We start from the raw sequence: 57,671 nt of genomic DNA, 5'->3' as shown, positions 1-57,671 counted from the left end.
CTTAGGCTTGTTGCCTATTTTTTTAATTCTTTTTATAAATGTCTTTAATGTGATTTCTTTTCAACTTGCCATTGGTAAATCCTGTAAGTAAAAAATGGATCGGTTTTGAATTCGGCTTTTTTTAAGCATGTCAAACCCGATCCATTTAATTTTTAAAAGAGACAAGATTCTATGAAGTCCTTCCCTTTTAGCTTATTAAGCCAGCTTTCTGGGAAGGAGTCATAGCCGTAAATTATGCCTGCAAGGCCTCCTGCCAAGGCTGCAATGGTGTCTGTGTCTTCTCCCAGATTTACAGCTCTTAAAACAGTTTCTTCGTAGGACTTGGATTTTAAAATTGACCAAAGACAAGCTTCTAAACTGTCCACGACATAGCCTGACGATTTGATCTTTTCTTCTGGCAAAGCTTGCAGACTAGAAAGTCTAAAGAAAACTTCATCCAGCTTTAAATTTTTTAAGATTTGAGCCAAGTCTTCTCCTTTTAAGAGTTTTTTTCCAATCTCTACATAAAGTTGGCATGCCCTCAAGGAAATTTCATGTCCATGAGTCAGTGCTGATGTCTTGTAGATGTCCGATTTTGTAACTGGCAAAAATATGAGAGGTAAAATTCTCATAAGTGACCCATTTCCATTTGAATAAAAAGATTTTTCTGGTAAAATTTCCCCCCTGTCTCCATAATTTCTTAGCACATTTGCTGTTGTAATCCCAACATCAAAACATTCGCCAAAGGGTGTATAGTAGCCTTTATCATACCAAAGCCAAAATTTTTTCATTATATCTTCCAAGTCCAATTTGCCATTTATTTTTATAGAAAGGCACGTCGCAAGCATCATGGAAGAATCATCAGACCAAGTTCCCTCTGGCATCTCATGACTTCCATATCCTACCATGTCCTTGGCTTCGAAAGACCCCCTCTTTCTAAATTCATAGGGGACTCCCAGAGCATCTCCAAGGCAAAATCCGTAGACTGCATCTCTTAGTTTTAAATTTTTCATTTTCACCTCAAAAAAATTCCCCGAAGGGAGCTTTTTACTTTTTATATCTTATTTTGCGTTTTCAGCCGCTTTTTGACCAGCGATTTTACCATAGACAATTATATCTGCTACTGCATTTCCGCCAAGTCTATTAGCTCCGTGAACTCCTCCTGTAACTTCTCCTGCTGCAAATAGGTTTTCTATTACCTTGCCTTCAGTGTTTATTACTTGAGTGTCTTTGTTAATCTTTATACCACCCATAGTGTGATGTACGCCAGGTGAAAGTTTGATTGCATAGAAAGGACCAGTTACAAGTTCTGTTGTGAAAGAAGTTCTGCCAAATTCTTCGTCTTTTCCAGCCTTTACAGCTGCATTCCAAGCATCCATAGTGGCCTTGAAAGTTGCTTCGTCAACTCCAATTTCTTTAGCCAAAGCTTCTACAGTGTCGCCTTGTTTTGTGAAGCCCTTTTTGATGTAACCTTGGATAGGATTAGATGCATCAGCCATTTTTTGGTCGAAAATCAAATAAGCATAGCCACCAGTTTGAGCGATTTCTGCTGCTGATACAACATCTCTTGTAGACACTTCGTCTACAAATCTCTTTCCTTCTTGGTTTACAAGGATTGCTCCATCTCCTCTCACCCCTTCTGTGATAAGTGATGCAGTTTCTTGTTCTACTGTTGGGTGAATTTGAATTTGATCCATATCTACTACATCAGCTCCTATTGCTTGAGCCATCCAAATTCCATCACCAGTGATTGTTGGTGCATTTGTAGTTACAAAGCCCTTTAGTTCTGGTTTGATTTCAGCAACCTTTTCCAAATTGGCTCCAAATCCCCCTGTTGTTATTACAACAGATTTAGCCTTTATATTTATGTCTCCTGCCTTTGCTCCTACAACCTTGCCATCTTCTACAAGGATTTCAGTAGCGGGACTTTCGAATATTATTTCAATATTCTTGTCCTTAACAGCCTTAGTCATATTAGAAACTAGATATGGTCCAACAGCAACAGTCTTGCCATCCTTCATAGGTCTGTGAATTCTCATTACAGAAGCCCCACCAAAGGCGCCCACATTTGTAAGTTCCATTCCGTAAGTCTTTAGCCATTCGATAGCAGCAGATGAATTTTCAGTAAGTTGCTTTACAAGTTCTGGATTGTTTAGATTCTTGCCGCCCACCATAGTGTCTAGCATGAAAAGCTCAACAGAGTCAAAGTATCCCTTTGAATCCTTTTCGTATTCTGCCAATTGAGCAGCCACCTTGTCAGCAAGTTCTGTCAACTCAGGATAATCTTTTTTAGCAATTGCAATTTTCTTTTCAATTGCTTCTTTTTGAGCTGGTTCAAACTTGTTTTCGTCTTGGTAAGGAGTCTTTGCAGCATTCATACCACCAGTTGCCCTAGTAGTGTTTCCGCCTGTCATTTGACCCTTCTCCAAAATCAAAACGTTCTTGCCTGCTTCATTAGCAGCAAGTGCGGCTGCCATTCCAGCTCCACCAGCTCCTATTACGAGCACATCAGTTTCATAGCTGTCCTTCTTAGCTTCAGTCTTATTTGCTTCATTCTTGCCTTCTTCTGCCTTCTTGTTTTCAGTCTTTGCACAAGCAGAAAGACTAAAAGCCATGGCTAACACAAGTAGAAGAGAAATAATTCTTTTCTTCATTTTTACCTCCTAAAAATAATTTCCTAAAAATAGCCGGCAGATCACCACCGGCTAAATTTTAACTATTTTATTTTGCCTTCGCTTCGACCATCTTAGCTGGAAGCTCTTCTAGAGCAACAGCACCGATGCCTTCAGTTTCTTCAGCTTTTAGCACCTTTATGTCTTCAATAGCAGTTTCAGATACCTTAACTTCTATTTCGATAGGCACATCTTGATTATAACCTGTGGCAGAAGCCTTATATGTACCAGCCTTATACATAGCTTCTCCATCATTCTTCTTTCCACATGCCATCAGTGAAAATTCACTCGAGCATATAAGTCCCAAAGCCAAAGCTTTTCTTATTGTATTTTTCATTTTTTCATCCTAATAATTTAATAAATCATTAAAATTCGTAAATAGAATAACAAAATTCTTAATCTGAGTCAATATTTTTGACGAATTTATTCACTAAATTTATAGACTTTAAAATGGAAAAACCTTAATATTCTCTTGACCGCAAAAATATGACAACGTTTTTAATTTTTCTTTCGATTAAACATTAATTTTTTATCACCCCACCCGCTTGTAAAATTATTTTTTTTGGTGTATAAAACTTTCGAGGTGATATTATGATAACTCTATTTGTTTCGAGTCTGTGTCCAGACTGTCCACCAGCCATAAAAGCTTTCGAACAGTCTAAATTAAACTACGAACTTGTAGACATCACAGCGTCTATGAAAAATTTAAAAAGATTTTTGAAGCTAAGAGACACTTGCCCCTACTTTGACCAAATCAAAAAAGAAGGCCGAGTTGGCATTCCCCTTATAATGCTCGCAGAAGCAAAGGACTTTATAAGTTTTCAAGAATCCATGGATCTCACTAAACTTTCAAGGTGAAATCTAGCCCACTTGATTATTTTAAAATACCCATGCTCTTTAGGAGACCTTATTTTTTCCTCTTAGAGAGCTTTTTTATTGTATGCTGCATATCTTTGTGATAGTATGAACATACGGGAGTCTGTGAACAGTCTGAGAGTAAACTTAAAGTTTTGACCGAACCTGATCTAGATAATGCTAGCGGAGGTAAGTATAAAGCAAATTTACCATTTGGATTAAAGCAGAACTTCCCAAATTGATACAACTAAGTATTAGATTTAAGGAGGTTTTTTTATTTTGTTAAATTGTAGTATAGCCCTGCAAATTTTGCCGCTCGGTAAAGAATGTAGAATAGAAGTTATTGACAAAGTAATTTCTTATCTTGCAAGTCGGCATAAGGACATGGTAGTCACCCCTTTTGAAACTGTCATCGAAGGCGAATACGACTATCTTATGGAGTCATTAAAAAACGCCATAGTCCTGGCTGGCAGCGAACATGACAACATCTTTGCAAACGTCAAAATAAATTATGGGAAAATTTTGAGTATCGATGAAAAAATTAAAAAATTTAATTGACACTCATATAAGCTTTATCACCATCTTGCTTATCATAATTATCTGGCAAGTAGCAGGTAATCTGCACCTTTTGCCAAAATATATAATTCCCACGCCACTAGAAATAATACAAGCATTCTACAAAAACTTTGACAATCTTCTATTTCATTCAAAAATCACAATAATAGAAGCAATCATAGGTCTTTTTTACGGAATTATAATAGGCTGTTTTTTGGCAATAATTATGGATAATTTTCAAGTCTTAAATAAGGCCATCTATCCCCTGCTAATAATAACCCAAACCATACCGACAATAGCCATAGCCCCAATCTTAGTCTTGTGGTTAGGCTACGGAATGGCTCCAAAAATAGTCCTCATAATACTGACCACAACCTTTCCAATCGTGATAAGTATATTGGACGGTTTTAAAAATGCAGACCAAGATGCCATCTGCCTTCTAAGACTTATGAACGCAAGCAAGATGCAAATCATGTGGCACATCAAAATACCCAATGCCCTTAGCTACTTTTACGCCGGCTTAAGAGTCAGCGTTTCCTACGCCTTTGTAGCCGCTGTCGTATCAGAATGGCTTGGCAGTTTCGAAGGACTTGGAGTATATATGATTCGTTCCAAAAAATTATTTCAATACGACACAATGTTTGCAATCATCATCTTGATATCCGTGATAAGTTTAGCCAGCATGGAACTGGTAAAAATAAGCGAAAGAAAATTTCTAAAATGGAAATATATAGGAGAAAAGAAATGAAAAGAATAATATCAACCCTAATGGCCCTCATACTAATGGTTTTCGCAGTGGGCTGTTCAAACAAAAAAGAAAACAAGGAAAGCAAAGAAAACAATAAGGCAACACAAACACAAGCTGCTCAAGAAGCAAAAGAATTAAAAAAAGTTGACTTCATCCTAGACTGGACACCAAACACCAACCACACAGGTATCTATGTAGCTAAGGAAAAAGGCTACCTAAAAGATGTCGGCATAGATCTAGACATCAAATTGCCACCAGAAGATAGCTCATCAGACCTTGTAATAAACAACAAGGCTCCCTTCACTATCTACTTCCAAGATAGTATGGCAAACAAACTAGCAAAAGGTGCTGGCATCACAGCAGTAGCAGCTATAGTGGAACACAATACATCAGGTATCATATCTAGCAAGGACAAAGAAATACTAAGCCCCAAGGACCTAGAAGGCAAAAAATACGGCACTTGGAATGACCCCATCGAGCTAGCCATGATTAAAAATATAATGGAAAGAGAAAATGCAGACTTTTCAAAATTGGAACTAGTTCCAAATACAGATGCCAACTCCATAGTGGCCATAGAAAACAAGGTCTTTGACTCAGCTTGGATCTACTACGGTTGGGACGGCATAATGGCAAAATCTATGAACCTAGACACCAACTTCTTCTACCTAAAAGACTTCGCCAAAGAATTAGACTACTATTCACCAGTCATAATAGCAAACAATGACTACCTAAAAGAAAACAAAGAAGAAGCTGAAAACATCCTATCAGCAATCAAAAAAGGTTACATCTACGCAATGGATCATCCAGAAGAAGCAGCCGAAATCTTAATCAAATATGCACCAGAACTTAAAGACAAAAAAGACTTCGTAATAGAATCACAAAAATATCTCTCCAAGCAATACGCAGAAGACAAAAACAATTGGGGAAAGATAGATCCAGCACGTTGGAATGCCTTCTACAACTGGCTAAACGAAAATAAAATCACCGAAAAGCCTCTAGAAGAAAACATGGGATTCTCAAACGACTACTTGAAATAATGAAAGTCTTAGAAATAAAAAATCTTTCTCATAGCTACGGGGATGTTCAAATCCTAAAAGATATAAGTATCCACGTAGACAAGGGCGAGATAGTCTCCATAATAGGTGCAAGCGGCGTCGGCAAGACTACCCTCTTTAACATCATATCTGGCATAGAGAAATTGCAAACTGGCGAAATTCTCGTAAATGGAAACAATAACTTCGTCGGCAAAGTCAGCTATATGTTGCAAAAAGACTTGCTCCTAGACCACAAGACCATTATAAAAAATGTCATGCTCCCTCTCATAATAAAAGGAGTCAATAAAAAAGAAGCCCAGAAGCAGGCAGAAGAAATGCTAAGAGAGTTCTCCCTTCTAGATTACAAGGCTAAGTACCCCAAAGAGCTAAGCGGAGGTATGAGACAGCGTATAGCCCTCATAAGGACTTACATGTTCAAAGAAAAACTCTTTCTACTAGACGAAGCCTTCTCAGCACTTGATGCCTTGACAAAAAGAGATTTGCATAAGTGGTACAAGGGCATCCATGCCAAGCTAGATCTCACAAGCCTGCTTATAACACATGACATCTACGAAGCCATAGACCTAAGCGACAGAATTTACATCCTAAAAAATAGGCCCGGTCAAATCACAAACGAGATTTGTCTAAGCTACAATGACAAGGAAGATTTAGAATACCAAAAAAGCAAATATAGAGAACAAATCATCGAATATTTAGAAATATGAAAAGCTTAAACCTAGCCATATAAATATTTAACCTTTAAGCTAACACATACAAACCACTTATAGGCATCCCTAAAAGTCCAGCTCCCCAGGCTGGACTTTTTATATTTATAAGCAATAAAATTAAATGCGGCACAAATAAAGAAGGCTATTATTCTAGAAGAATAGCGAAAACTTTAAAAAGCTAGATCTGTTGAGATCTTCTCCGTAAAATAAGGTTCCCCCACGAGCATCTGAGTTTTCCCTTGCAAAGTCCATTATTTTATTTGTCATGCCTGGTTTTACAATAAGCAGAATCATGGATAAATTATTCAATAATAACACTTTCCTTTTTGGCTTTTAATTTAAAGATTAAGCCTAAAATTGATATGGAAAGAACTGGCATCATGGCAACCATGGCAATGACTCCAAATCCATCTATCAACAAATCTGCCGTCTGGATTTGGGATGCGGCGCCCTGATTTAGTGCCAATAGAAAGGTTGCCGTCATAGGCCCCGATGCTACTCCTCCCGAGTCGAATGCGATTCCAATGAAACTCCTCTTTTGTAAAGAAAAATAGTATAAATGCCAGAGCATAAAAGAAACTAAAAAATTTATGAATACCTATATCTTTTAAAATTCTTACAAACCCAAAGCCTACCATTACTCCAACACCGACTGCTACTGAAATGACCGTCAAATTAGAATTTAATAGTCCACCAGTTGCGCCTTCTATCTGCTTTGCAAGTATCATGAGATCCGGCTCTGCAACCGTTATTAAAAAGCCCAAAAAGCTTCCGAAGATGAATATGCCAAGGTGAGTCTTGCATCTAGCCACTATCTTGCCCATGAGCTTTCCTATTTCTTCAATGCCAAGCTCCGCTCCCCACAAAAATATGGCTATACCCACCACAACTAGGACTGATCCTATCAAAAATCTATAAAGCAGACTTATATCTATATCTAGTAGAGTAAAAAATAGAAAAAGAACTATTATTACTATTGGCACAACTGTCATTAAAGATTCTTTTAGTTTTTCTTTAAGCATCTTATCGCATTCTAACTTATACTTATAAAACTTATTGAGATTCTGTTAAATGTTCTAATCGCAAGTGATGAATTGCCCAAACCAGAAGATATATAGATATAGGAGCCGTCTTTTTTATAGAGTCCCTTCGAGTACTTAGGAAAAAGTTTAAATCCATGATCTAAGACTTGTCCCAAAATTGGTAATCTAATTTGCCCTCCGTGGGTATGTCCACAAAGCGCCAAGTCATATCCTCTTGTTTTAAAAATTTCTTCTATGCTATGACCTAGACAGATCTTTAGCTCGTTTTTATCTTTACTTGCATAATTTTCCGGTGTATTTTTTGTACTTATACCTGTTCCACTTATACTTATACCTCTTTCTCGGTAAATTCCCCCATCGGAAAGGTTAATTATATTATATTTTGACAATATTTTCAAAAAATCATCTATTTTTGGGTTTTCTTCTTCATGATTTCCCAAGACAAAAAAGGTCTTGTAGTCCGAAAAAGTTGCCAAAAATTTTTCCACTCTTCGAAAATTTTTTGTATTTCTTGAAATTATATCTCCACCCAAAAATATTGCGTCTGGATTTTGCTTTTGTATAGTTTTTGAAAGTCTTGAAAGGTTTATTTTGTTGTTGTGAAAATCAGAAATAAAGATTGCCTTAAGAGGTGCTTTGCCAAGGTTTAGCTCAAGCTTTTCTAGCTTAAAGATTCTGGTCTGAAAATAATTGTATAAACTTAAAAATATTATTAATTGAAAAATCCACTTCATATACAAATTATAAACTATTTGGGTCAAGTATGATAAAATAATTAAAAGCGAAAGGATGTGCTAGGCTTGGAAAAGATAAAAAAATTTAAAAAGATTTTGGTCGCCAATCGAGGCGAAATTGCAATTCGGATTTTCAGAGCTTGTAGGGAGCTCGGCATAAAAAGTGTTGCTATATACTCAACGGAAGATTCTCTTGCCTTATTTAGAACTAAGGCTGACGAATCTTATTTAATAGGTAAAGGAAAATCTCCCCTTGATGCCTATTTGGACATGGATGAAATCATATCTCTCGCCTTGGCTAAGGATGTAGATGCCATCCATCCAGGCTATGGCTTTTTGTCAGAAAATCCAGAGTTTGCCAAAAGATGCGAACAAGCTGGCATTAGTTTTATAGGGCCTGATCCTCACACTATAAAGACACTCGGAGACAAAATAAGCTCTAAAATCATGGCCCACAAGGCAGAGGTTAAGACTATCCCCGGCATTGACAAGCCCATTAGATCTGATAAGGATGCTCTTTATTTTGCAAGAGAATCTGGGTATCCTGTGATGGTCAAGGCAGCAGCTGGCGGCGGCGGCAGAGGAATGAGAATTGTATATAGTGAAAAGGAACTCTTGGATAATTTCCACCTTGCTATGAGTGAGGCCAAAAAGGCCTTTGGTTCTGATGCCATGTTTATCGAAAAATATTTGGAATCGCCCAAGCATATTGAGGTGCAAATTTTGGGCGATGCCTACGGAAATATAGTCCATCTCTATGAAAGGGACTGCTCAATTCAAAGGCGCCACCAAAAAGTTGTAGAATTTACTCCTTCCTTGACCCTACCTCAAGATGTCAAGGATGCCATCTTAACTGATGCTTTAAAAATCGCCAAAAAATTAAAATACAAGTCTGCTGGTACGGTTGAATTTTTAGTCGATAAAAATAATGACCACTATTTCATAGAGGTAAATCCCAGAATACAAGTCGAACATACAGTTACAGAAATGGTTACTGGCATAGATATCGTACAAAGCATGATTCTAATAGCTGAGGGATATTCTTTAGACTCTGATGAGATAAATATAAAGTCGCAAGATTCCATACATGTAAACGGCTACTCCATCCAATGCAGAATTACAACTGAAGACCCTCAAAAAAACTTTTCTCCAGATACTGGCAAGATAAATCTATATAGGTCTTCTTCGGGGTTCGGAGTAAGGCTTGATGGTGGCAATGCCTACACAGGTTCTATCATCACCCCCTATTATGACTCCTTGCTAGTCAAGGTCATAAGCCATGCCCGCACTTGGGAAGACACCATTTCCAAGGCATCTAGAGCCATTAGAGAAACTAAAATCGGCGGAGTCAAAACAAATTCCGGCTTCCTACTTAATGTTTTAAATTCTGATGACTTCAAAAAAGGCACCTGCACAACATCTTTTATAGAAAAGCATCCAGAGCTTTTTGATTTCACAAGCCAAGTCGATGCAGAGCTAAGACTTATGAATTTTATAGGAGATATAGTCGTCAACAAGCCTTCCAAGAAGGATAAACGCTATGATTTGGCACAAGTACCTTCTTTTGAAATACAAAGCTTTGAGGGCAGCAAGCAAATTTTCGACAAGCTGGGAGCTGAAAAGTTTTCAAAGTGGATTTTAGAACAGAAAAAGCTTCTGATAACAGACACTACTATGAGAGATGCTCATCAGTCGTTAATGGCTACAAGGGTAAGGACTCTAGACCTTTTAAAAATAGCAGCTGCCACAGACTCACTTATGGGAGAGTTATTCTCTGTTGAAATGTGGGGTGGGGCAACTTTTGATGTGGCTTACAGATTCTTGCATGAAGATCCCTGGATAAGACTTAGAAAATTAAGAGAGGCTATTCCCCATATTCTCACACAAATGCTTATAAGGGGCAATAATACTGTCGGCTACAAAAATTATCCAGACAACGTAGTAAAGAGATTCATAAAAGCAGCTTCTGATTCAGGTGTTGATATATTTAGAATCTTCGACTCCTTAAACTGGATCGAAAATGTTCGCCTCAGCATAGATGAAGTCAGAAATAATGGAAAAATCGCCGAGGCTGCCATGTGCTATACTGGCGATATTCTAAATGAAAAAAAAGACAAGTACAGTCTAGATTATTATATAAAAGGTGCCAAAGAATTAGAAAAGGCTGGAGCAAATATTTTTGCCATCAAGGATATGTCGGGCCTCTTAAAGCCTTATGCCGCTAGAAAGCTAATAGCCGCCTTGAAAAATGAATTATCCATACCTATCCACCTCCACACCCATGACACCACAGGCAATGGCGTTGCCAGCGTCTTGATGGCTGCTGAAGCAGGTGTTGATATAGTCGATTTGGCTATAAACTCCATGTCTGGTCTTACATCTCAACCTGCTCTTAATTCAGTTGTCGCAGCTCTTGAAAATACTGATAGAGCAAGCGGAATGAATCTTGATAAGATTGAAGAAATTTCTAAATACTGGGAAAGCATCCGACCAATTTACAAGGAGTTTGAATCTGATTTGAAGGCCGGATCTACTGAAATTTATAAGTATGAGATCCCCGGTGGTCAGTACTCCAACTTGAAACCTCAAGTTGAATCTTTTGGTCTCGGGTATAAATTCAAAGAAGTTAAAGAGATGTATAAAAAGGTAAATGATATGTTGGGAGATTTGATAAAGGTTACACCTTCGTCAAAAATGGTCGGCGATTTTGCAATTTTTATGGTACAAAATGATTTAACTCCAGAAAATATTTATGAAAAAGGGAAAAATTTACACTATCCCGACTCAGTTGTATCATTTTTCAAAGGTATGATGGGTCAACCTCTGGGTGGTTTTCCAAAAGATTTACAAAAACTGATTTTAAAGGGCCAAAGCCCAATAAGTGTACGTCCTGGTCTTTTACTTGATGCAGAGGACTTTGAAAAAGACAAGGCCTATCTCAAAGAAAAATTTGGTTTGGAAGCAAGCGAGGACGACTTGTTGGCATACGGACTTTATCCAAAAGTATTTGAAGATTATTTGAAGTTCAAGAAAAAACATGGCGATCTTTCAGGCATGCCTTCTGATGTTTTCTTCCATGGTCTTATGGAGGGGGAAACTGCAGAAATAAGTTTGGATGCAGGCAAAAATCTAATAGTAAGCTTGATTGAAGTTGGCAAGCTGGACGAAAAAGGTTATAGAAATGTAACTTTTGAAATAAATGGCAACAGAAGAAGCGTAAAGATAGAAGACAAGAATGCTCTATCTACTGGAATTAAAAGAGAAAAAATAGTCATGGCAGATCCTGACAATGAAAAGGAAGTCGGGGCATCTATACCAGGAAAAGTAGTGGCCCTTCTAGTAAAAGAAAATCAAGAAATCAAAAAGGGCGACTCCATCATGGTAATAGAGGCTATGAAGATGGAAACAAATGTAATCGCAGCAAGTTCAGGAAAGATAAAATCTCTGCTTGTCGATGTAGGGGACATGGTAGAAAGTGGTCAGCTTATTATTGAACTGCATTGATTATAGCAAGTTGAAATTTTAGTATCTAGTGTGATGTTTTAAAGTAAAACTCAGTCTATGCTACTTATATTTTAAAATTTAAAAGAACTCAGTCTATTTTAGTAAAAAGACAGGGTTCTTTTTATTTTATCTATACTTGTATTTGTAATTAAAAAGCTAAGAGCTTCTACTTATTATTTGTGCCTATTAAATAACTTTCCGATTACATGCATTTTAAGATTACATGCATTTTAATACAAAAAAAGAGCGACTCTCGCCGCTCATTTTGTTTTTTATTTGTCTTAGTCTAGTAGCTTTGTTACTACGCCTGATGCTACTGTCCTTCCACCTTCTCTTATGGCGAATCTCAATCCTTCGTCCATTGCTATTGGTGTGATTAGGGTTACTGTGAAGGTTGCGTTGTCTCCTGGCATTACCATTTCTGTGCCTTCTGCTAGTTGGATATCGCCTGTTACGTCTGTTGTTCTGAAGTAGAATTGTGGTCTATATCCGTTGAAGAATGGTGTGTGTCTTCCGCCTTCTTCTTTGGTTAGTACGTATACTTCTGCTTGGAATTTGTGGTGTGGGTGGATTGTTCCTGGTTTTGCTAGTACTTGTCCTCTTTCGATTTCGTTTCTTTGTACGCCTCTTAGTAGGGCTCCTATGTTGTCTCCTGCTTGAGCTTGGTCTAGCATTTTCTTGAACATTTCTACGCCTGTTACTACTACGTTTCTCTTTTCTTCTGTTAGGCCTACGATTTCTACTGTGTCGCCGACTTTTACTGTTCCTCTTTCTACTCTTCCTGTTGCTACTGTTCCTCTTCCTGTGATTGAGAAGATGTCTTCTACTGGCATTAGGAATGGGTGGTCGATGTCTCTTACTGGTTCATCAATGTAGGAGTCTACTTCTTCCATTAGTTTTACTATTTTGTCTCCCCATTCTCCTTCTGGATCGTCTAGGGCTTTTAGGGCTGAGCCTACTACTATTGGAGTGTTTTCTCCGTCGAAGTCGTATTCTGATAGTAGGTCTCTTACTTCCATTTCTACTAGTTCGATTAGTTCTGGGTCGTCTACTTGGTCTTGTTTGTTTAGGAATACTACTATTTTTGGTACGCCTACTTGTCTTGCTAGTAGGATGTGTTCTCTTGTTTGTGGCATTGGGCCGTCTGCTGCTGATACTACTAGGATGGCTCCGTCCATTTGGGCTGCTCCTGTGATCATGTTCTTTACATAGTCGGCGTGGCCTGGGCAGTCTACGTGAGCGTAGTGTCTGTTTGGTGTTTCGTATTCTACGTGTGATGTTGAGATTGTGATTCCTCTTTCTCTTTCTTCTGGTGCCTTGTCTATGTGGGCGTAGTCTACGAATTCTCCGCTGCCGTATCTCTTGTTCATTACTAGGGTTATGGCTGCTGTTAGGGTTGTTTTACCGTGGTCTACGTGGCCTATTGTGCCTATATTTACGTGGGGTTTTGTTCTTTCAAATTTTCCTTTTGCCATTTTTATTCCTCCTTAAAAATTAAGCTTTTTTCTTTCCTATAACTTCTTCAGCTATGCTGTTTGGAACTTGTTCATAGTGGTCAAATTGCATTGTATAATTTGCTCTACCTTGAGTGTTTGAACGAAGGGATGTTGCATATCCAAACATTTCAGATAGGGGTACGAAGCAGTGAACATTTTGTGCTCCTGCAACTAATTCCATACCTTCCATTCTTCCACGTCTTGAGTTGATATCTCCGATTACATCTCCCATGTATTCTTCTGGAGTTACAATTTCAACCTTCATTACTGGTTCTAGTAAAACTGGATGAGCTGCTTCAACTGCATTTCTAAGTGCCATTGAACCTGCGATTTTAAATGCCATTTCTGATGAGTCGACATCGTGGAAAGATCCGTCATATAGAGTTACTTTTACATCAAGTATTTCATATCCTGCAAGTACACCACTCTTTAGGGCTTCTTCTATACCTTGTTGAGTAGGTCCTATAAATTCTTTTGGAATTGCTCCTCCGACTATAGCATTTACAAATTGGAAACCGCTACCTGGTTCAAGTGGTTCAATCTTAATCTTACAATGTCCGTATTGTCCACGTCCACCTGATTGTCTTACATATTTACCTTCTGCTTCTGCAGGCTTAGTTATAGATTCTCTGTAAGATACTTGTGGGTTACCGATATTGGCTTCAACCTTAAATTCTCTTAAAAGTCTGTCAACGATAATATCAAGGTGAAGTTCTCCCATACCTGCTATTATTGTTTGTCCAGTTTCATCATCAGTATAAGTCCTGAAGGTAGGATCTTCTTCTGACAATTTTTGAAGTGCAAGTGCCATCTTGTCTTGAGATGCCTTGGTCTTTGGTTCTATTGCTACTGATATTACAGGTTCTGGGAACTCCATGTTTTCAAGAATGATAGGATTCTTTTCATCACAAAGTGTGTCACCTGTTGTAGTGTCTTTTAATCCAACTGCAGCTGCAATTTCACCTGCGTGGATTTCGTCGATTTCTTCTCTCTTGTTGGCGTGCATTTGAAGAATACGTCCGATTCTTTCTTTCTTGCCCTTGGTTGCATTATATACATAAGAGCCTGCTTGTAGAGTTCCTGAATAAACTCTGAAGTAGCAAAGTTTTCCTACATATGGGTCTGTTACAATCTTGAAGGCAAGAGCTGAGAAAGGTTCATCATCAGATGCGTGTCTTACAAGATCTTCTTCTCCATCTAGGCTTGTTCCGTGAATTGACGGAATATCAAGTGGTGATGGTAGGTAGTCGATTATAGCATCCAAAAGTAATTGTACACCCTTGTTTTTGTATGAAGATCCACAAGTTACAGGGTTTAGTTTACAGTCAATTGTTCCCTTTCTTATGGCTTTTTTTATCATTTCTTCAGTGACTTCTTCCCCTTCAAGGTAAGCCATCATCAAATCTTCGTCAAATTCTGCAGCTTTTTCAATCATGTTTTCATGCCATGAATCAGCTTCATCCTTGTATTCTTCTGGTACGTCAGTGATTTCTATTTCTTTACCCATTTCATCCTTGTAAATTTCAGCCTTCATTGTTACAAGGTCAATCATTCCGATGAAGTTTTCTTCTGCTCCCATTGGAATTTGAATTGGAACTGGGTTTCCATGAAGCTTATCTTTGATAGTGTCTACACTTCTAAAGAAATTTGCTCCTGTAACGTCCATCTTATTTATATGGGCAATTCTTGGTACATGATAGGTGTCTGATTGTCTCCAAACAGTTTCTGATTGTGGTTCTACACCGCTTTTAGCGTCAAATAGAGCAACTGCACCATCCAATACCCTTAGGGATCTTTCAACTTCTACTGTGAAGTCAACGTGTCCAGGTGTATCAATGATGTTTAACCTGTAACCCTTCCAACGAGCTGTGGTAGCAGCAGAGGTTATTGTGATACCTCTTTCCTTTTCTTGCTCCATCCAGTCCATTTGGGCCCCACCTTCGTGAGTTTCACCTATTTTGTGAATTTTACCTGCATAGAAAAGAATACGTTCGGTAGTAGTTGTCTTGCCCGCATCGATGTGGGCCATGATACCTATGTTTCTCACATGCTTTAGATCTACGTCTCTATGCATTATATCCCCCTCTTACCATCTATAGTGTGCAAATGCCTTGTTAGCTTCCGCTGTTCTATGCATTTCTTCTTTTCTCTTTACACTAGCTCCCAAGGAGTTGGATGCGTCTAGTATTTCTTTTGCAAGTCTTTGATCCATGGTCTTTTCGCCACGTTCTCTTGCAAATTTTACTATCCATCTAAGTCCTAGGGTTTGACGTCTTTCTGGTCTTACTTCCATTGGTACTTGGTAAGTAGCCCCACCAATACGTCTTGCTTTTACTTCTAGCACAGGCATTACATTGTTCAATGCCTTGTAGAAAACCTCGATTGGGTCTTCTCCTGTTTGCTCTTTTATTGTTTCAAGAGCACCATATACTATTCTTTGAGCTGTTCCCTTCTTGCCATCTAGCATCACGTTGTTTATAAGTTTTGTGATTACTACATCATCATAGACAGGATCAGCCAGTACTTTTCTCTTTGGAACATGTCCTTTTCTTGGCATAACTTCCCTCCTTAACCATTTATTAGTCGATTCACTGGTACTCGACTTTAGTCGTTAGCCAAAAAATCTATATCGATTTTTTGTATAATTCTAATTAAGCTTTCTTCGGTTTCTTAGTACCGTATTTTGATCTTGCCTGTCTTCTTGAATCTACTCCAGCTGTATCTAGGGTACCTCTTACGATGTGATATCTCACACCTGGAAGGTCCTTTACTCTTCCACCACGGATAAGCACTACACTGTGTTCTTGTAGATTGTGTCCGATTCCAGGAATGTAAGCCATTACTTCATATCCATTTGTAAGACGAACTCTGGCAACTTTTCTAAGTGCTGAGTTAGGCTTCTTAGGTGTTACAGTTCTAACAGCTACGCATACCCCTCTTTTTTGTGGAGAGTTTACATCAGTTTCAACCTTTCTTAAAGAATCGTAGTTTACATCAAGTGCTGGTGATTTAGACTTGGATTCAACCTTTTTTCTTCCTCTTCTGACAAGTTGATTAATTGTTGGCATTCTTGCACCTCCTATTATAATTTTACGCAAATTTAAGACTAGCAGTCTGCTAGTCCTAAACGTACTTATAAAGTTTAACACTCAAACTTATGCAAGTCAAGCATTTCAGCTAATTTTTCAGCTTTTTACTTTTATTTTTAAAATGCCCTCATTCATCAAGTCTGCTTACATTCACAAATGATTTATTTCGTTAAGGCTAATCAGTGGTGTATTTAAACTTCGTTTGCAAATTGAGCATCAAATAATTTTTTATAGATTCCATTTTTTCTTATAAGTTCTTCATGGTTTCCTTTTTCTACTATGTCTCCATTTTCTAGCACTAGTATGTTATCGGCATCTCTTATGGTGGAGAGTCTATGGGCTATTATAAAGCCCGTTCTATCTTTTGTTAGTTTTCCCATGGCTTTTTGAATCAATTTTTCGGTTCTGGTATCGACTGAAGATGTGGCTTCGTCTAGGATTAAAATTTCTGGATCTTTTAGAAAGGCTCTGGCAATTGTGATAAGTTGTCTTTGTCCCTTTGAAATGTTGCTTCCATTTTCTTTTAGGATGCTATCATATCCTTTTGGCAGAGTTTCTATAAAACTGTGGCAATATGATCTTTTTGCCGCTTCTATTACTTCTTCTCTAGTTGCATTTGTTTTTGAATAGGCTATATTTTCGTATATGCTGCCCTCGAAAATCCATGTGTCCTGGAGTACCATGGCAAAATAAGATCTGAGATTTTCTCTGTCTATGGATTTTATATCTTTGCCATTTATCTTTATGCTGCCCTTTTTGCTGTCATAAAACGCCATCAAAATACTCACAAGGGTTGTCTTTCCTGCTCCTGTAGGTCCTACTATGGCAAGGGTCTGCCCCTTTTTTACATTTAGATTCAAATCTTTTATTACAGGCTTTCCGTCTTCATAGGCAAAGAGCAGATGTTCAAAATCAATCGTTTTTATGGGGGCTTGAATTTTATCTGTTCTTATTTCTTCTTCCTCTTCACCAAGAAACTTGTAGATTCTTTCTGCAGCTGCCAAGCCGCCTTGAATGGAACTTGACATTTCAACTAGGGCATCTAGAGGCCAAGAAAATTTTCTTATATATTGAAGCATGGCTTGGACATCACCCACTCTAAGGTTTCCTTTTAAGACTTGCAGACCTCCTGCCAAACAAATTGCAACATAGCTTAAATTTGATATGAAAACTGATAGGGGCTGCATAATTCCAGCCATAAAAGATGCCTTGTAGGACGACTCGTAGAGCTTTTTATTATGGGCTTTAAATTCTTCTAGAGCTTCTTCTTCATAGCCATAGGCCTTTATTATATCTGCTCCAGAAAAAGACTCCTCTATAAATGAGACCATATCACCAGTTTCTTTGGATTTTCTCTTGAAAAAAGCTTGTGATTTTGATGTGATAAATTTGACTGTGAGATATAAAAATGGAAAACCCAAAAAGTAGATAAGGCTCAAAAATGCAGAGGTGTATATCATCATGATGGCTACTCCCACTAGCATTAGAATTGCATTTATTGCATAACCTGCGAACATTTCTACATTTTGTCCCAAGGTCTCTATGTCATTGGTGAGCCTAGATAGCAGATCCCCTTTTCTGTACTTGTCAAAGGTGCTTATGGATATCTTGCCAATTTTTTCGCTCACTTGTCTTCTGAGATTTCTAACAAAATTTCTAGCAAGGATAATTATACATCTGTAAGATAAATAATCAAATATTCCTGTCCCAAGATATGTCAAGACAACTAGACCTATGGGAAATAATAGTTTTCTCAAATCAATCTGACCAGAGTTTTTTATATCATTTACTGCTATATCTGTTATATTTCCAAGTAGTCTAGGATTTACTATGTCTGTTAGGGCAGAAAGAAAAGAGCTTATAAAAACTCCAAGCATGATCAGCTTGTATTCGAAAATTTGACCAAGGATATTTTTTAAAATTTCTTTTTTCTTCATTCTTGATCTTCTCCTTGTGAAATTGCTATATCAATATAAGTTTTGCAAGTCTTCATAAGTTCATCATGACTGCCAAAGCCGAGCTGTTTTCCGTCGTCTAAGACTAAGATTTTATCCAGTTTTTTTATAGTGGCAATCCTTTGTGCAACTATAATTTTTATAGAGCCTTGCAAATTCTTATTCAAATTTTCCCTGACCTTGCTGTCTGTAATGTAGTCTAGGGCAGAGAAAGAGTCGTCAAAAATATATACATCAGCTTTTCTAGAAAGCGCCCTGGCTATGGATAGTCTTTGTCTTTGTCCACCAGAATAGTTGCTCCCCCCTCTTATGACCTTGTCTTCTAGGGGATTTTCGGATAAAAAGTCCAAAGCCTTTGAAAGCTTCAAGGCCTTTATTAATTTTGCCTCGCCTGCACTTTTATCTGCATAGGAGAGATTTTCTCCCAAGCTTTTAGTAAAGAAGTAGTTATCTTGATTGACATAAGAAAGTCGCCTTCTGTAAGACTTGTAGTCCAAGTCATTTATATCTATATCATTTATTAGTACCTTGCCGGAGCTAGGCTTTAAAAATCTCAAGAGAATTTTCAAAAATGTCGTCTTGCCAGAGCCTATACCCCCTATGATACCCAGGCTTTCGCCCTCTTTTATTGTAAAATTCCAATCAGATATGACATCTCTTTCAGCCCCACTATAATGAAAAAAAAGATTAGAAACTCTTATCGACTTTATTTTCTCATCTAAAACATAGTCTCCAGTCAGCTTTTCATTTTCGTGGTCTAGGACTTCAGATATTCTTTTATAGGAAGTTGTAGAACTTGGAATCATATAGGTCAAATTAATAAGCATTATGAGCGCCATGAAACCTTGCCCCATGTACGAGCAAATGGCGACCATCTGGCCTATTGTCATAGTAGATGCATTTATCTTTTTCATACAAAAGATTAGCAAAAGCCCCATCCCAAATGCCAAAGGCACATAGGCAATAGCTCTTGCCCAGTCTATTTTCTTGTCGGCTTCTATGCCAAGCTCTGTGTACTCGGTATTTATTCGATCAAACTCATCTTCTTCATAGGCATCTTTGGAAAAAGCTCTTATGGGCAAAATTCCAGATAGTCTTCTCCTAAAAAGCATATTTAAGGCATCCATCTTTTTTTGAATTTCTGGAAAATATGGGAGTGCCTTGGTTTTTATATAAAATGAGGACCATGCCATAAAAGGAAGGATTGTAAGAAATATCATTGCCAAATAAGCATCTATTGAAAAAGTCATAATAAAGGCTCCCAAAAAGAGCAAGGGACATCTCACCATGGGTCTTAGGGCCATTAAAATCATTTGTTCCACCTTGGATACATCATCTGTTGTTCTAGTTATAAGAGATGATGGTTCAAAGTAGGACATATCCTTGTAGGTCATATAATTTATCTTGGTGTAAAGCTCATTTCTAAGAGAAGCTGCATAACCCATTGCCACCTTAGAAGAAAAATACGCAGCAGATGAACGTACCAAGACTGTAAAGACTGTGACTATAAGCATCAGCTCAGAAGTTCTTACCACGACTTTTAAATCAGATCTTGCAATCCCCTTATCTATGATCACAGCCATTAAGCTGGGAAGACCCATCTCACCAAATGAATTTAATAAAGTTAAAAAAATTACAAGAAAAATTGTCATCTTGTTTTTCTGAAAATATTTAAATTTTTTCATAATTATCCCCTTAAGTATGCTTGTAGTGCCAAGTTTAAATTTTTTATGCAATAAGGAAAACCGGCTCAAGGCCGGCATCTATTGGTAAATTTTTATAATGTGCTTTCCATTATCACGTTTGTAGGCGACATTTAGGCCCATAGCTTCGACAATAAATCTAAGCGGCAGATAAGTCCTTCCTCCTACAATCTCTGGTACAAGCAATGCATCTTTTGCTTCTATTGGCACTTCTTTTCCATTGAGATTTACAAGTTGGCTTCCCACTTTAAAGGTCAAAGCCTTACCAATAGATCTGTCTATCACTGCAACAGTTTTCGTCTTTTGTTCCCATTTCACATCATAGCCAAGACTTTCAGAAATCAACCTTATAGGTACCATAGTCCTTCCATCTTTTATATAGGGACTTCCCATTTCTTTTGAAAGGCCAATGTTTTTGCCAAGTATCATGAGCTGAAATTCTGTTTTTAAATCTTCAACCTGCTTGGTCTCATCTTTATTAGAATCTCTCTTGATATTTTCTTTTTCTGGATTCTTATCAGCGACTACACTATCTTCTATTTCGTCAAAATAAGTAGAATATCTGTAAATCGGCCCCATAATTTTCTTGCCCTTGTAGAGCATATAGGGCTTCACAAAACCTTCTGAAGTCAAGGACGGACTGTAAATCAAATGACATTCCGCATTTTTTCCGTCTTCAGCCTTAACCCTTGCAACGAAAATATCCTTTAGAACAACTTCTTTATTATTTATAGTTTCTTTAACATCTACAATGGTCGGATTTTTGCCAACCATATTATATTTTTTAGTAATAAGGCCTTCCCTGCCAGGCATGTTTATCTGGATAGAAAATCTAGACTTCATGATTGAAAATTCTTCGCCAGCTTCAACCTTTTCCATGTGTTCAAAATCGATTGACATCGGTTGAAAGTCTCTTGCATTTTCAGCCCCGACTTCATATAAAAAGCTCATAAAAATCAATAAGCAAATTATGGTGTTTCTTAAAGTATTTTTCATCTTTAACCCCCTGTCAAGATATTATAATACCATAAAGCCCATAATTTGGCTATTTCTCATTTTTTATATCATTTACAAGCTCTTCTAGCTGATCTTTACTTGTAAGATCAACCGGCTTTCTTTTATACTTGCTAGCAATTTTTTGCCAATACTTGAAGTCTTTTTCCAAAAAGCCTCTCACATCTGCCATAATTTTCATGGCAGTCTTATCAGTTATGGTCATGTCTTCGCCAGGCCAACCTCCAAAAGCATAAAAGACTTTAAAATCTTCTATTCTATTTCTCTTCTTTAGCTTCTCTAAATATTCTTCATCTTTATCAGCAAGACCCACAGCCAAAATGTAAATAGACTTGTTCTTTATCAGCTCATAATTATCTCTGATAAAAGTAACTATCGGCAGATTTAGGCTATAAACTCCGCAAATGAAAATAATCCTGTCATATTTTGCTATGTCTATTTTCTCTTCGCCTTCTATCTTTATAAGATCTACCATGGGGCATTTTAGAATTTTTTGCAACCAAAACGCATACTTTTTTGCATGTCCATATGTACTTTTATAAATTATAAGATTTTCCATTTCATCCTCCGATTCTACTTGCAAATATATTATATCAAAAATTATTAAAGCTTTAAATTTTATTCAAAGACCTTTACAATTAATTGAAAGGAGATTTTTACATGAAGACAAATATAAGTTTCAAGAAAGCCCTAATCGGGTTTCTTGTCATATTTCAATTTTATTTAATACTTTTTGCAAAAACTTCATCTATGAATATAAGAATCTTTCATGCAGCATTTTTAGTATGTTTTGGATTTTATCAAACCGAGAGTCTTAAACCGAGAATTAGATTTGTTCTAGTCTTTTTAAGCCTTTTGTTTTTCTCTTTATACTTTTTTAAATATCAGGCCGTTTCTAAAATGTTCGGACTCACAGGAAGACCTGAATTATTGATAGCTTTAATAATTTTAGCCCTTCTTTTTATAATTGGGCATCTAAAGGCCCCCTCAATTTCTATCTTATCTATGGTTTTCTTGTCTTACACCTTTTGGGGAAGATTTATCCCTGGTATCTTAGGACACAATGGTTATAGCCTAAGAAGGGTCTTAAATTATATGGTCTGGGGTTCTCAGGGTATTTTTGGTGTGGGGATTTCTGCATCTTCTTCCTACATTCTTTTTTTTGTAGTTTTAGGTTCTTTTTTAAAAAATTCTGGCTTTTCAGACTTAGTAAATAAAACCGCCCTCTATTTTGTAAAAAATTCCTGCGGCGGAGCTGGCAAGGTAGCTGTAATTTCCTCTGCTCTTTTGGGCATGATAAATGGATCGGCAGTTGCCAATGTCGCAACAACTGGAACTATTACCATCCCACTTATGAAAAAATCTGGTTTCAATCCAGAATTCGCAGCAGCTGTTGAGGCAGCTTCATCTACCGGAGGCCAATTTACCCCTCCTATCATGGGCGCTGCAGGTTTTATAATGGCAGAGCTTTTATCCTTACCCTATAAGTATGTAATGCTTGCCGCAGCCATACCAGCTTCTATATACTATTTTGGCATTTATACGGGCGTGCATCTCATGGCAAAGAAAAACAAACTCTACAATAATTTTGAGATAAGCAAAGCCGATTTTTTAAATACTCTCAAAAAAGACTGGATTTTGTTCTTGCCCCTTCCCACAATAATTGGACTTTTGCTTTTAAAATTCACACCCGTCTTTTCATCTAGTGTAGCTATCTTGGTAGCTATTTTGAGTTCGCATTTTACTAAAAATAAAATGGGACTTGCTGAGATTTTTAATGCTCTTTACGATGCAGCTCTATCCATGCTTAACGTAGGCATCTCCTGCATGATGATAGGTCTTATAATAGGAAGCGTATCCCTTACAGGGCTTGGACTCATCGCTGGCAATTTTATAATTAGCCTGCTTGGTACAAATCACCTCTTTTTTACCGGTCTTTTGGTCATGCTGGTTTCAATTGTACTTGGCATGGGAGTACCAGGTGTCGCCGCCTATGTAGTTGTATCTTCCATCGCAGTTCCTATTCTTATAAAATCTGGTGCCAATCCGATTGCCTCGCACATGTTTTGCCTTATCTATGCCTGTCTTGCCAATATAACTCCTCCAGTTGCCATATCATCCTATGTGGCATCTTCAATTGCAAACTCAGACATAAAAAAAACGTCAATCTATGCTATGAAAATTGCTGCCGCTGGATTTATACTTCCGCTTTTTTTCTTGCTAAGTCCGGACTTGGTTTCAAATGTTCACTTGTCTTTTACCTTCATAATAAAGGTCCTTACTATGTTTTTGGGAAGCTTTTTGATAACAAGTGCTACAATAGGTTATTTTAGAGTTGAGCTTTCAAAAATAAGTTCTATTTTACTTATGCTAATTGGACTTTTGCTCATACATCCAAGTCTTATGACAGATCTCATATCACTTCTAGCCCTTTTGGCATTTATAATCTTTGGGAGGAAATATGAAAAATAAATTTAAAATTCTACTTGCCCTAAGCCTTATGCTTTTGACAGGATGTGAAAAGAAAACGCCTATAAATATGCCTACCGCCTCATCTTCTGGCGTTCTTTATGGGCTCGGGTCTTCTATAGCATCTATTTGGAATAAAGATTTAAAAGATATAAGAGCAGTAAGTCAAGGATCAAACGGAGGCATAGAAAATTTGAACTTGATTTATTCCAAGGAAGCCAATGTTTCAATGGGCGTCACAAGCATCATCTACCAATCCTTTAAAGGAGAAGGCATATTTGAAGGAAGACCTAACCCAAAGCTTAGGATTCTCTTTGGGCTTTACTACAATCCCAATCAAATTTTGGTCAAAAATTCTGACTCTATAAAAAATATAAAAGATTTGGAAAATTTATCCTTTGCTCCAGGCGCTGCAGGCTCGACCAGTTTAGACGAGTTCAAGGCTCATGCTGAAATTGCAGGTCTTGATAGAAAAAAAATGCACTTGCAATACATGGGTCCCCAAGAGGCAGCAGATATGATTAGAAATAAAAATCTCGATGGCCTTTGGCTTATGAGCGGAGCTCCCAACTCGCTAGTTATGGAACTTACTTCCACAGCCTCTATGAAACTTTTAAGCCTTGATGATGATTTCTTGAAAAAGTTAAAAGCCTCCTACCCCTGGTACTCGACCTATATAATAAAGGCTTCCAGCTACGAAGGCATAGCCCGCGATATCCAAACATCCGCAATTAAAATGGTCCTTTATACAAGCTCGGATATGGATGAGAATCTGGCTTATAGGCTCACAAAGTCTTTTTTTGAAAATTTGGAAGATTTGAAAAAGACAAACCCATCTCTTAGAGAAGTAAGCCCTCAAAATGCTACCAAAGACCTTGCCAATATCCCCCTCCATCCAGGAGCTGAAAAATATTTCAAAGAAATAGGTGTCCTTGGAGCAAATTAGTTTTTCTAAATAGAAAAATTCCTATCAAAAATTTTGAAACGAAAATTTTCTCGTTTAGAAATTTATAAAAAAATTTAGATGAAATAAACTTATGCAAAAATTTGTAGAAATATTTTGGCTACATGGCCCTATATAAAATTCATATTCACACTCTTATAGGCAAATAAAAAATACCGGCTTGAATAAAACCAAGTCCGGTATTTTTTATTTGTAGTCCAGCCTGAGGCTGTCCTTTTTTATTTGTCTTATTTTTCAATCGGCTTGTCAGATGTAACTTTCCAGTCTCCTGTGCTAGTTACTTCTGCACCATTACCATAACCTGCATCAACATTCAAAAGACGCTTGTTTACAATTGTCCATTCATTTCTCCATTGCATTGGAATAACTGGAACTTCATCAAATACAGCCTTTTGGAAATCCTTGTAAGCCTTAGCTAAGAATTCAGGATCTGAAGCCTTATCAGATGTGATTCTGTCGATTGGCTCTTGAAGAGTTTCAGAAGTGTATCTTGAAAGGTTAAATGCTGCGTGATTACCATAAGATTCCTTTGGTGATGGGTTTGTTCCAACGCCCCATGCAGCTGCAAATACATCTATTTCAGGATCTTCGTTTTGAACCATTTCATAGAAGTTCTTCATTTCGATTAGTCTGCCTGTTGAAAGTTCAACTTTTAGACCAATTTGTTCCCAACATTGTAAATAATATTGTGAAAGTGGTTCAGCAGTATCTCCACCAGACATCATAGCAAGTTTTATTACTAGAGGTTGTCCCTTTGGATCTTCTCTGAATCCATCTCCGTCTACGTCCTTGTAACCAGCTTCATCAAGAAGGCTCTTTGCCTTTTCTACATCATAAGTGTATCCTTCAATGTCGTGGTTGTAGAAGTCTGTAAATACAGGAAGTATTACTGACTTAGCAAGAGTGTTGTTGCCCTTGTAGAATTTTTCTGCAATTGACATTTGGTCAATAGCATAACCCATAGCTTTTCTAAGATTTACATTTGCCATCTTAGCATCAGGATTTGGAATTATATTTTCGTTTTCCTTGTCATAGTGTCCAAGAGCGAATCCTAGATATGAATAGTAGAATTGACCCTTGCCAACCATTTGATATCCTGGCACTTCTTTAAGTTCGTTAACAGCCTTTGAAGGTACTTCTGAAAGGATATCATACTTGTGAGCCTTCATAGCTGCAACAACGTTTGAACTTGAAAGAACTTCTACATTAATCTTGTCAAGACCAGGCTTGCCCTTGTACCAGTTTGGATTTGCTGAAAGTTCGAATTTTTCTCCTTGTACCATTGATGAAATGTAGAAAGGTCCCCATGAAAGTGGTTTCAAACGAATTTGATCGCATGATTCAAGATCCTTAATTGCTACATCCTTTAGGTAGTGATATGGCATAAGGCTAGGCTTCATTCCTGCTCCCCATTGAGTTGCTGGAGTAAGCTTAGTATATTTTACAACAAGAGTTTGATCATCTGGCATTTCAAGACCTGAAATAGAATCTGCTTGACCTGCATGGTATTCCTTCATACCTATTATTCTTTCGTCTTCTGAAGGGTCATAACGAACGCCTGTGTAGTCAGGATGACCTACAACTTCATAAGAATATGCCAAGTCTTTTGATGTTACAGGAGTACCATCATTCCACTTTAGATCTTTGTTGAGCTTCCAAGTGATTTGATTGTTTTCAAAATCATAATTGATATCAACCTTATCAGATGAAACTATACGGAAAGATTCATCTAGATTATAAAGATTTCCGCCTTGATAAAGTTGTTGAATGTAAGAATCATATTGTGATTGGCTTAGGTTTTCTTCAAAGATACCTTCAACTGGTGATTCAGTTATCAATCCATAGTTTACTGTACCACCTTCAATTGCTTCGCCTTCATTTTTTACAACAAGGCTTGGAGCATTGAATACTATACCAAATTCTTTCTTACTGTCTTCTGCAGCAGCTCCTGAGTCTTTTTTATTAGACCCACTTCCACCACCACAAGCTGTCAACACCATTGCAAGTGAAAGTGTTGTAGCAAGTGTGCGCACTACTTTTTTCATGTTAACTCTCCTCTTCTTTCTTTTTTTATTTTAAACATGCCTAGCATGCTAAAATCTTATATTGAACGCTGTTTAGCATCCGATGCCCTTCTTAGGGCTTGGCCTACATAGTTTATTGAAAGTGTAAATAAAAGTACCAAGATAACTGCTGGCACCCATATATACAATTTTCCAGCTATTATTTCCGGGTCTTGAGCATAGTTTATAAGTGTACCCAAGGATGGAGTGGACATGGGAAGTCCAAATCCCAAATATGATAGACCTGTTTCAATTCCTATGTTAGCAGCAAGTGACAAGGTCGCATCTACTATTATTATTGAAGAAATATTTGGCAAGATTTGCTTATACATTATCTTCGTAGGAGATGTACCCATAGTTTTTGCAGCTGATATATAATCCTTTCTACCTTCGGATAAGGACTTAGACCTTACAAGTCTTGCTATACCCGTCCAGTAGAAGCCCGACATAATCAACACAAAATGCCACATTGTATATCTAGGGATGATTGTCACTATTACTATTATAATAAGGGTTACTGGCAGTATTTGCAAAAAGTCAATAACTCTCATAATCATGTTGTCAACAAGCCCTCCATAATAGCCTATTATAAGTCCAACCGTAACACCTATAATAGTTGTAAGAGCAGTTACTGAAAATCCTATTAGGATGGAGTTTCTCGCTCCTATAATAAGTTGGCCAGCAATCGAACGGCCCCCCTTATCTGCTCCCAGCAAAAATCCTTCTTCTCCCGGTCTTGCATAGGATGAGAAAAGGTCTATAAGCATTACCTTCTTGGTGTCCATTACCATAGCCGCTATAAATATACCAACTACTAGGACTAATAAAAATATCAAAGATACCAAAGCTATCTTATCATTTTTCAATTCATTTACTATGACCCTAAAGCCCATAGGTTTTTCTGAAATTATTTCATTTTCTTCTGTATTTTTTATTTTATTTTCTGCTTTTGTAGACATTTTTTCACCTCCTAGTCAATTCTTATTCTAGGATCGACTATAGTCATGATTATGTCTGACAATAAAGAACCTAAAAGGGTCAATAGACCATACAAAAGAACTAAAGTGGTCATTACTGAATAGTCTCTGGACAATACGCTTTCTATGAACAGTTTTCCCATACCTGGATAAGAAAAAACTGTTTCTATCATAATTGAGCCTCCCAAAAGTCCTGTTATTTGGAATCCCAAAAATGCAGCTATTGGAAGTAGTGAGTTTCTAAAAATGTGATGGCTGTAAACCTTATTTGTCGGCACACCCTTTGCTCTTGCAGTCCTTACATAGTCTTGAGTCTTGGCATCTACTATCTCATTTCTCAAATATTGAACTATGGATGTAGTTGCTATAAAGGCATAGGACAAGGAAGGAAGGAGCATATGATAAATTCTAGATAGAGCGAAAGATAATCCGCTTCCAGCATTTAGTCCAACTGTTCCTCCTGTGGGGAACCAACGCAATCTATAACCGAATATCAAAAGGGTTACCAAATACATTACAAAGCCTGGAATCGACAAAGTCAAGAAGTTGTAAAGATTTATCGTCCGATCCAGCCGTGAGCCCGAATATCTTCCTGCCAATATCCCCAAAGGTATCGAAAACAAGTACAAGAACATAAGAGACATAAGAGCCAACCAAAAAGTGTTTTGTGCCCTGCTACCTATGAGCTTGGCAACTGGCATCTTCATGGAATAAGATCTTCCAAAGTCTCCCCTTGCTGCATTCTTCACCCAACGAATGTATTGAGTTGGCAGAGGATCATTTAGTCCTGCTTTTTCTCTAAGTTCTTCTATTCTTTCTGGTGGAGTATTTGGATCAATCATTCCTGAAAAAGGATCTCCAGGCATGAAGTTTGCGAGTACAAATACGAAAATACTCAATACTGCAAGTTGCGGAATCATAAGAAGGACTCTACGCAATATTGTTTTCCACATTATTTTTCATCCTCCTTATCATTTAAGGCCACGTAGTGGTCGTCTTCAATTTTTTTGAGGTCATAAACAGACCCATTTTCTTTATAATATCTATATTTTTCTTTTTCATACACTTCTTCAACGTGAATTCTGTGTTCTCTTACTTCTTCTCTATTATTTGGATTTACTTGAGGAATTGCCGCTATCAATCTCTTGGTATATATATGAGTCGGATTTTCGTAAATCTTTTCCCTACTGCCAGTTTCTACAAATCTTCCTCTGTGCATGATGTAAATGTAGTCGCACATGTGTTTTACAACTCCCAAATCATGCGAGATGAATATATAAGAAAGGCCCATGGCTTCTTGGATATTTTTCATATAATTTAAAACTTGAGCTTGAACCGACAAGTCTAGAGCTGAAACCGGCTCATCTGCAATTATGAGCTTGGGTTTTATAGCAACAGACCTCGCAACCCCAAGTCTTTGTCTTTGTCCACCTGAGAACTCGTGTGGATATTTGTACAAGGCATCGTGAGGCATGCCAACTATGTCTAAAAGTTCTAAAACTCTCATTTTTCTCTCGTTGGGAGTGAGTGTTTTTTCAAAATTATCGAGTGGTTCTGCAATCAAATCCAAAACCCTTCTCTTGGGGTCGAGAGATGATGCCGAATCTTGAAAAATCATTTGAACTTCTCTATTAAATCCGAGTTTCTTTTTGTCAGCATTTTTAGATACGTCATCTCCCTTGAAGAAAATCTTGCCGCCTGTTATGGACTCAAGTCCAACTATTGTCTTTCCGATTGTTGATTTACCAGATCCAGACTCGCCTATTAAGCCATAGGTCTTGGCCTCTTCGACTTCTATGCTGACTCCGTCAACAGCCCTTACATAGTCTTTAATTGTATTAAAAAAACCACCTCTGATAGGGTAGTGGACCTTTAAGTCCTTTACTTCTAGAAAGCTCATCAATCCACCTCTCCATCAAAATGAAAATTCTTATAGCAGGTACATCTTACAAAGTGATCGTTGCCCACATCGTGTAGGACTGGATTTTCTTCATGGTCTTCTTTGGGAATCCAAGGAATCCTATCTGCAAATCTGCAGCCCTTTCTTGGCATATTTTTTAAAGACGGAACCATGCCTTGTATAACATGAAGTTCTTCCCCGACTGCATCGTCTTGCGGTACAGAATTTAGCAAGGATCTGGTGTAAGGATGCAAAGGATTGTTGAATAATTCCTTTACAGGAGCAAGCTCCACGATTTCTCCTGCATACATTACAGCTACTCTATCAGCTGTTTGTGCCACGACCCCCAAGTCGTGAGTTATCAAGATAATCCCCGCATTTATCTCATGTCTTAGTTCGCTTATCAAGTCTAATATTTGAGCTTGTATGGTAACATCAAGAGCGGTTGTCGGCTCATCTGCAATCAAAACCTTAGGATTGCAAGACAAGGCTATAGCTATTACAACTCTTTGTCTCATACCGCCTGAAAGCTGATGAGGAAATGATTTGGCAATCCTTTGAGGATTTTCTATGCCTACTTGTTTTAAAAGTTCCAAAACTCTCAAGCGTCTTTCTTCTTTGTTTAGGTTAGTATGATAGATTAAGGCCTCTTCAATTTGAGCTCCAATTCTATGTAGAGGGTTTAGCGAAGCCAGAGGATCTTGGAAGATCATTCCTATCTCTCCTCCACGGATTTTAGTGAAGTCGTCTTCATTAAAATCTAGAAGATTTTTACCATCATAAACCACTTGACCATCCACCTTGGTGTAGTTCATATTATGAAGTCCCATTATAGTAGTTGCGACAGTCGACTTACCGCAACCCGATTCCCCGACAATGGCCAATATTTCATCAGAATATAAGGATAAATTCAAATTATCAACAGCATCATAATATTCTCCATCAATTCTGAAAGCTGTCGATAAACCTTTGATATCCAGTAATCTCTTTTTCTCCATCTTTACTCCATTCTAGTTTCTGTATAGAGCTTAGAAGGTATAAACTCTACACTTTGTGTTTTCAAGTCTATCGCCATAGACTCAATTAATAAAAAAATAGAATCGTTCCTAGCGATAACCAGCAAACAATCCTGGATGATAGTCTTCATATAATTTTATAATCTCCTGCCATTAATGTCAATTTACTATGAAGTTTCTTCTATCTTTTTATTAACTTTTGATAATTTATTTTAGCACATTAAGGTCATGCATTCAAACCAAATGAAAGATATTTCTTAATTAATACTTTCTTTATAGAAATCACAAGGTGAAAATGCTCATGTTATAATAATTTCTATCAATGATGTTTTTGTGAAAGTAATAATTAAAAACTTATTTTATTTTCATGCTGGGCTTTTTGCGGTTGTTAAAATTATTGAAAATTTTAAAGCCATAAACTAAGATATAAAATATGATATATGACAAGGAGGAAGTAAATGAAATTTAATGATATGCCTTATGTAAGACCCGATTTGGATGAGGTCAAGGCTACTTACAAAGATTTTATAAAAAAAATAAATGAAGCAAAGTCTGCTGATGAGACTATAAAGACGATAAAGGAATTTTCTATTTTTTCAAAAGACCTAAACACCATGGCAGGTCTTTCCGAAGTTAGAAATTCAATAAATTCAAATGATGAATTTTATGATAAAGAAAAGGACTTTTTCAATGAAGCAAGACCAATTTTCGGAAATCTTTACTCTGAATTTGCAAAAGCTGTTTTAAATTCCAAATTCAAAGAAGATATAAGAAAACAAATCGGAGATCACTATCTAAAACTTTTGGATTGTTCTCTTGTTTTAAAAGAGGATGCCATCCCCTTTATGCAAAAGGAAAATGCCCTTATTTCTAAATATCAAAATCTGCTTGCCAATTCCAAAATAGAATTTGAAAAAAAGACCTATACACTAACTCAAATGGCACCTCTACTTCAAGATGTCGATAGAGAAAGAAGAAAGGCGGCTTATGATGCCAAGTGGGCATGGTTTGAAAAAAATGAAGCCGAGCTTGATTCTATCTATGATGAGATGGTAAAAACTAGAGACCAAATGGCTAAGGCTCTGGGCTACAAGGATTATATAGACTTTAGATATAAGGAGCTTTGCAGGACTGACTATGACAGAGATGACTCTGCCCTTTACAGAAAAAAGATTTTAAAAAATATAAGTCCTCTTGCTATGAAACTGAGAAAAGACCAAGCAAAAGATATTGGCTTGGGAGATGATTTTAAATTTTATGATAGGCCTGTCGAATTTAAAGGCGGCAATCCCATCCCACAAGGAGATAAGGACTTTATAGTTTCAAATGCCAAGCTCATGTATAGGGAGCTTTCGAAAGAAACTGGAGAGTTTTTTGATTTCATGGTGAACAATGACTTAATGGATCTAGTGGCTGCTCCCGGAAAGAGGGGCGGAGGTTACTGTACTTCTTTTGATAAATATAAGTCCCCCTTTATCTTCTCAAACTTCAACGGAACCAAGGGGGACATAGATGTCATCACTCACGAAGCTGGCCATGCTTTCCAAAACTATATGTCTCAATATCAAGAAATCGAAGAATATATTTGGCCTACCTATGAGGCTTGTGAAATCCATTCAATGTCTATGGAATTTTTGACTTGGCCCTGGATGGAAAAGTTTTTTGATGATGCTGATAAGTTCAGATACTCTGCTCTTAAAGACGCCATCTGCTTCTTGCCATACGGAGTTACAGTGGACCATTTCCAAGAATGGGTTTATGAAAATCCAAATGCGAGTCCTGCAGAAAGAAAAGCCAAGTATAAAGAGCTAGAATTGACCTACCAACCCGATCTTAATTATGACAATGACTTTTTAAATAAGGGCACTTACTGGTTCGGTCAAATGCACATATTCACCTCGCCTCTTTATTATATCGACTATACCCTGGCACAAGTTTGCGCCTTCCAATATCTTTTAAAATATCTACAAGATAAGGACAAAACTTTGCAAGAATACATTACCCTCTGCAAGGCTGGCGGCTCCAAGGCTTTCTTTGACCTAATAGAAATTGGTAAGATAAAAAATCCTATGACCTCAGATGTGATAGAAGAAATGAAACCCAAGCTGGAAAACTTGCTTGCCGATTTGAAAACTAAAATTAAATAATAAAATCTAAATCTATTAAAAACTCCTAGTTTAAGCTAGGAGTTTTTGATTTTTATATTAAATTATTCAGGAGCATTTAGCTTGATATTTTCTTCAAAGCCAGATGGGTCCCCATTTTTTGCCTGTTCTAGATATTTCGAAAAGGCATCTCTTGTGGCATCATCGCACTTTTCAGCTGACATATAGGGCATTGATTTTGCCTTTTCAAGTTCTTCCAAGGCTTTTTTCGCTCTTTCAGAGTCACTCTTGTAGGTGTTTAGCCATTCTCTTTCCCAAGCAATTTCCCAATATAGGCTTGCTCTCGTGTTTCCAAATCCTTTTTCATATTGTGAGTCGTCCTTTTCTTGGTCGATTTCTTTCGGCACTTCATATCCTTCTGGCCAAGTTAACTCTTTTACAGTTTGAGCAAATTCTTTTTTTACATCTTCGTAAGATACCAATTCTTGTGAATAATCAGAAGCATTTGATTTCTCACAGGCATATAAGCCTAAAACTAGGCAGAATATTAGAAAAATTAAACCTATTTTTCTTTTAAAATTTCTTTTCATTTTTTCCTCCTCAAGTTTCATTTAGATATATCTATGTCTTGGATTATATCAAGCAAATCAAAAGAAAAAATTAAAAACTTTCTAAGAAATTCTTAAAATAACAAGGGTCAATTTTTGAAATTTTACAACGCTTTTTACTTATTTATATTTTAATCGATCTAACAGATAGTTTTTTTAGCTTTAAAAGAGTGTATAAAAGTCCAAAGCCTAAGATGATATGTCCTAGCCCAGATATGCCCTCCATGGCACTGCTATTTAATGTTTGGCTCCCTTCAGATACCACTTCATAGATTCCTAGTAGCATCATATTTGCCATTGTAAAGACTAGCCCAACATTATAGATGATAATAGGCTTTTTTAAATCTTCAATTTCTGCTTGATTCATGTTTTTTGAAAGTAAATAAAAAACTGCCATTACTAGCATCCCCAAGACCAGAGTGTGAACGTGCATCTTGCCTAAGTGGGTTATTTTTATGAAAGCATAATACTTAGTAAATTCTCTATAAAATACTCCTGCACAAAGGCCCATCACTGCGTAAGTTATAGACATATTAAATAAATTGTCAGGGCTAAAATCTTTTATAGAGTATTTAAAGCCTTCCCAGACTATAAATATATAGGCTAGAGTCTTTGGCACCATAAGCGAGCCAAGCGCGGGTATCTTATCTACCCAAATGACCACTGGAAGGTAGAATAAAAAGCTTAAAAATATTAAAAGCCCCATGTGTTTTAGGCCTTCTGTCCTTCTATTTTTATAAGACCAGACTATTAATAAAATTCCCATTATTAAAAATGGAATATTTCTCACCAAACCCATAGTATAGCTGCCACCACTTGACCACTTGTTTTGCGGCAAGATGACTAGGATAATCCTAACTACTGAAAGGATAATTATAGTCCATTTTTTCATATCATTTTTGTCTTTTGAGATTTCCCTATAATAAAAATAAAATAGCAGATAAAATATTGTCATAGTTATACCTGTAATCATTTTTCCATAAGAAAGACTTAGCTCATGAGCTTCAAAACCCAAAGGACTCATATGAGATATGACTCTTGGAATTAAATGAAAGGCATCTCCCCCTCCTAAAACAACAGCCATAAGACCAAATAATTTTGCGTTTTTATTTTTTTCTAAAAGCAACCTCACTCCCATACCTATTGCAAGTATCAAATAAGTAAGATCAAATAAACTTTCTCCTAATCCCATTTTATTCCTCCTTTTAACCAAGCTATATAGTTTTCAAATTTATCTAAAAATTCCTCTCTAGTCCATTTTTCTATATAATTTCTTTCTATCAAGTCATGGACTACCGCCTTTATAAAATGAATCCTCTCATCCATGTAAAAATTTTCAAGATCCATGTTTTTAGACTTTTCTTTTTTATACTTCTGCCACTTGCCCTCCAACTCACAAGTCCAATGGAGAAATCTATTTTTATATATAGAATAATTTTCTTCTTCAAATAAAATCCGACTCAAGTCCTTTGCGTATATTTCAAGGGATTTAAAAATATCAAACTCGTTTTCTCTTAAAATTTTTTGAAACAAATGGTGAATATCCACAGTTTCCATGTCCAAAATCATAAAATAAGCATCTTCTAAATCTTCAAAATACTGATAGAAACTTCCTCTTGCAATATTTAAATCTTCAACCACTTCCCTGACACTTGCCTCAAAAATACTTTTTTTAGTAAAAGTCCTTTTAAGAGAATCTATTATCCTCTCCTTCTTGTCTTCGCTTAAATTGTAAAAAGTTTCACTCGCCATATCAAATCTCCAATCTAGTCTTAACCACTTCGCTTACTCCAGCAACAAATAAGGCAGCTCCAATCCCCGTATAAAGGGTAAAGAAGAACAAATCAGGCAGATGAAGTAGCTTTCTAATTAAAATTCCACTACTCATCATTATAGCCATTGTCAAATAACTCCTCTTGTCCATAAAGTTTAAAAATTTCCTCCGCTCTTTTTCCAAATCAGCTATCCTTTTAAAATTTTTATTAACCAGCTTTCTAAAAATCGCAAAATAGAAAATGCCAAATACTAAAATAATTATCGGAATATAGAAAAGAGCATTTGCCTTTAGTTTAAAGTAGGCCTCTATTCCCACCTTCATAACCATAAAGCCTGCAAATATCCAAACAAGTCCAGCTATTTCTAAAAGTTCTTTCTTGTCAAATGTATTTTTAGATTTCATCTTAACACCTCCGATGACACTGTGTCATTTTCTTATTATTATAAGTGACACAGTGTCATAATTCAATAGGCTATTTGTTTTTTATAAAAAATTGTAAAATTTGTAAAATTTGCAGCCCAATTTTTCGAAATAGATTTCTTCATGAAAAGTTTTAAAGAAACCTACCCATACCAATTTGCTAAAATGTTTCCGGTCTTTTTTATTATTGAAGTCATTTATTTATGTTTCAAGAGCTTTTATAGCTAAGCCACCTATTAATGCTTAAAGAAAAAATAACCTATCTACAACTTTATAAAACTCAGTTGAACTAGATAAATCTCGCACTCTCATCCTCTCTGGGATTGAAATATTTTGTGCTATAATATTTTTAGGAGATTCTATGTTTAAGATACTTATAGTTGACGATAGTAAGATAATTTCAGAAAAATTAAAAAATGAGCTTGAGAAATGGGGTTTTGAAACTATCCTTACCCATGATTTTGAAAAGGTTTTTGATATTTTTAAGATTGAAAGACCAAATCTTGTAGTAATGGATATCACCCTTCCTTATTTTGATGGATATTTTTGGACTAGAAAGATTCGTGATATTTCAAATGTGCCTATAATATTTTTATCATCTAAAGAAGATACAATGAATAAAATAATGGCCATGGAAATGGGAGCTGATGACTTTGTGAGTAAACCCTTTGAAATAGATCTTTTGCTAGCAAAAATCAAGGCGCTTTTAAGGAGGACTTACGATTATAAGGAAAATCTATCTAGTCTTGAAATTAGGGGACTAATCCTAAATTTAAAGTCCATGACGGTTAAACTTGGAGAAAAAAGTCTCGGCCTATCTAAAAATGAATTTAAAATCCTAGAAACTCTTATGGTAAATAAGGGAATTGTTGTTTCGAGGGATAAGCTAATGACAAGTTTGTGGGCCACAGATATTTATATAGATGACAACACCCTTACAGTCAATATTTCTAGACTGCGAAGGTCTTTGTCAAATCTTGGCGCCATTGATTTTATAAAGACCAAAAAAGGACTCGGTTATTATGTTGAAGCTTAGGAATTTTTTGAAAGAAAATAAGGTGTCTTTTATTTTTTTTATTATAATTAACCTTACTTATTTGTTGGTTTTCTTGAGTTTTGACTTAGAAAAATTTCCAATCTTTTATGGATTTTTGATAAACTTTTTTATTTTTTTAGCCTATTTTATTTATAAGTATTTTAACCAAGATGCCCCCACTTTTGTAGAAATTTCAAAAAATCCAAGTCAGAGGGAAAAAATAATCCTAGATGAATTTGAAAATCTCGATAAAAAATACAAATCCCTTTTGCTTTCCTATAATAATATGGAAGGCGATATGAAGGATTTTTATGGTCTGTGGATCCATGAGATAAAGACTCCGATAGCCGAAAATAACCTAGTCCTAGCTGATTCATCGCCTGACTTTGACCAACTTAGAAAAAATAATAAGAGGATTGAGGAATATTTAAACATTCTCCTTGGATTTGTGAGATTTAATTCAAAAACCAACGACTATGTCTTTAAGAGCCTTGTAATTGACTCCTTAGTTAGGGAAATAATTAGGGAGAAATCTTATGATTTCATTTCCAAAAAAATAAGCTTGGATGTTGGCGACCTTGGTTTTATGACTGTAACTGACGAAAAATGGCTAGGCTTTATTATCAGTCAGCTTTTAAACAATGCTTTAAAATATACGAAAACAGGTGGCAAGATAAAAATATATTTTGAAAATGGATCACTTATCATAGAAGATAATGGGATTGGCATTAAGGCAACTGACTTGCCAAGGGTTTTTGAAATGGGTTATACAGGTGAAAATGGCAGGAAATTTGGTTCTTCAACTGGACTTGGCTTATATCTTGTAAAATCAATTGGTGATGACTTAAATTTAGGTATTAAAATCGAATCAAAAGAGGGGAAATTCACAAAAGTTTTGATATTTTTTCCAAAACTTACAAAATTGTAAGAAAATAAGTCTCTTTGTAAGCTGGACAAAGGGACTTATTTTTGTAAAGCCTTGATAATTATATTATGAGAGGTGAAAAAATGTTAGAAATAAAAAACTTAAAAAAAATTTATAAGGAAAATTCGGCTAATGCAGTAAGTGCCCTTAAAGATGTAAATTTGAAAGTCGAAGACGGGGATTTTGTAGCCATCATGGGCGAGTCTGGATCAGGAAAGACCACACTTTTAAATATCATTTCCTTAATTGATAAGGAAACTAGCGGACAAATTTTCCTTGATGGAAAGGAAATTTTGTCCTTATCCGATAAGGAAAAGTCAGATTTTAGGAGGGATAATTTTGGCTATATCTTTCAAGATTTTAATCTTTTAGATAATTTTGATGTGAGGGAAAATATCCTCTTGCCTTTGGTTTTAAGGGAAGAAAATCCAGATGATTTTGAAGATAAGCTTATAGCTATTGTTAATAAGCTTGGTATTGCTGAACTTTTGCATAAGTATCCGGCAGAAATATCTGGCGGACAAAAGCAAAGGGTAGCTGTAGCAAGGGCTCTTATAATAAATCCTAAAATAATTTTAGCAGATGAGCCTACAGGCCAATTAGATTCGTCATCAAGTGAAGATTTGCTAAAGTATTTCGAAAAAATAAATAATGATGGAAATACCATCCTTATGGTAACCCACTCAAATATTGCAGCGTCTTTTGCTAAGAGAGTTTTATTTATAAAAGATGGCAAGATTTTTAATGAAATTTACAAGGCAGATGATACTAGTGAAAAGTTTTATAAGAGGATATCGGATTCACTAAACTTTTTAAGGGCGGCTAAAAATGAAACTCACTAAGCGCCTTGCCCTAGATGGGATTAGAAAAAATAAGGAAGTCTATCTGCCATATATTTTGATTTTTTCTTTTATGGTATTTTCATTGACTTCGATTTTGCTTTTGATAAATTCACCCAGCCTAGATGAATTTTACAAAATTACAAGTGTGAGATTGGTACTTCAGATTGCAGTTTACCTAATAGGAATATTTTCTCTGATATTTTTATATTATTCTGATGGGTTTTTATTAAATAAAAGACTAAAGGAGATTTCCCTCTATGCAATTTTGGGGCTGGATAAAAAACAACTTTCAAAGATTTTGGCTTTTGAAAGTTTTATAATATCAACCCTTGGGATTTTGGTCGGACTTTTGTCATCAACTCTTATTTATAAACTGCTTGAGTCAATGTTTTTGAAAATTATGAAGTTCCATGCGGATTTTTCAATACATTTTAGTCCAAGTTCTTATTTTATATCAATTGTAGTCTTTGCATCCATTTCATTTTTAATTCTACTAACTAGAGTTATAAAAATTAGAAGAAAATCATTACTTGAGCTATTTAAGGAAGAAAAGACCTTCAAAAGACCAAGGGGAATGGTTATAAGTGCAATTATCGCAGTAGTTTTGATTGGTTATGGATATTTTATAGCCCAGACTATAGACAATCCTTTAAAAACTATTTCATACTTTTTCTTGGCGGTTGTCCTTGTAATGATTGGAACATTTTTCTTGTTCTCTTCACTTTCAATTGTGGTTTTAAAAATAATGAAAAAGTCCAAATCATATTACAAACCAGAATCTTTTATATCTATATCAAGTTTGATTTTCAGATTAAGGTCAAATGCCAAGGGCCTTGCCTCTATTACAATAATGTCTACAGCTGCCATTATTTTATTATCTTCAGCCATAGCCCTTATAAGGAGTGTCGATGATATGGCAGCAAGGCAATATCCAAGAGACGTAGGCATAAATTCGGGCGATGCATATTCAATAGATCAGGTTAAAAAAATCATCAAAGAAAATAATTTACACGCAAAAAATATTCAAGACTACAAGAATGTCATCCTTGCCTTTGAAAAAGATGGAAAAACCTTTAAGGCTATGAGAAAAAGTTACGCCTTCGAAAATCCAAAAAAAATTGATGATAAGGCCATGGGGATAGTTGTAGAATCACACGACGGTTCAATATCGGAAGCTTCTAAGCTAAAAGATGGAGAGTTTTTACTTTATAAAGATTCTAAATTAGCCGATTTTTCAGAACTTAATATCAAAGGCAAAAAATTTATTAAAAAAGTAAATCTTATGGATTATCCATATAAAAATTCTGGAAATACGTCGATTCTATCCTACCTGTTTGATTTTTATTATATCGTCGTTAAAAACTTGGATGAAAATCTAAACATAGATGGAAATAAAATAGTAAGTGTATATAATTTCGATTTAAGTAATGATGATATGGCTATTTTTAAGGAAAAAACTAAGGATATCCAAAATGAATTTGGCATAGGCTTTCATGATGATTTTCTCTTAGAAACCTGCAAACTCTACGGGGCAATATTTTTCGTAGGAATTTTCTTGGGTCTTATATTTATGGTGGCGACTGGCCTAATCATTTATTATAAGCAGATACAAGAGGGTTTTGCAGACAAAAATAAGTATAAAGCACTCAGAAAATTGGGTATTGGAGAAGGGAAAATTAAAAAGACTATAGATAAAGAAGTTTCAGTGTTTTTCTTCCTGCCTTTGATTGTGGCAGGCACCCATGTGACCTTTGCCTTTAAAATAATCTCTAACATCTTCGTCATGCTCGGTGTTGTAAATGATAGCTTAAAAATTACATCATTTATAATAGGCTTTGTAATTTTTGCTCTCTTGTATTTGATTTATTACAAATTAAGTAGCAGAGCATATTACAAGATAATTTAATCAAAGTCTGATTATTTTAAGAAGAAAAGATTGTTTACAATTAAATCTCCTTATATCATTGTGTCAAGTTAAGATAAGATAAATCCCGCCTATAATAGATTTTTCTATTATCTTACAAATAAAAAATACCCCCATATCCATTTGAACTGACCTCCTTTAGTTGGTTTTTAAGTCCAACTTCTGATGGTCAGTTCAATTTGGATTTAGAGGTACATATTTAGTCTTTATTTTTGATCGGCTGCTATAACTTCATCGACTGCTTTCATGAGCTTGTCATAATTTTCTTTTTGGTCAATGCCTCCAAGTAGAGGTTGACCTATTATGTTGCCATTTCTATCTACTAAAATTGTAGTTGGAAATGCCATTATTTTAAGGGCAAAAGCTCCTGCATCACTAGAAGATTCAAAAGTGATATTTGGATATTGAACTCCTTGTTTTTTCATGATTTGCTTAGCTTCTTCTATTTTTCCTTTGTTGTCATCAAGTGTTTCCGTATTTATGCCTATCACGCCAGCTCCCTTAGCCTTGAGTTCTTGATTTAACTTTTCCAATTCTGGAAGTTCTTTTACACAAGGAGCGCATCCATTAAACCAGAAATTCACAACAGTTACTGCATTTTTCTTAAATATGCTTTCATCAACCGGATTTCCGTCTAAATCTTGTCCCTTGAAGGCTGGGAATTTATCTGCCATGGCTTCTTCAGACTTGCTTTCTATATTTTCCTTTAAATCTTTTTCATAAAGGGCAACTTCTTCGTCCAACTTTTGAATTTCTTCTGCACTCTTCTTTAGAGTTTTAAGTTCTTCTTCAGTGAAATTGTCCTTGTATTTGTCTATAATTTTGAAAAGAAATCCCGCATAGGAATCATCTTTGTTTTCAAGATCTGCTTTTTTGTCAACTTTTGCAAATAGCTTGTCCCAAAGTTCCTTATCCCTTTCCATGATTTGATTTTCTTCATTTAGAAGTTCTTGAACTTTTTTCTTTACTTCTTCCACATTTTTAGCCTCATCCTTTTGGCTTTCTTCTTGCTTTGGAGGATTTGCCTGCTCCTTGTTTGTAGTCTTGTTCTTGCCACATCCTGCTAGACTTGCTGCCATTATTAGAGCAAGAGCTCCTGCTATAAATCTTTTCTTACCTGTCATGTTTTTCATAATTTTCTCCTTTTAGTTTAACTTTTATTTATATCAAGGCTTTTTATCAGCCTTTTCACACTTCAAAACTCCAAGTCCATATTTATAGCTTATCGCCTTAGTAGGACAGGATTTTATACAAACTCCGCACCTTATACACTCTGCTGAGTTTGGGTTTTTGACAACATCTACATCCATGGGGCAAACCCTTTTACATTTGCCGCAAGAAACGCACTTTTCATTTACAAACATTTGCAAAAATGAAAACTTGTTCATAACTGCGTAAAAGGCTCCTAGAGGACATATAAATTTACAAAATGGTCTATAAGTAAAAATGCTAAAGCCCAGGACAGCAATTAGTAAGGAGAGTTTCCATGAAAAAAGTTTCCCAAGAGCTGCCCTTATGCCAGCATTCTTAATTGATAGGGGAATTGCTCCTTCCAGTACCCCTTGTGGGCAGAGGTACTTGCAGAAGAAGGGATTGCCCATGCCAAGTTCATTAGTAACAAGGATGGGAAGTGCCAAGACCATTACAAGAAATATCACATATTTTAAATATTTCAAGTAATGGAGCTTTTTAGTCGAAAATTTCTTGCTTGGAATCTTGTGGACAAGGTCTTGAAACCACCCAAATGGACACATAAATCCACAAATAAACCTTCCCAAAAGCATGCCAAGCAAAATTAAAAAGCCTGTGATGTAGTAGGCAAATGAAAATTTTGAGGAACCCACTACAGCCTGGAAGGCTCCTATTGGACAAGCTCCAGCTGCACCCGGACAAGAATAGCAATTCAAGCCCGGCACACAAACTTTTTTAAATCTTCCCCTATATATTTCGCCTTTTAAGAAATTAGGCAAGTGTATATTAGTCAAAATCGTTGCTACTGCTTGGATCAAAAGCTTGAATTTGGCTATTGTTTGAGATATGAGACCTGACTTTTTATCCAATTCCAACACACTCCAAACACAGCTTTATCGCTTTTTGCAAAACAGTATCGCCCTCGCCTCTATAAAGTCCGAAGACCACCATGGCGATTCCAAGTATCATAAGTAGAAATTGAATAGTTGTTTTAACTTTTGAACTAATTTTTTTTCACCCTTTCTTATAAGCTTGAGACAATGATACAATATCATATATAAAATTATTGTTAAGCTAAATCTTAACAAAAACTTTATTTAACTTTGCTAAGCTATTATATAATTAGTTAACTTAATTTTCAAAAAATTTTTAAGTTCAATATATTAAAAAGGAAGTGGTTTTTTGCGTATTTTAATTATAGAAGATGAAGAAAAACTTTTAAACACAATTGTAAAATCACTGCAAAAGTCTGGTTATGAGGTTGACAAATGCTCAGACGGAAATGAGGCAATAGAAATTTTAGAAATCGAAAATTTCGATCTCGTAGTACTTGATCTAAACCTGCCCGGTTGCGATGGCATGGATGTGCTTAGGCATTTCAGAAGCCACAATAGGCAAACAAGCGTAATTATCCTATCTGCTAGAAGTCAGATTGATGATAAGGTGGAGGGTTTGGATGCGGGAGCCAATGACTATATGGCTAAGCCCTTTCATCTTGAGGAGCTAGAAGCTAGAATCAGAAGTCTCACTAGGAGAAAGTTCATACAAAAGGATAAGAATTTGAGCTACCAAGGTTTGAAATTTGACACTATAAATAGGACAACTAGCTATAAGGATAAGATCATATCCCTTACAAGAAAAGAAAGGGGCATCTTGGAATACTTGCTTTTGAATTTAGAAAGACCCATAAGTCAAGAAGAATTGATAGAACACGTCTGGGATGGCAGTGTCGATCCCTTTTCTAATTCAATAAGAGTTCACATGTCAAGTCTTAGAAAAAAATTAAAAGAAGCCATGGGTTTTGACCCCATTAAAAACAAGGTGGGTTTGGGCTACCAAATAGGAGGAAGGCATGAATAAACTATCTTTACAATGGAGAATCACTCTGCTTACAAGTTTTTTGATAGCCCTCTCCTGCATAAGCATGAACCTGCTCATGTTTAAGACTGGTTCCTCCTACATCGACTCCATAGGTGGATATATCACATCCTATTCTCTAGACACTAAGAATCCTTCTCCAAATGACAGCCTTTATATAGAATTTCCACCAGAAGTGATGCGAGAATTTATTAAAAATCTTTCCAATGAAATCTATAAAAGCAAATCTCTATTTTCTGTAAGAGGATGGCTTATCACAGGTGGAGTTTCAATCTTAAGTGGACTTTTGGCATACTATATATCGGGCAAGTCCCTAAGACCTCTGCAAAAATTCTCAGAGAATATAGAAAAAATTCAAATGGAAAATCTCACCACATCCTATGTAAACGAGGATGAAATAAAAGAATTTAAAATCCTAGCCCAATCTTTTAACAAGATGCTAGAGCGTTTGGCCGCCGCATTTGAAGATAAAAGAAGCTTGCAAGCAGCTGCTGCCCATGAACTCAAAACTCCACTAGCTCTCATGCAGGCTCAAATTGATTATAGCAAGTCTGAAAATATGGATATAAATTCCTACAAAAATCTAATAAATAATCTCGGCGAAGAAACCGAAAAATTAAACCTGCTAATAAGTATGCTCTTACAAATAGGCGAAGCTCAAAGATTGCCAAGAAAAGACCCCATAGACATAGCTCCCCTAGTTGAAGAAGTCTTTACAGATCTTGAATGTTTAGCCGAGAAAAAATCCATATCCCTAATCCAAAAGGGAGACAATTTCACCCTCAAAGGCTCTGATCTTCTAATTTATAGAATGGTCTACAACCTTGTAGAAAACGCAATAAAATATAGTTTAGAAAAAGGCAAGGTTGAAGTCGAAACCATACAAAGAGATAATACAAAAGAAATTTATATAAAAGATGACGGGCCCTCAATCCCAGATGAAGAAAAGGAAAATATCTTCAAGCCCTTTTATAGAATTGACAAATCTAGATCTAGCAAAATAAGTGGCCATGGCTTGGGGCTTGCCCTTGTAAAGCAAATAGTAGAAATTCACGCAGGAAAAATAGAAATCATCGATTCCAAAGATTGGTCCCTGGTCTTTAAAATAAGTTTTAAATAATTTAATTACTAACCCTCCCCTCTTTTGAGGGGATTTTTTATACTTTATAAAGGTTTTACATAAATTTTTATAGAGTATAAAAAATTAGCTATAAGCAACAAAAAATACAAATTTTCAGCATTTAAACTTGCTAAAAATTTGTATTTTTAGATATATGCTCTATTTTTTATTTTTGTCGCTAAAATAAAATTTCTTATTTCTACAAGCAACTTGTCCAACTCATCATTTATTATACAATGACCCGAATTTTCAAACTCTATAAGCCTTGTCTTTTTCCCTAGGAGCTTGACCTTGTCCCTTACTTCATAAAAAGGCACTAGAACATCCTTGTGGCCATGGAATTGAACAATGGGTACTTTTATATAATTTATTCTTCTACTAGCCTTATATGCCCCGTCTTCTCTGGAAATATTAAAAGAGCAAAGCGCCTCTGCCATATCTATATTATTTCTTTGCTTATACAGAGCATCGAGGCAAATCTCCATATACTCCTCATCCACTTCTTTGGCATTAAACATCAATTCTTTAAAAAAACTCTCTGCCATCTGTCTATCAGGCATAAGATATTTAATCTCTTGAAAGATGTTAAAAGAATCCAATAAAGACATCTGCATAGGAAAAATTGCCCTTGCATATTTAGAAAAAGTAAAAGGTTGCATAAAGGGCATCTTAAATCCATCAGCATGCATGGGCGATAGTAAAATTATTCCCCTTATAAAATCTCCCAAATCTGCTCCTGCTTCAAGGCAAACCCCGCCCCCAAATGACCATCCTAAAAGAAGGGCATTTTTAATTTTTTTCTTGTAAATAAAATCTACTACATCCTTGGAATAGGCCCTGGCACTTGTAGCCTTTTTATTATAGGTCGAATCGCCCATCCCCCTTAGATCTATCGCATAGACTTTACATTCTGCTTCCAACTTTTCTATTAGAGGGAAAAACAAGGTCGAGTCGCTATAATTGCCATGCACTAAAATAATAATATCTGCCGACTCATCTAATCCCGCCTCTATATAAGAGATAGTTTCCCCTCTATCCAAACTTAAAAATTTCTTCTCGTATCGTTTCAATCTCATGCCTTTCTCTTTTGCCTTATAACCTATTTAAAATAGATACTCCCCATAAGTCTTAGCGCTTAAAAATCAAGACTTGAGCTTAGATAAAACTATTTGAGTATTTGACCTTTTAATAATCCCTAAACTTCTCATCTTAAAAATTAAATCTTCCAAAGACTTAGTATCCTTAGTCAAGAAGTGTACGAAAAATTCATAATCCCCAGTTATAGTGTAGCACTCCACAACCTCTTCTTCGTTTCTTACAAACTCCTTAAACTTTTCCAAGTCTTTTTCCAAAGAGTTAAGCTCCACCTTGCAATAGCCATCCAAATTTCTGCCAAAGTACTCATTGTTTAAAACAACTGTGTAATATTTTATGGCTCCAGAGCTTTCCATCTTCTTCATTCGCTCTCTTACAGCCGGTATAGAAAGGCCGACTTGCGATGATATTTCTGAAAGAGAAATTCTCCCATCATTTTTTAAAATTTCCAAAATACTATTATCTATCTTATCCATAATTACTCCTTAGTAAAATCTCACGCTTCAGCCCAACATTTTGACGCTTCAACCGCTTTTTTCCATCTACTTATTAAATGTTCATAATCTCCACAAGATGGAGTGAAAATTTCATCATCCTCTTTTAGACTTCTTATATGATTCTCATCCTTCCAAAAACCAGTCGAAAGACCTGCCAAAAAAGCAGCCCCCATAGCTGTCGTTTCCAAAACTCTAGGCCTTCTTACAGCTATCCCAGTTATATTGGATTGAAACTGCATCAAGAAGTCATTTTTAGACGCACCTCCATCAACCTTTAAGAGCTTTATCTTATCATCCATATCCTCTTCCATAGCTCTTAAAACATCATTTGACAAAAAGGCTATTGATTCTAAAGTCGCCCTTACTATGTGATACTTGCTAGTTCCCCTGGTAAGCCCTATTATAAGGCCCCTGGCATAAGGGTCCCAATATGGCGCTCCCAAGCCCGTAAAAGCTGGGACGACAAAAACATCATCTGTCGAGTTTACCTTTCTTGCCATGTATTCTGAATCATCAGATTCATCAATGAGTCTAAGCCCATCCTTTAACCAGGATATGGCAGAACCCGCAACAAAAATCGACCCCTCTAGAGCATAAGTGACCTTATCTTTTATTTTCCAAGCTATCGTAGATACAAGACCATTCTTGCTTCTAACTATTTTTTCACCAGTGTTCACAAGGACAAAGGCCCCTGTTCCATAGGTGTTTTTTGCCATGCCCCTTTCTGTGCAAACTTGACCAAAAAGAGCACATTGTTGGTCTCCCCCTATGCCTGCTATAGGAATTTCTTCTCCAAAAAATCCCGAAAGACTGTATCCGTAAATTTCAGATGAACTTCCCACCCTAGGCAACATCTCTTCTGGTATATCCAAAAGCTCTAAGATGTCCTTATCCCAATTTAAGTCTTCAATATTAAACATCATCGTCCTAGAAGCATTTGACACATCCGTTACATGGACCCTGCCTCCTGTGAGTTTCCACACCAGATAGCTATCCACCGTACCAAATAAAAGTTCTCCCTTCCTAGCCCTTTCTCTTGCTCCATCAACATTGTCCAAAATCCACTTGAGTTTAGTAGCAGAAAAATACGCATCAACCACAAGCCCCGTCTTTTCTCTTATAACATCCTCATAGCCATCGCTCTTTAGCTTATCGCATATCTGAGCAGTCCTTCTGCATTGCCAAACTATGGCATTATAGACGGGCTCTCCAGTATTTTTATCCCATACTATGGTCGTTTCTCGCTGATTAGTTATTCCGATACCTGCAATCTCACTTGGATCTATGCCCACCTTATTTATAGCTTCGACACATACTCCAATCTGAGTTGACCAAATCTCTGTTGGAGATTGCTCCACCCAGCCCGGTTTTGGAAAATATTGGGAGAACTCTTTTTGTGCCACACTTATAGGCCTTGCTTTTTCATCGAATATTATGCAGCGGTTACTAGTCGTCCCAGAATCTATTGCCATTATATATTTTTTCATAAAGCCAACCTGTATATCTTAACTACATCTTCTTTGTTTAGTTTTACATATGAAGACTCACCTATCTTTGAAACCTTCAATACATGCTCTGCCATCTCTTCAAAAAGTTCATCTCCAATGCCTATTTGTGATAGCCTTGTTGGGATACCAACTTCATTAAAGAAATTTTCTAAAAGTTCAATCCCCTTCTTGGCATCAGCCATGGGATTTTCTGTCTTTTTAACAGAAAAGACATTGACAGCAAAATCTTGCAACTTAGATGCAGTTTTTGGACTTAAAATATATTTGAGATAGGAAGGAGTCATGATAGCAAGACCTATCCCATGTGTTATGTCATAGTGGGCAGAAAGCTCATGCTCTATCGGATGCACAGTCCAAGATGTCTGCTTGCCCACATCCAAAAATCCATTTATAGCCCAAGAAGATGCCCACATGATATTGGCTCTTGCCTCATAATTTTTAGGATCCTCTTTTAAAACTTTAGCATACTTTATGCAAGTTTTTAAAATGACTTCCGCCATCCTATCCTGCATATAAGTGTCCTCATCTCTTGTAAAATAATTTTCCATGGTGTGACTCATTATATCTGCAATTCCCGCAAAAGTCTGTTTGGCTGGCAAGCTATAAGTCACTTGTGGATCCATAATAGCAAATAAGGGGAGCAAATGTCTGGATGCAAATCCTCTTTTTTCCTTAGTTTGTAAATTGCTTATAACAGCTGATGTGTCCATCTCACTTCCAGTTGCAGCAAGGGTCAATACTACGCCCAAGCCCAAAGCCTTTTTAACTCTAGTTTTTCCCGAAACCAAATCCCAAGGATCTGCCTCATAAAAGAAGCCCGCAGCAATTGCCTTGGCACAATCTATGGTAGAGCCACCTCCAACCGCCAAAATGAAATCACACTTATTTTCCCTTGCCAAGCTGATTCCCTCTTTTACACTTTCAAGCCGAGGGTTGGGATCTATTCCAGATAATTCTGTAAAAGTGGCGCCCGATTTTTCTATTTCTGAAACGACTCTTTCATAAAGGCCATTTCTTTTTATGCTTCCTCCACCATAGCAGAGCAAGATGCTCTTTATATTTAAGTTGGAGAGTTCCTTGGAAAGCTTCTCAACGCTCTCTTTTCCAAAAATTATTCTAGTGTCCACGTGGAAAGTAAAATCTCTCATTTCTCCTCCTTTTCATACTATACTTAAATTATAATACATTTTGAAATTTTTCGCATGAAATTGTTTTCATATTTAACATTTAAATTGTTTTCTGGGTTGTGCCAGTATAATTATTTACATTTTTTAGCCGATTTCAGTAAAAAAGACCCGTCCCTGACGAGTCCCTTTTAGGTCTATTTAGAATTTTACTCTCGAAATTTTACTTCTCTTACATAGTTATCTCAGCAACTTTTAAATAATCGCCGACTTCTTCAAAATCTACAACCTTCCACTTGTTTGGAACTCCGAGTTCCTTTGCCATGGCTTCGAAGTAATACATCACTACTCCCAAATCTACCAAGTTTCTCTTTACTTCTCTATTATTAAAAGTATAAATTTCAACCTTGGGACTATTTACCAAGAAAATCCAGGGTTGAGAATTTCTATGAGAAGGAGCAAATCTCACAGATGACAAAATATTCAAAAGTCCTAAGTTTTCAAGTTCTTGAACATCTGATTTTTGACCAAGCTTTTCGCTAAATACATATTCATTCAAAGGCTTTCTCGAAGATACAGCCTCGGGACTAAAGATCTCTTGTGCCATAGGAAGACCCATAGCTATTACATAGGCAACTTTTTCGCCGCCTTCTCCGAATATTGCTTTTTTAATTTCAGGCGCAACTTGAGTTACAGTAACCCAGCAAGTTTTCACTTCATGGCTTGTGATTTTAGAATTTAGCTTTTCAAGACTATAACCTGCTCTTAATTTGGTGATTGCTTCATCATTTTCTAGTCCCATAGCGATGTAGTGGGGTGCATTTATCATTACACCTGCATAGCCAGCCTTGCCTTGTAAAGCTTCATAGATTACCTTACCATTTTCAAAAAGTTTGAAAAAAAGTCCCTTGCCTTCTTCACTATTTGAGATTTCTTCAATTGTTTTTTTTGCAAACTCTATCTTGTCCCTGCCGAGTATTCTTCTTTGAAAATCTCTGCATGATCTTCTTTGTTGCAAAAAATTTGTCATTACCATTTTATTCCCCCCTAATTTTTGCTTAATAGAGCCAAGCCCCATATTAAAATCCTTCCATTGCCAAGTCTCTTAAAAATGAGTCCCCCCAGTTTAGCATATGACAACAGCTTTTAGACTTCTAAATGGACTTTGATTTCTGTTACATATAATTATATCCCATATGATTTAATTATTAAAGCTTTCACAGATTCAATATGTAAAAGGAGCAGATACCTGCCCCTTACTCTTCTTATAGATTAGTTTCTGCCACAGCAGTTTTTATATTTTTTGCCACTTCCACATGGACATGGGTCGTTTCTGCCGACTTTTTCATGCTTTCTTATAAAAGGCATCTTTTTTCCAGTGTCGGGATTTACAGTTTCGACTTCCTTTGCCACTTTTTGTCTTTCAATCTTTTCGGCATTATATACATGGAAAAGCATCTTGACTGTGCCTTCCTTGATGGATTGATTCATTTCTTCAAACATATCAAATCCCTCTTCTGCATATGCCCTTACTGGGTCTGTTTGTCCGACAGCTCTAAGGCCTATTCCCTTTCTGAGTTGATCCATGGCATCGATGTGATCCATCCACTTTTGATCTACATTTCTAAGTAGGACTACCCTTTCAACTTCTCTGAATTGGTCGGCTCCAAACTCGTTTTCCTTGTCCTTGTATTTTTCAGCTGCCAAAGTCCTAAACCTGTCTTTTATTTTATCAAGAGAGGCTTCTTTTAAATCATCCATGAACTTGAGTTCAAACCCGAAAAAGTCTATACCAAAGGCCCTCATGCCTTCATAATCCAAATATTTTTGGTGGTTGGCATCAATCTTTTCGTAAAAATCAAGATTGTGACTTATTATATCTTCAATCATATTCTTGATATCTCCACTCAAGTCTTCGCCTTCTAGCACCTTTTTACGTTCCGAGTATATGACCTCTCTTTGCTTGTTCATGACATCATCATATTGCAAAACAGACTTTCTGATTGAGAAGTTGTTGCCTTCGACCTTTCTTTGTGCAGACTCTATTAGCCTTGTCAAAATACCATTATCAAGAGGTTCATCTTCTGGTTGGTTGGCCTTTTCCATAACAGTTTTAAATCTGTCTCCTGCAAAGAGCCTTATCAAATCGTCATCAGCTGAAATATAAAATCTAGTTGAACCCTTGTCTCCTTGACGACCTGAACGACCTCTCAATTGGTTGTCGATACGTCTGGACTCATGGCGTTCAGTGCCTATTATGTGAAGACCGCCAGCCTTTATTACTTCTTCAGCTTCCTTGTCAGTTTCTTCTTTATACTTTTCTACTAGAGCTTGATAAGTCTTTCTAGCATCAATTATCTCTTGGTCATCAGTTTTATTGAAGGAATCAACTTGTTCTAGAACCTCATCTGCATAACCCTTCTTTTGCATATCTTGCTTTGCCATGAATTCTGGATTGCCACCCAAGACAATATCCGTACCACGACCAGCCATATTGGTTGCTATGGTTACAGCTCCAAATCTACCAGCTTGAGCAACTATTTCAGATTCTTGCTTGTGTCTTTTAGCATTTAGCACTTGATGCTTGATACCAGCTTTTTTCAAGTAATTTGACAATTGCTCTGACTTTTCCACAGAAACGGTGCCGACCAAAACTGGTTGACCCTTTTCGTGGCATTGTTTGATTTCTTCTGTTACTGCCCTAAATTTGGCAGCTTCATTTTTATAGATCAAATCGTTGTTGTCGACTCTTTGGATTGGCTTATTAGTTGGAATTTCCACAACGTCTATATTGTATATGTCCCTAAATTCTTGGTCTTCTGTCATGGCAGTACCAGTCATACCAGAGAGTTTTTTATACATTCTAAAATAATTTTGGAAGGTGATAGTCGCAAGAGTTTTAGATTCAGATTGCACTTCCAAACCTTCCTTAGCTTCTATCGCTTGGTGTAGACCTTCTGAATATCTTCTACCATACATAAGACGTCCAGTAAATTCGTCTACGATTATTACCTCTCCATCTTCAACAACATAATCTATGTCTCTTTTCATATTTCCCTTGGCCTTTAGAGCTTGGTTAATATGATGGGAAATCTCCATGTTTTCAGCATCTGCCAAATTGTCCAGACCAAAATATCTCTCAGCCTTTTCAATACCCTTGTCGGTCAAAGTAGAAGTCTTGTCTTTTTCATTTATTACAAAATCTACGCTTTCTTCTTCAAAAGTTCTATTGAATCTTTCAAGGCCTTGTTCCTCTTCAGTCTTTACCCTAAAAGAAAGAGTATTTACAAAATCTCTCGCTTGCTTATAAAGGTCTGTAGACTCATCGCCAACACCAGAAATAATAAGCGGTGTCCTAGCCTCATCTATAAGTATAGAATCGACTTCGTCGACTATACAGAAATTAAGAGGTCTTTGAACCATATTCTCCTTGTAGATGACCATGTTATCCCTTAGATAGTCAAAGCCGAACTCATTATTAGTTCCATAAGTTATATCAGCGTTATAGGCCTTCTTCCTATCTTCATTGTCCATATCGTGGATTATACATCCAACACTAAGACCCAAAAATTCATGCACCTTGCCCATCCAATCTCTATCACGGCTAGCCAAGTAATCATTTACAGTTACAATGTGGACACCTTCACCAGATATGGCATTTAAGTAAGCCGGCAAAGTTGCAACAAGTGTTTTACCTTCTCCAGTCTTCATCTCTGCGATTCTGCCTTGGTGAAGTATGATACCACCTATAACTTGCACTGGGAAATGCTTCATCCCAAGCACCCTATAAGCTGCTTCCCTCACAACTGCAAAAGCTTCAGGCAGTAAGTCATCAAGACTTTCGCCTTTAGCATATCTATCTTTAAATTCAAGAGTTTTATTCTTCAAGTCAGCATCTGAGAGCTTTTTAATCTCATCATCAAAAGCTAGAACCTTGTCCACTATGGGGCGAATTTTTTTAATTTCTCTATCGCTATAAGATCCGAAAATCTTATTTAATAGTGACATACTCCTCATCCTTTCTATTTCTTTTCACTCGTGTAATTTTATCATTCAGATGTGATAAAATCAATCTTTTCGCATATATTTCAAATATTAGACCAATAATTTAATAATATCAAGAAATTTATTACACATTATCTAAAAAAAATGTATTTTTTTGCTTTAAAATAAAAAAATCCATCAGGGATTATTTTCCCCGATGGATTTTTAAAATTTTTATTTATTCAAAAGTTTAGTCCATTTTTCAAGTGTACGACCCATTGAATCTTTTACATCTCTTTTAACGGACTCATGGCTATTAGTTGCTTCTACTAATTCATAGTAGTACCAAGCATTCTTATCCAAGTCTTTGAATTTATAAATCTTATCTTCAAAACCTTCAATAGTTTTGGCATCTGCCGAACGGTCAAATACTCTATTTAGTAGAGTTGCCGCTTCTGCTCTTGTTAAAAAGGCATCTGGTTTAAAGCTTCCATCTTCATAACCTGTAATACGACCGCTACTATAAACCTTATTAATTTCTTTTTCATACTTATGACCAGCTATATCATTAAAAGGTGCCTTGCCTTGTCCACCCTTGTCTACGGCTGCAATCATCTTTATGAATTCTCCTCTTGTTACTGGAGCATCTGGTCTTAAATTTCCATCCTTGTCAGTATCTAGCATACCAGCTTTTAAAGCTGCATTGATATTAGCTAAATACCAAGCTTTTTCTTTTAAGTCTGGATAATCTGCCCTTGATTTGTCAGAGAGATTCAATTTAGCAAGACGAGTTACCATGGCGGCTGCTTCTGCCCTGGTCAAAGTTTCATTTGGACGAACTGTGTTGTCTGTATATCCAAAGATATAAGCATCGCATTCCACTCTTTGCCTGTCGTCTTTCTTTTCTGCTATCCTCTTTTCATCCGCCTTCTTTTCTACTATTCCAAAAAATAAGCGACTTGAATCATATCCAAAACTTGCTTGTCCTGGTGTTTGAGGATTTGGAGGAGTTGGAGTTTTTATTTTTTCATAAATGTACTTAACCCCATTGTCTGTGGCTTCTTCTCTTAAGAATTTATAACCGTCTACGTCCTTAGAACCCTTTTCTTCAGCTGTAACTGGGTCTTTTATTTTATTACCATTTTCGTCCACATATTGGGTTGTAATCTTGTTTTTTTCATAAATATACTTGACGCCCTTTTGTGTTTCTTGTTTTTCTTTAAAAGTATAACCAGCAAAAGTCTTTTGTTCGCCTTCTTTTTCAGCGACAACTGGGCCTTCTATAGCCTTGCCCTTATTGTCCACATATTCTGTTGTAATATTCCAAATAGCTTTTAAGATAACATCTGACTTATTTTCTGTAAGTGTAATTTTAGATCCTAGAGCGTAATCAGTAGTTCCATCTCTCCAACACTTAAATTCTCCACCTTTTTTTGGAACTCCAGCTGCAACATCAATATCTTTAGATTTTATAGACAAATCATCAAGGTTAAGACCAAGCAATCCTTTTTCCTCAGTTATGATGCTAGTTTTGCCATCCACATCATATTTTAAGCTATATTCCTTGTCCCATGCAGCCTTTAAGGTCTTAGTCCTACTTTTTCTAAATGGAAGTGACATCTCATATATGGTAAAGTGTTTTCCATCGGGAACTGGATATACATCTGTGTCAAGGGCCTGGTCTGTATAGACTTCTTTATCATCAGGGTAAAGTGCTTCTTCATACCAGAAAGCGAACTTGTAACCATCTCTTACCGGCTCATCACTAATAATATCTATCTTAACTTTTGGCATAAATGATGTATCAGAAGGGTCTGGTGCCACACGACCATCTTTATCATCGAATGTTGCTTTTCCCTTGATTGTGCCTCCATTGGCATCATAAATTAGACCTCCAGTAGCTGGTTTTACCTTGATCTTATAGCCGAGATAACCTCCACGAGTAATCTCTTGTCCGTTAGCTGCCTTGCCATTCACATAGTAGTGGTAGTAAACATAGACATAGTTATCTCCCGTTGATTTTTTGCCTGTAAAGGAATATTTGATTGCTTGTCCGCCAGTTTGATTCTTGATGTCGTAGTTTACAGTAACTGAAGATTGAACATCTTGAGTTACGTATTCAATCATCTTATCTAATTTATCCATATCGTTTTGAACATCATAGAATGTTCCATCGACTACAACGCCTACAATAGAAGTTGAAAAGGTTGTTGTACCATATTCAAGGTCTCCAGCTACCGCTTCACTAGTTTTAAATTTATTGATAAAACCCTCATCTGTTATAGTCTGTCCTACTTCAACTTCAATTTCTCCAACATTTTGTACTTCTCCTGTCGGCTTATCTCTACCAATAGTTGTAGTACTTTCTAAAGTTTTCTCTGGAGAAAAAATACTTTTAACTACGCCTCCTGCATTTTCCTCAGCGTAGGTACCCCCCCCATGCAAGTTAGCACTGTCATGGTAGCTAATAAGGCAACAAAAAAACGTTTCATTATTTTTTTCATAAATCCTCCTCTTCGTTTTTTTGGTACAATATCTTACTCTTTTATCATACACTTATAATTGTTTTTTTTCAAATTTCCGCCATTTTTTTAAGTCAAAATAATTTTATAAGTTTAAATTTTATGTTAAGAAAATAATAAACAATAAGTCTATTTCTATATCAAGTAAAATATTTTCACAATAAAAAACCCGACTTATTTGCTTTTAAATAAGTCGGGTTTTTTTCGTGTATAGTTCTTATAGGTTTCTTATCTTTTTTAGAATCATTTTTTGTTCTACTGATGCCACCAGACGTCTTGTGTATTCTACTGTGTCAGGGTTTACGCTTATGGATGTGATGCCTGATTCTACTAAAAATTCTGCAAATTCTGGATATTGGCTTGGGCCTTGTCCGCATATTGAGCAGGTGATGCCTTGCTTGTTGCAGGCCTTTATGATTATTTTTATTGCTTCTTTTACAGCTTCATTTCTCTCGTCAAAATATCCCATGTTGTTTAAAACTTCACTGTCTCTATCTGCGCCCATTACTAGTTGAGTTAGATCATTTGAGCCGATTGAAAATCCGTCTACTTCTTTGGCAAATTCTTCAGCTCTAAATACTACTGCCGGGACTTCTGCCATAATCCAAATTTTAAAGTTTTTGCTTCTGCTAAGTCCTTCTTCTGCCATTATTTCTTTTACGTGTCTTAGTTCTTCAACAGTTCTCACGAAGGGTAGCATTGCCACAACATTTGTAAGTCCGTATTCTTCTCTGACTTTTTTTATTGCTTGACATTCCAGTCTAAAGCCTTGTTCATACTCTGGTGATACATATCTTGAAACACCTCTCCATCCAATCATGGGGTTTTCTTCATGTGGCTCGACTTCATCTCCGCCTTCAAGGTCTCTAAATTCATTAGTTCTAAAGTCGCTCATTCTTACAACTACTTGTTTTGGATATAGGGTTTGGGCAACTTTAGAAATGCCTTCTGCCAGTTTTTGAACCATGAAGTCTCCTCTACCCGTCTTTAAAAGATAGAGAGGATGAGCTCCTATCATGTTGGTGAAGATAAATTCTGTTCTCATAAGTCCAATGCCGTCAAAGGGCAGGTCTTTGTATTTGTCTGCCAAGTCTGGTTGGCCAAGGTTCATGTAAATTTTTGTAGCTGTGATTGGGGCGAAGCTTACTTGAGTAGTTCTTGTGACTTCTTTGTTGCTTTCTTCTTTTTTGTCTTCTTCAAGCACGCTGCCTTCAAAGACAACTCCTCTTGTCGCATCTACTGTCACTATCATGCCATCTTTTAAGACTTCTGTTGCATTTTTGCTTCCGACTATGCAGGGGATGCCGAGTTCTCTTGAGACTATGGCTGCATGGCAAGTCCTGCCGCCTTCATCTGTGACAACTGCTGCGCACTTTCTCATGGCTGGCACCATGGCTGGGTTGGTCATCACTGTTACGAGAATATCTCCGTCTTCTATGGAGTCTATATCTTCTAAGTCTATGAGATTTTTTACTTTACCCCTTCCAAGGCCGGGTGCTGCTGGTAGACCCTTGACTAATTTTTTAAGCATTTTTTCTTCACCTATTTTTTCTTTTTTATCTTCTGCATTTGCAATCTTATTATCTTTTTTTCTGTAATCATCTGGATTTATCTTTGTGTCTTTTATAGTGGTTATAGGCCTTGATTGAAGGAAGTAAAACTTCTTGGTGTTTTTATCAAAGCCCCATTCTGTGTCTTGCACATTGCCATACATGGACTCTACTAGAAGTCCCATTTCTATTAGTTTTTTAAGCTCATCTTTATTTAGACATTCTGATGAAACATATTCTGCACCCAAGACTTCTGAAACTGGCCTTTGCTCTGTGCCAACTCCGTCTGTTTTGTCTACTACCATGCTGTTTTTGTCTGCTATATATTTTTCTAACACCTTGCCCGTTTTTTTGTCTATCAAGTAGTCATCTGGTGTAACTGTGCCTGATACGACAGCTTCTCCCAAGCCCCAGGACGCATTTATCATGATTTGCGACTTATCGCCTGTTATTGGATTTGCCGTAAACATTACTCCCGATTTCTCACTTTTTACCATCATTTGAACTACTACCGACAAGGCCACTTCAAAATGATCATAGCTTTGCTTTTCTCTGTAATATATTGCCCTTGCTGTCCATAGGCTTGCCCAGCAGGATCTGGCATGGCTCAAAAGTTCGTCTTCTCCGCTTATATGTAGGTAGGTGTCTTGTTGTCCAGCGAATGATGCGTCTGGCAAATCTTCGGCTGTTGCTGATGATCTGACTGCCACTTCTGGATTTTTTAAGCCGAGTCTTTCTTGAAATTCCCTATATGCTTTTTTTATTTCTTCTTCGATTTCTTTTTTTATTGGTGCTTCTGTCAAGATGCTTCTGATTTTTTCTCCAGCCTCTGTGAGAGCCTTGGTGTCATCAACATCTAAATCTTTCATAATGGATTTAACTTTTTCTTGTAGGTGCGCATGGTCTACGAAATCTCTGTAAGCTTGTGCTGTAACACAAAATCCTGGTGGCACTGGCAAACCAAAATTTGTAAGTTCGCCGAGATTGGCTCCCTTGCCTCCAACAATTCCTACATCATTTTTAGAAATTTCTTCAAACCATTTAATGTATCTATAATTAGACATGAT

General features: G+C 36.5%; 50 protein-coding genes and 1 riboswitch (1 of these 51 cut by a window edge). Of the genes, 16 read left to right on the top strand and 34 right to left on the bottom strand.

All coding sequences use genetic code 11. The features are described 5' to 3' along the window. Positions 1 to 91, top strand: the final stretch of a protein-coding gene (locus tag LV469_08560; protein UHR02673.1) for a DUF3169 family protein. Its footprint begins 656 nt before the window's first position; the window shows 91 of its 747 coding nt (coding positions 657–747); the start codon falls outside the window, past its left edge; it ends in the stop codon at positions 89 to 91. A 61-nt stretch (positions 92 to 152) separates the two neighbouring features. Here LV469_08560 and LV469_08555 read toward each other — a convergent pair whose 3' ends face one another. From LV469_08555 to LV469_08545, 3 genes are all read right to left on the bottom strand, one after another. After that, complete coding sequence (locus LV469_08555) at positions 153 to 992, bottom strand: ADP-ribosylglycohydrolase family protein (protein ID UHR02672.1); 840 nt, start codon at positions 990 to 992, stop codon at positions 153 to 155. Between the two features lie 48 nt (positions 993 to 1,040). Then, on the bottom strand, positions 1,041 to 2,633 hold the full coding sequence (locus LV469_08550) for a flavocytochrome c (protein ID UHR02671.1): 1,593 nt from the start codon (positions 2,631 to 2,633) through the stop codon (positions 1,041 to 1,043). A 67-nt stretch (positions 2,634 to 2,700) separates the two neighbouring features. Continuing rightward, the gene (locus LV469_08545; protein UHR02670.1) at positions 2,701 to 2,988 is read right to left on the bottom strand and encodes a hypothetical protein; all 288 of its coding nucleotides are present in this window, start codon (positions 2,986 to 2,988) and stop codon (positions 2,701 to 2,703) included. A gap of 254 nt (positions 2,989 to 3,242) precedes the next feature. Between LV469_08545 and LV469_08540 the strand changes: the two genes are divergently transcribed. From LV469_08540 to LV469_08520, 5 genes are all read left to right on the top strand, one after another. Continuing rightward, entirely contained in the window at positions 3,243 to 3,509 is a 267-nt protein-coding gene (locus tag LV469_08540) for a glutaredoxin (GenBank protein ID UHR02669.1), read from the top strand. A 106-nt stretch (positions 3,510 to 3,615) separates the two neighbouring features. Continuing rightward, positions 3,616 to 3,715, top strand: a riboswitch (TPP riboswitch). Positions 3,716 to 3,785: 70 nt separating this feature from the next. Next, positions 3,786 to 4,064 (top strand): thiamine-binding protein, encoded by a 279-nt coding sequence (locus tag LV469_08535; protein UHR02668.1) that lies wholly within the window; start codon positions 3,786 to 3,788, stop codon positions 4,062 to 4,064. Then, entirely contained in the window at positions 4,039 to 4,809 is a 771-nt protein-coding gene (locus LV469_08530; GenBank protein UHR02667.1) for an ABC transporter permease, read from the top strand. Before LV469_08535 ends, LV469_08530 begins: the two co-directional genes overlap by 26 nt. Next, a complete protein-coding gene (locus tag LV469_08525; GenBank protein ID UHR02666.1) occupies positions 4,806 to 5,846 on the top strand; it encodes an ABC transporter substrate-binding protein in 1,041 nt (346 codons plus the stop codon). Before LV469_08530 ends, LV469_08525 begins: the two co-directional genes overlap by 4 nt. Further along, the gene (locus tag LV469_08520) at positions 5,846 to 6,568 is read left to right on the top strand and encodes an ABC transporter ATP-binding protein (protein ID UHR02665.1); all 723 of its coding nucleotides are present in this window, start codon (positions 5,846 to 5,848) and stop codon (positions 6,566 to 6,568) included. Before LV469_08525 ends, LV469_08520 begins: the two co-directional genes overlap by 1 nt. Positions 6,569 to 6,909: 341 nt before the next feature. Here LV469_08520 and LV469_08515 read toward each other — a convergent pair whose 3' ends face one another. Together LV469_08515 and LV469_08510 are read right to left on the bottom strand one after the other, a co-directional pair. Next, positions 6,910 to 7,593 (bottom strand): DUF1538 domain-containing protein, encoded by a 684-nt coding sequence (locus LV469_08515; GenBank protein ID UHR02664.1) that lies wholly within the window; start codon positions 7,591 to 7,593, stop codon positions 6,910 to 6,912. A gap of 11 nt (positions 7,594 to 7,604) precedes the next feature. After that, positions 7,605 to 8,348 (bottom strand): metallophosphoesterase, encoded by a 744-nt coding sequence (locus tag LV469_08510; protein UHR02663.1) that lies wholly within the window; start codon positions 8,346 to 8,348, stop codon positions 7,605 to 7,607. Positions 8,349 to 8,423: 75 nt separating this feature from the next. Between LV469_08510 and LV469_08505 the strand changes: the two genes are divergently transcribed. Continuing rightward, positions 8,424 to 11,852 carry a pyruvate carboxylase gene (locus tag LV469_08505; GenBank protein UHR03604.1) on the top strand — a complete coding sequence of 1,143 codons (3,429 nt, stop codon included), beginning with the start codon at positions 8,424 to 8,426 and terminating at the stop codon, positions 11,850 to 11,852. Between the two features lie 281 nt (positions 11,853 to 12,133). Here the strand turns inward: LV469_08505 and tuf are convergent, their stop codons facing one another. The 8 genes from tuf to LV469_08465 form a co-directional block, all read right to left on the bottom strand. Then, on the bottom strand, positions 12,134 to 13,327 hold the full coding sequence (gene tuf / locus LV469_08500) for an elongation factor Tu (GenBank protein UHR02662.1): 1,194 nt from the start codon (positions 13,325 to 13,327) through the stop codon (positions 12,134 to 12,136). A 19-nt stretch (positions 13,328 to 13,346) separates the two neighbouring features. After that, positions 13,347 to 15,422: an elongation factor G gene (gene fusA / locus LV469_08495; protein UHR02661.1), complete on the bottom strand. Its 2,076-nt coding sequence runs from the start codon at positions 15,420 to 15,422 to the stop codon at positions 13,347 to 13,349. 12 nt (positions 15,423 to 15,434) lie between these two features. Beyond that, a complete protein-coding gene (gene rpsG / locus LV469_08490; protein UHR02660.1) occupies positions 15,435 to 15,905 on the bottom strand; it encodes a 30S ribosomal protein S7 in 471 nt (156 codons plus the stop codon). Positions 15,906 to 15,999: 94 nt separating this feature from the next. After that, positions 16,000 to 16,416 (bottom strand): 30S ribosomal protein S12, encoded by a 417-nt coding sequence (rpsL, locus tag LV469_08485; protein ID UHR02659.1) that lies wholly within the window; start codon positions 16,414 to 16,416, stop codon positions 16,000 to 16,002. A 212-nt stretch (positions 16,417 to 16,628) separates the two neighbouring features. After that, a complete protein-coding gene (locus LV469_08480; GenBank protein ID UHR02658.1) occupies positions 16,629 to 18,374 on the bottom strand; it encodes an ABC transporter ATP-binding protein/permease in 1,746 nt (581 codons plus the stop codon). Further along, entirely contained in the window at positions 18,371 to 20,077 is a 1,707-nt protein-coding gene (locus tag LV469_08475; protein ID UHR02657.1) for an ABC transporter ATP-binding protein/permease, read from the bottom strand. The genes LV469_08480 and LV469_08475 overlap by 4 nt, the downstream gene beginning before the upstream one ends. A gap of 78 nt (positions 20,078 to 20,155) precedes the next feature. Next, the gene (locus tag LV469_08470) at positions 20,156 to 21,091 is read right to left on the bottom strand and encodes a copper amine oxidase N-terminal domain-containing protein (protein ID UHR02656.1); all 936 of its coding nucleotides are present in this window, start codon (positions 21,089 to 21,091) and stop codon (positions 20,156 to 20,158) included. 49 nt (positions 21,092 to 21,140) lie between these two features. Continuing rightward, positions 21,141 to 21,668: a flavodoxin domain-containing protein gene (locus LV469_08465; protein UHR02655.1), complete on the bottom strand. Its 528-nt coding sequence runs from the start codon at positions 21,666 to 21,668 to the stop codon at positions 21,141 to 21,143. Between the two features lie 101 nt (positions 21,669 to 21,769). On the opposite strand from LV469_08465, the gene LV469_08460 reads away from it, so the two are divergent. Together LV469_08460 and LV469_08455 are read left to right on the top strand one after the other, a co-directional pair. Further along, positions 21,770 to 23,581, top strand: a complete 1,812-nt coding sequence (locus LV469_08460) for a TRAP transporter fused permease subunit (GenBank protein UHR02654.1) — start codon at positions 21,770 to 21,772, stop codon at positions 23,579 to 23,581. Next, on the top strand, positions 23,571 to 24,524 hold the full coding sequence (locus LV469_08455) for a TAXI family TRAP transporter solute-binding subunit (protein UHR02653.1): 954 nt from the start codon (positions 23,571 to 23,573) through the stop codon (positions 24,522 to 24,524). The genes LV469_08460 and LV469_08455 overlap by 11 nt, the downstream gene beginning before the upstream one ends. A gap of 245 nt (positions 24,525 to 24,769) precedes the next feature. Here the strand turns inward: LV469_08455 and LV469_08450 are convergent, their stop codons facing one another. Genes LV469_08450 through LV469_08425 form a run of 6 tightly spaced genes read right to left on the bottom strand, consistent with a single transcriptional unit; the run spans position 24,770 to position 30,629 of the window. Next, positions 24,770 to 26,587 (bottom strand): oligopeptide ABC transporter substrate-binding protein, encoded by a 1,818-nt coding sequence (locus LV469_08450; protein ID UHR02652.1) that lies wholly within the window; start codon positions 26,585 to 26,587, stop codon positions 24,770 to 24,772. Between the two features lie 56 nt (positions 26,588 to 26,643). Beyond that, a complete protein-coding gene (locus LV469_08445) occupies positions 26,644 to 27,540 on the bottom strand; it encodes an ABC transporter permease (GenBank protein ID UHR03603.1) in 897 nt (298 codons plus the stop codon). Between the two features lie 35 nt (positions 27,541 to 27,575). After that, positions 27,576 to 28,535 carry an ABC transporter permease gene (locus tag LV469_08440; protein UHR02651.1) on the bottom strand — a complete coding sequence of 320 codons (960 nt, stop codon included), beginning with the start codon at positions 28,533 to 28,535 and terminating at the stop codon, positions 27,576 to 27,578. Further along, positions 28,535 to 29,485 carry an ATP-binding cassette domain-containing protein gene (locus LV469_08435; protein UHR02650.1) on the bottom strand — a complete coding sequence of 317 codons (951 nt, stop codon included), beginning with the start codon at positions 29,483 to 29,485 and terminating at the stop codon, positions 28,535 to 28,537. The genes LV469_08440 and LV469_08435 overlap by 1 nt, the downstream gene beginning before the upstream one ends. Beyond that, a complete protein-coding gene (locus tag LV469_08430) occupies positions 29,482 to 30,480 on the bottom strand; it encodes an ABC transporter ATP-binding protein (protein UHR02649.1) in 999 nt (332 codons plus the stop codon). The genes LV469_08435 and LV469_08430 overlap by 4 nt, the downstream gene beginning before the upstream one ends. A gap of 2 nt (positions 30,481 to 30,482) precedes the next feature. Continuing rightward, the gene (locus tag LV469_08425) at positions 30,483 to 30,629 is read right to left on the bottom strand and encodes a hypothetical protein (protein ID UHR02648.1); all 147 of its coding nucleotides are present in this window, start codon (positions 30,627 to 30,629) and stop codon (positions 30,483 to 30,485) included. 327 nt (positions 30,630 to 30,956) lie between these two features. Between LV469_08425 and LV469_08420 the strand changes: the two genes are divergently transcribed. After that, positions 30,957 to 32,645: a M3 family oligoendopeptidase gene (locus LV469_08420; protein ID UHR02647.1), complete on the top strand. Its 1,689-nt coding sequence runs from the start codon at positions 30,957 to 30,959 to the stop codon at positions 32,643 to 32,645. A gap of 62 nt (positions 32,646 to 32,707) precedes the next feature. Here LV469_08420 and LV469_08415 read toward each other — a convergent pair whose 3' ends face one another. The 4 genes from LV469_08415 to LV469_08400 form a co-directional block, all read right to left on the bottom strand. Continuing rightward, the gene (locus LV469_08415; GenBank protein ID UHR02646.1) at positions 32,708 to 33,193 is read right to left on the bottom strand and encodes a hypothetical protein; all 486 of its coding nucleotides are present in this window, start codon (positions 33,191 to 33,193) and stop codon (positions 32,708 to 32,710) included. 142 nt (positions 33,194 to 33,335) lie between these two features. Further along, the gene (locus LV469_08410; GenBank protein UHR02645.1) at positions 33,336 to 34,403 is read right to left on the bottom strand and encodes a DUF2871 domain-containing protein; all 1,068 of its coding nucleotides are present in this window, start codon (positions 34,401 to 34,403) and stop codon (positions 33,336 to 33,338) included. Continuing rightward, a complete protein-coding gene (locus tag LV469_08405) occupies positions 34,394 to 34,963 on the bottom strand; it encodes a TetR family transcriptional regulator (protein UHR02644.1) in 570 nt (189 codons plus the stop codon). The genes LV469_08410 and LV469_08405 overlap by 10 nt, the downstream gene beginning before the upstream one ends. A gap of 1 nt (position 34,964) precedes the next feature. Beyond that, the gene (locus LV469_08400; GenBank protein ID UHR02643.1) at positions 34,965 to 35,390 is read right to left on the bottom strand and encodes a hypothetical protein; all 426 of its coding nucleotides are present in this window, start codon (positions 35,388 to 35,390) and stop codon (positions 34,965 to 34,967) included. Positions 35,391 to 35,769: 379 nt separating this feature from the next. Here LV469_08400 and LV469_08395 point away from each other — a divergent pair, with 379 nt between their 5' ends. From LV469_08395 to LV469_08380, 4 genes are all read left to right on the top strand, one after another. Then, the gene (locus LV469_08395; GenBank protein UHR02642.1) at positions 35,770 to 36,444 is read left to right on the top strand and encodes a response regulator transcription factor; all 675 of its coding nucleotides are present in this window, start codon (positions 35,770 to 35,772) and stop codon (positions 36,442 to 36,444) included. A 73-nt stretch (positions 36,445 to 36,517) separates the two neighbouring features. After that, positions 36,518 to 37,372 carry an ATP-binding protein gene (locus tag LV469_08390; protein ID UHR02641.1) on the top strand — a complete coding sequence of 285 codons (855 nt, stop codon included), beginning with the start codon at positions 36,518 to 36,520 and terminating at the stop codon, positions 37,370 to 37,372. An 80-nt stretch (positions 37,373 to 37,452) separates the two neighbouring features. Next, positions 37,453 to 38,211 carry an ABC transporter ATP-binding protein gene (locus LV469_08385; GenBank protein ID UHR02640.1) on the top strand — a complete coding sequence of 253 codons (759 nt, stop codon included), beginning with the start codon at positions 37,453 to 37,455 and terminating at the stop codon, positions 38,209 to 38,211. After that, entirely contained in the window at positions 38,198 to 40,117 is a 1,920-nt protein-coding gene (locus tag LV469_08380; protein ID UHR02639.1) for an ABC transporter permease, read from the top strand. The genes LV469_08385 and LV469_08380 overlap by 14 nt, the downstream gene beginning before the upstream one ends. A 224-nt stretch (positions 40,118 to 40,341) precedes the next feature. On the opposite strand, the gene LV469_08375 is transcribed toward LV469_08380, so the two are convergent. The 3 genes from LV469_08375 to LV469_08365 are packed head-to-tail and all read right to left on the bottom strand — an operon-like array spanning position 40,342 to position 42,295. Continuing rightward, positions 40,342 to 41,268, bottom strand: coding sequence for a redoxin family protein (locus LV469_08375; protein ID UHR02638.1), 927 nt, complete (start codon positions 41,266 to 41,268; stop codon positions 40,342 to 40,344). A 33-nt stretch (positions 41,269 to 41,301) separates the two neighbouring features. After that, positions 41,302 to 42,201 carry a 4Fe-4S binding protein gene (locus LV469_08370; protein UHR02637.1) on the bottom strand — a complete coding sequence of 300 codons (900 nt, stop codon included), beginning with the start codon at positions 42,199 to 42,201 and terminating at the stop codon, positions 41,302 to 41,304. Then, complete coding sequence (locus tag LV469_08365) at positions 42,188 to 42,295, bottom strand: thioredoxin (GenBank protein UHR02636.1); 108 nt, start codon at positions 42,293 to 42,295, stop codon at positions 42,188 to 42,190. Before LV469_08365 ends, LV469_08370 begins: the two co-directional genes overlap by 14 nt. Before the next feature lie 213 nt (positions 42,296 to 42,508). Here LV469_08365 and LV469_08360 point away from each other — a divergent pair, with 213 nt between their 5' ends. Both LV469_08360 and LV469_08355 read left to right on the top strand, forming a co-directional pair. Beyond that, positions 42,509 to 43,186 carry a response regulator transcription factor gene (locus tag LV469_08360; GenBank protein UHR02635.1) on the top strand — a complete coding sequence of 226 codons (678 nt, stop codon included), beginning with the start codon at positions 42,509 to 42,511 and terminating at the stop codon, positions 43,184 to 43,186. Beyond that, a complete protein-coding gene (locus LV469_08355) occupies positions 43,179 to 44,324 on the top strand; it encodes a HAMP domain-containing histidine kinase (GenBank protein ID UHR02634.1) in 1,146 nt (381 codons plus the stop codon). The genes LV469_08360 and LV469_08355 overlap by 8 nt, the downstream gene beginning before the upstream one ends. Positions 44,325 to 44,470: 146 nt before the next feature. On the opposite strand, the gene LV469_08350 is transcribed toward LV469_08355, so the two are convergent. The 8 genes from LV469_08350 to ppsA form a co-directional block, all read right to left on the bottom strand. Next, entirely contained in the window at positions 44,471 to 45,400 is a 930-nt protein-coding gene (locus tag LV469_08350) for an alpha/beta hydrolase (GenBank protein ID UHR02633.1), read from the bottom strand. 66 nt (positions 45,401 to 45,466) lie between these two features. Then, the gene (locus tag LV469_08345) at positions 45,467 to 45,895 is read right to left on the bottom strand and encodes an Lrp/AsnC family transcriptional regulator (GenBank protein UHR02632.1); all 429 of its coding nucleotides are present in this window, start codon (positions 45,893 to 45,895) and stop codon (positions 45,467 to 45,469) included. A 20-nt stretch (positions 45,896 to 45,915) separates the two neighbouring features. Further along, complete coding sequence (gene glpK, locus LV469_08340) at positions 45,916 to 47,403, bottom strand: glycerol kinase GlpK (protein ID UHR02631.1); 1,488 nt, start codon at positions 47,401 to 47,403, stop codon at positions 45,916 to 45,918. Next, complete coding sequence (locus tag LV469_08335) at positions 47,400 to 48,572, bottom strand: iron-containing alcohol dehydrogenase (protein ID UHR02630.1); 1,173 nt, start codon at positions 48,570 to 48,572, stop codon at positions 47,400 to 47,402. The genes glpK and LV469_08335 overlap by 4 nt, the downstream gene beginning before the upstream one ends. Positions 48,573 to 48,780: 208 nt before the next feature. Further along, positions 48,781 to 49,584 carry a nitroreductase gene (locus LV469_08330; protein UHR02629.1) on the bottom strand — a complete coding sequence of 268 codons (804 nt, stop codon included), beginning with the start codon at positions 49,582 to 49,584 and terminating at the stop codon, positions 48,781 to 48,783. A 236-nt stretch (positions 49,585 to 49,820) separates the two neighbouring features. Beyond that, the gene (gene secA / locus LV469_08325; protein ID UHR02628.1) at positions 49,821 to 52,556 is read right to left on the bottom strand and encodes a preprotein translocase subunit SecA; all 2,736 of its coding nucleotides are present in this window, start codon (positions 52,554 to 52,556) and stop codon (positions 49,821 to 49,823) included. 210 nt (positions 52,557 to 52,766) lie between these two features. Beyond that, positions 52,767 to 54,977: an S-layer homology domain-containing protein gene (locus LV469_08320; protein ID UHR02627.1), complete on the bottom strand. Its 2,211-nt coding sequence runs from the start codon at positions 54,975 to 54,977 to the stop codon at positions 52,767 to 52,769. Between the two features lie 294 nt (positions 54,978 to 55,271). Further along, positions 55,272 to 57,668: a phosphoenolpyruvate synthase gene (ppsA, locus tag LV469_08315; GenBank protein ID UHR02626.1), complete on the bottom strand. Its 2,397-nt coding sequence runs from the start codon at positions 57,666 to 57,668 to the stop codon at positions 55,272 to 55,274. Positions 57,669 to 57,671: the final 3 nt, after the last annotated feature.

This window comes from Peptoniphilus sp. GNH, from assembly GCA_021307325.1.
In the GTDB taxonomy this organism is placed as follows: Bacteria; Bacillota; Clostridia; order Tissierellales; family Peptoniphilaceae; genus KA00134.
This window is presented reverse-complemented; position numbering and strand designations above follow the sequence as displayed.

Coding starts and splice junctions, on each gene's coding strand:
- LV469_08555 (UHR02672.1), bottom strand. CDS start 992: ATGAAAAATTTAAAACTAAGAGATGCAGTCTACGGATTTTGCCTTGGA.
- LV469_08550 (UHR02671.1), bottom strand. CDS start 2,633: ATGAAGAAAAGAATTATTTCTCTTCTACTTGTGTTAGCCATGGCTTTT.
- LV469_08545 (UHR02670.1), bottom strand. CDS start 2,988: ATGAAAAATACAATAAGAAAAGCTTTGGCTTTGGGACTTATATGCTCG.
- LV469_08540 (UHR02669.1), top strand. CDS start 3,243: ATGATAACTCTATTTGTTTCGAGTCTGTGTCCAGACTGTCCACCAGCC.
- LV469_08530 (UHR02667.1), top strand. CDS start 4,039: ATGAAAAAATTAAAAAATTTAATTGACACTCATATAAGCTTTATCACC.
- LV469_08525 (UHR02666.1), top strand. CDS start 4,806: ATGAAAAGAATAATATCAACCCTAATGGCCCTCATACTAATGGTTTTC.
- LV469_08520 (UHR02665.1), top strand. CDS start 5,846: ATGAAAGTCTTAGAAATAAAAAATCTTTCTCATAGCTACGGGGATGTT.
- LV469_08515 (UHR02664.1), bottom strand. CDS start 7,593: ATGCTTAAAGAAAAACTAAAAGAATCTTTAATGACAGTTGTGCCAATA.
- LV469_08510 (UHR02663.1), bottom strand. CDS start 8,348: ATGAAGTGGATTTTTCAATTAATAATATTTTTAAGTTTATACAATTAT.
- tuf (UHR02662.1), bottom strand. CDS start 13,327: ATGGCAAAAGGAAAATTTGAAAGAACAAAACCCCACGTAAATATAGGC.
- fusA (UHR02661.1), bottom strand. CDS start 15,422: ATGCATAGAGACGTAGATCTAAAGCATGTGAGAAACATAGGTATCATG.
- rpsG (UHR02660.1), bottom strand. CDS start 15,905: ATGCCAAGAAAAGGACATGTTCCAAAGAGAAAAGTACTGGCTGATCCT.
- rpsL (UHR02659.1), bottom strand. CDS start 16,416: ATGCCAACAATTAATCAACTTGTCAGAAGAGGAAGAAAAAAGGTTGAA.
- LV469_08480 (UHR02658.1), bottom strand. CDS start 18,374: ATGAAGAAAAAAGAAATTTTAAAAAATATCCTTGGTCAAATTTTCGAA.
- LV469_08475 (UHR02657.1), bottom strand. CDS start 20,077: ATGAAAAAATTTAAATATTTTCAGAAAAACAAGATGACAATTTTTCTT.
- LV469_08470 (UHR02656.1), bottom strand. CDS start 21,091: ATGAAAAATACTTTAAGAAACACCATAATTTGCTTATTGATTTTTATG.
- LV469_08465 (UHR02655.1), bottom strand. CDS start 21,668: ATGGAAAATCTTATAATTTATAAAAGTACATATGGACATGCAAAAAAG.
- LV469_08460 (UHR02654.1), top strand. CDS start 21,770: ATGAAGACAAATATAAGTTTCAAGAAAGCCCTAATCGGGTTTCTTGTC.
- LV469_08455 (UHR02653.1), top strand. CDS start 23,571: ATGAAAAATAAATTTAAAATTCTACTTGCCCTAAGCCTTATGCTTTTG.
- LV469_08450 (UHR02652.1), bottom strand. CDS start 26,587: ATGAAAAAAGTAGTGCGCACACTTGCTACAACACTTTCACTTGCAATG.
- LV469_08440 (UHR02651.1), bottom strand. CDS start 28,535: ATGTGGAAAACAATATTGCGTAGAGTCCTTCTTATGATTCCGCAACTT.
- LV469_08430 (UHR02649.1), bottom strand. CDS start 30,480: ATGGAGAAAAAGAGATTACTGGATATCAAAGGTTTATCGACAGCTTTC.
- LV469_08425 (UHR02648.1), bottom strand. CDS start 30,629: ATGAAGACTATCATCCAGGATTGTTTGCTGGTTATCGCTAGGAACGAT.
- LV469_08420 (UHR02647.1), top strand. CDS start 30,957: ATGAAATTTAATGATATGCCTTATGTAAGACCCGATTTGGATGAGGTC.
- LV469_08415 (UHR02646.1), bottom strand. CDS start 33,193: ATGAAAAGAAATTTTAAAAGAAAAATAGGTTTAATTTTTCTAATATTC.
- LV469_08410 (UHR02645.1), bottom strand. CDS start 34,403: ATGGGATTAGGAGAAAGTTTATTTGATCTTACTTATTTGATACTTGCA.
- LV469_08405 (UHR02644.1), bottom strand. CDS start 34,963: ATGGCGAGTGAAACTTTTTACAATTTAAGCGAAGACAAGAAGGAGAGG.
- LV469_08400 (UHR02643.1), bottom strand. CDS start 35,390: ATGAAATCTAAAAATACATTTGACAAGAAAGAACTTTTAGAAATAGCT.
- LV469_08395 (UHR02642.1), top strand. CDS start 35,770: ATGTTTAAGATACTTATAGTTGACGATAGTAAGATAATTTCAGAAAAA.
- LV469_08385 (UHR02640.1), top strand. CDS start 37,453: ATGTTAGAAATAAAAAACTTAAAAAAAATTTATAAGGAAAATTCGGCT.
- LV469_08380 (UHR02639.1), top strand. CDS start 38,198: ATGAAACTCACTAAGCGCCTTGCCCTAGATGGGATTAGAAAAAATAAG.
- LV469_08375 (UHR02638.1), bottom strand. CDS start 41,268: ATGAAAAACATGACAGGTAAGAAAAGATTTATAGCAGGAGCTCTTGCT.
- LV469_08365 (UHR02636.1), bottom strand. CDS start 42,295: ATGATACTTGGAATCGCCATGGTGGTCTTCGGACTTTATAGAGGCGAG.
- LV469_08355 (UHR02634.1), top strand. CDS start 43,179: ATGAATAAACTATCTTTACAATGGAGAATCACTCTGCTTACAAGTTTT.
- LV469_08350 (UHR02633.1), bottom strand. CDS start 45,400: ATGAGATTGAAACGATACGAGAAGAAATTTTTAAGTTTGGATAGAGGG.
- LV469_08345 (UHR02632.1), bottom strand. CDS start 45,895: ATGGATAAGATAGATAATAGTATTTTGGAAATTTTAAAAAATGATGGG.
- glpK (UHR02631.1), bottom strand. CDS start 47,403: ATGAAAAAATATATAATGGCAATAGATTCTGGGACGACTAGTAACCGC.
- LV469_08335 (UHR02630.1), bottom strand. CDS start 48,572: ATGAGAGATTTTACTTTCCACGTGGACACTAGAATAATTTTTGGAAAA.
- LV469_08330 (UHR02629.1), bottom strand. CDS start 49,584: ATGGTAATGACAAATTTTTTGCAACAAAGAAGATCATGCAGAGATTTT.
- secA (UHR02628.1), bottom strand. CDS start 52,556: ATGTCACTATTAAATAAGATTTTCGGATCTTATAGCGATAGAGAAATT.
- ppsA (UHR02626.1), bottom strand. CDS start 57,668: ATGTCTAATTATAGATACATTAAATGGTTTGAAGAAATTTCTAAAAAT.